Genomic DNA, 57,671 nt, shown 5'->3' on the forward strand with positions numbered 1-57,671 from the left:
CGAGGAAGACGCCGGCCCGCGCGCGCTCGTCGACGGACATCTCCAGGACGTCCTCGCCGTCGAGGGTGACGGTGCCGCCGGTGATCGTGTACTTGGGGTGACCCGCGAGGGAGTAGGCGAGGGTCGACTTGCCGGAGCCGTTGGGGCCCATGATGGCGTGCGTCTCGCCCTGCTTCACGGTCAGGTCGACGCCCTTCAGGATCTCGCGCGGGCCGTTCTCGGCCTCGACGGAGACGTGCAGGTCGTGGATCTCAAGCGTTGCCATGGGGAACTCAGGACTCCTGGGTGACGGAGACGAGCACGTCGTCCCCTTCGATCTTTACGGGGTATACGGGGACGGGGCGCGTCGCGGGAAGGCCGTTCGGCTTGCCGGTGCGCAGGTCGAAGCTCGAACCGTGCAGCCAGCACTCGATCGAGCAGTCCTCGACCTCGCCTTCGGAGAGCGAGACGTTCGCATGCGAGCAGATGTCGTTGATCGCGAACACCTCTCCCTCGGTGCGGACCAGGGAGACGGGCGTGCCGTCGAGTTCCACCCGCTTGGGGGTGTCCTCCTCCAGCTCGCTGAGCGCCGCTGCGCGTACGTACGTCATGCCGCGGACGCTTCCAGCTCGGCCTCGATCTTGCTCATCAGACGCTCTTCGACGTCCGGGAGACCGATCTGCTGGACCAGCTCGGCGAAGAAGCCGCGGACGACCAGTCGGCGGGCCTCGTCGGCCGGGATACCGCGGGCCATCAGGTAGAACAGCTGCTCGTCGTCGAAGCGGCCGGTCGCCGAGGCGTGGCCGGCGCCGACGATCTCGCCGGTCTCGATCTCCAGGTTGGGCACCGAGTCGACCCGCGCGCCGTCGGTGAGGACGAGGTTGCGGTTGAGCTCGTAGGTGTCCGTACCGGTCGCCGAGGCCTGGATCAGCACGTCACCGATCCATACGGCGTGCGCGTCGTCGCCCTGGAGCGCGCCCTTGTAGACGACGTGGGAGCGGCAGTTGGTCGCCTCGTGGTCGACGAAGAGCCGGTGCTCGTGGTGCTGGCCCTGCTCGGTGAAGTACAGACCGTAGAACTCGGCCTCACCGCCGGGGCCGGCGTAGCTGACGCGCGGGTGCAGCCGGACGAGGTCGCCGCCGAAGGTGACGACCACGGACTTGAAGCTCGCGTCCCGGCCGACCAGGGCGTTGTGCTGGCCCGCGTGCACCGCGTGGTCGTCCCAGTCCTGGACGGAGACGACGGTCAGCTTGGCGCCGTCACCGAGGAGGTAGTCGACGTTGGCGGCGAGCACCGCGTCACCGGTGTGGTCGATGACCACGACCGCCTCGGCGAACGCGCCGAGCTCGATGACCTGGTGGCCGTAGGCCGTGCCGCCCTCACCGTGGACGGTGATCCGGATCGGCTCGGAGAGCTGTGCCTCCTTGGGGACCGAGATCACCGACGCCTTCTCGAACGAGCTGTACGCCTGGGCGGCGACCCGGTCGACGGGCTTGCCGGCCTTGCCGACCCGCGGGTCGGCGCGGTCGACGAGCTCATGCGTGACGCCCTCGGGCGCGGTGATGTCGATCTTCAGGTCGGGACCGCCGGCCTCGGCGCTGCCGTCGTGCAGGCCCTTCAGGCGCGCGAGAGGCGTGAAGCGCCACTCCTCCTCGCGGCCGTGCGGCACGGGGAAGTCCGCCACGTCGTAGGACGGCGGGGCGCTCATCCTCGTGGCGACGGTGGACTCCGCCGCCACCGCGAGGGAGCCGGTGGTGGTGGAACCCGCCGGGATGTTCTGAGCCTCAGCCATGGCTGTCGTAGTGCTCGCTTTCTGGTTGCGATCCTCGGCCTGCCCGCAGGACGGCCGCCGCGTCGGTCGTTGAGTGTGCCGTGGCCGTCAGCCGACCGCGCCTTCCATCTGGAGCTCGATCAGGCGGTTGAGCTCCAGCGCGTACTCCATCGGCAGCTCACGGGCGATCGGCTCGACGAAGCCGCGGACGATCATCGCCATGGCCTCGTCCTCCGACAGACCGCGCGCCATCAGGTAGAAGAGCTGGTCCTCGCTGACCTTGGAGACGGTCGCCTCGTGGCCCATCGACACGTCGTCCTCGCGGACGTCGACGTAGGGGTAGGTGTCCGAACGGGAGATGGTGTCCACCAGCAGGGCGTCACACAGCACATTGGACTTGGAGCCCGCGGCGCCCTCGCCGATCTCGACCAGACCGCGGTAGGAGGTCCGGCCGCCGCCTCGCGCCACCGACTTGGAGACGATGTTGGAGGAGGTGTTCGGCGCCATGTGGACCATCTTGGAGCCGGCGTCCTGGTGCTGGCCCTCGCCCGCGAAGGCGATGGACAGGGTCTCGCCCTTGGCGTGCTCGCCCATGAGGTAGACGGCCGGGTACTTCATCGTCACCTTGGAGCCGAGGTTGCCGTCGACCCACTCCATGGTCGCGCCCTCGTAGGCGACGGCGCGCTTGGTGACCAGGTTGTAGACGTTGTTCGACCAGTTCTGGATGGTCGTGTAGCGGCAGCGGCCGCCCTTCTTCACGATGATCTCGACGACCGCGGAGTGCAGCGAGTCCGACTTGTAGATCGGCGCCGTGCAGCCCTCGACGTAGTGGACGTAGGCGTCCTCGTCGACGATGATCAGCGTCCGCTCGAACTGGCCCATGTTCTCGGTGTTGATCCGGAAGTAGGCCTGGAGCGGGATGTCGACGTGGACACCCTTGGGCACGTAGATGAACGAGCCGCCGGACCACACCGCGCTGTTCAGCGACGCGAACTTGTTGTCGCCGACCGGGATGACCGTGCCGAAGTACTCCTGGAAGAGCTCCGGGTGCTCCTTGAGCGCGGTGTCGGTGTCCAGGAAGATGACGCCCTGCTCCTCCAGGTCCTCACGGATCTGGTGGTAGACGACCTCGGACTCGTACTGCGCGGCGACACCGGCGACCAGGCGCTGCTTCTCCGCCTCGGGGATGCCGAGCTTGTCGTAGGTGTTCTTGATGTCCTCGGGCAGGTCCTCCCAGGAGGCGGCCTGCTGCTCGGTGGAGCGGACGAAGTACTTGATGTTGTCGAAGTCGATGCCCGACAGGTCCGAGCCCCAGTTCGGCATGGGCTTCTTGTCGAACAGCTTCAGCCCCTTGAGGCGGAGCTTGAGCATCCACTCCGGCTCGTTCTTCTTGGCCGAGATGTCGCGGACGACGGCCTCGGAGAGACCGCGCTTGGCGGAGGCGCCGGCCACGTCGGAGTCGGCCCAGCCGTATTCGTACTTGCCCAGGCCCTCGAGCTCAGGGTGAGCAGTCTCCGTGGGGAGCGTCATGCGGGGTTCCTCCCGGCCGTGCTTGCAGATGCTGTGGTGGTCTTACTGGTGCGTGCGGTGCTGTGAGCGGCCTTGCCGGCACCGGCCTTCGGGACGAAGGTCGTACACACCCCATCGCCATGGGCGATGGTGGCAAGACGCTGTACATGGGTCCCGAGCAATCGGGAGAAGACCTCGGTCTCCGCCTCACACAGCTGCGGGTACTGCTCGGCGACATGGGCGACCGGGCAGTGGTGCTGGCAGAGCTGTTCACCGAGCTGGGGATTGGGGGCGCTGCGCGCCGTAGCAGCGTACCCGTCCGCGGTCAACGCCTTCGCAAGGGCCTCGGTACGGGCCTCCGGCTCGGCGGCCTCGACGGCCTCGCGGTAGCCCTCGGCCTGCGCCGCGAGGCGGGCGCGGGCGAACGCGGCGACGGCCGCCTCGCCCTTCTCGCCGCCCCCCGCGCTCTGCGCGATCCAGCGCAGCGCATCGGAGGCGAGCTGGTCGTAGGCCTGGTCGAAGGCGTCCCGCCCGCAGTCGGTGAGAGCGAACGCCTTGGCCGGGCGGCCACGGCCACGGGTGCCGTAGACGCGCTTCTCGCGGGGCTCGACGACGCCCTCCGCGGCCAGCGCGTCCAGATGCCGCCGGACGGCCGCCTGGGTCAGCTCCAGGCGCAGGGCGAGCTCGGCCGCGGTGGACGGACCGTGGTCGAGAATGGAGCGGGCGACCCGGTTGCGGGTGCCCTGCTGTTCGTCGTGCGGCGCCGCGGCGTGGGAGACGGGCCCCCGCCGCTCGGTCTTCTCGGGCGCGGAGGCGGCCGGCCCGTCGGTCTGCTCGACCGGGGGCCCTTCCTGTTCCTCGCTCGCGTATTTCACAACGCCATTGTTGCGTAATTCGTCAAAGCGATTCAAGCCTCGCCCGGCCGTCGGCGGGTGGCCTCTATCACTTAGGGTTACCTAATTCAAGTCCCCGGAGGAGTGGCGAAAGCGGCGCCGACCTGCGCGGGCGTCCGCCGGGCCGGCAGCGGCGGACAGCGGTTTCAGGCCCCCGAAATCCGTTCGGTCCCACACCGCCGGATCGGGGAACGAACAGCTTTCCGGGCCCTCGCCCCCATTGAAGCCCGGCCCGCCACTCTCCGTAGACTGCCCGGCATGCCCAGCACCTCCCCGGGGGGCGACCCCCGGCCTCCCGGCCGAGAGCCCGCCGTCGAGATCACCGGCCTGGTCAAGCGCTACGGGACCAAGACCGCCGTGGACGGGCTCGACCTGACCGTCGCGCGCGGCGCGGTGACCGCCGTGCTCGGCCCGAACGGCGCCGGCAAGACCACCACCGTCGAGACCTGCGAGGGCTACCGCCGCCCGGACGCCGGCCGGGTGCGGGTCCTGGGCCTGGACCCGGTCGCCGACGCCGCGGCACTGCGACCGCGCATCGGCGTGATGCTCCAGTCCGGCGGCGTCTACGCGGGCGCCCGGGCCGAGGAGATGCTGCGGCACACCGCCACCCTGCACGCCCACCCGCTCGACGTCGGCGCGCTCATCGACCGGCTCGGCCTGGGCAGCTGCGGCCGGACCCCCTACCGGCGGCTCTCCGGCGGCCAGCAACAGCGGCTGGCGCTGGCGATGGCCGTGGTCGGCCGCCCCGAGCTGGTCTTCCTGGACGAGCCGACGGCCGGACTCGACCCGCAGGCCCGGCACGCCACCTGGGACCTCGTACGGGAACTGCGCGCCGACGGCGTCAGCACCGTACTGACCACGCACTTCATGGATGAGGCCGAGCAGCTCGCCGACGATGTCGCGATCATCGACGGCGGCCGGGTGATCGCCCAGGGCAGCCCGGACGCGCTGTGCCGCGGCGGCGCGGAGAACAGCCTGCGTTTCACCGGCCGCCCCGGACTCGACCTCGCCTCGCTCCTCAAGGCGCTGCCCGCGGACAGCGCCGCCACCGAGCCCGCCTCCGGCGTCTACCGCGTCCACGGCAAGGTGAATCCGCAGCTGCTGGCCACCGTCGCCTCCTGGTGTGCCCAGAACGGCGTGATGCCCGACGCGATAGCCGTCGAACGCCACACCCTGGAGGACGTTTTCCTGGAGCTCACGGGCAAGGAGCTGCGCGCATGACCACCACTGAGGCCGGTGGCGTCACCGGCACCTTCAGCCCGCGGCCCGGTGCGGCTCCGCTGCCCCGGATGATCCGCGCCCAGGCGGCCCTGGAGACCAGGATGCTGCTGCGCAACGGTGAGCAGCTGCTGCTGACCGTGATCATCCCGACGCTGCTGCTGGTCCTGTTCTCCGCCGTCGACATCATCGCGGTGCCCACCGCCACGGCCGGCGGCGCGGGCAGCTCCGTCGACTTCCTGGCGCCCGGCATCCTGGCGCTCGCCGTGCTGTCCACCGCCTTCACCGGCCAGGCCATCGCCACCGGCTTCGAGCGGCGCTACGGCGTGCTCAAGCGGCTCGCCGTCTCGCCGCTGCCGCGCTGGGGGCTGATGACCGCCAAGACCTGTGCGGTGCTGGTCACCGAGGTCCTCCAGATCACGCTGCTGACGGCGGTCGCGCTCGCCCTGGGCTGGTCCCCGCAGGGCAACCCGCTCGCGGTGGCGGCGCTGCTCCTCCTGGGCACCGCTGCCTTCTCGGGCCTGGGCCTGCTGATGGCCGGCACGCTCAAGGCGGAGGCCACCCTCGCCGCGGCCAACCTGGTGTTCCTGCTGCTGCTGGTCGGCGGCGGCGTGATCGTCCCGCTGGAGAAGTTCCCGGAGGCCGCGCAGAGCGTGCTCGGGCTGCTGCCGATCACGGCGCTGTCCGACGGGCTGCGCGAGGTGCTCCAGCACGGCGCCGGCCTCCCCTGGCCGGACCTCGGCATCCTGGCGGTGTGGGCGGTGCTGGGGCTGGGGGCCGCGGCGCGGTTCTTCCGCTGGGAGTAGGCGGCCGGGGCACGGCCCCCCTGGATGGTTCCGTGGCGAACGCACCCCTCGTGAAAGTTTGCACAAGGGCCCGCATACGATGGCTCCCGTGCCGAACACGCTGAATCCCCTTGAGCTGATCGCCCGCCGCTGGCAGCCGTCCGCGGCCTTCGTGCGACGGGCCGCGCTGGCCACCGTCGTGATGGCCGTGATCATCGTCGTCACGGGTGGCGCGGTCCGGCTCTCCCAGTCCGGGCTGGGCTGCTCGACCTGGCCCAAGTGCACGCCGGACAGCCTGACTCCGACCGCCGCGATGGGCATCAACGGCCTCATCGAGTTCGGCAATCGCATGCTGACGTATGTGCTGTGCGCGGTCGTCGGACTGTTCATCATCGCCGCCCGCGCCCGTCACCCCCGGCGCCGCTCGCTCACCCGGCTCGGCTGGGCGCAGTTCTGGCTGGTCATGAGCAATGCCGTCATCGGCGGTATCACGGTTCTGACCGGCCTGAACCCGTACATCGTCAGCTCGCACTTCCTCGCGGCCACGGCGCTGCTCACGGTCGCCGTGCTGAGCTGGCAGCGGGCTGGCGAGGGCGACGAGGAGCCGCGCGACCTGGTCGCCCGTCCGGCGCGGCAGCTGGCCTGGCTGCTGGTGGCCGCGACCGGCGCGCTCACCGTCATCGGCACGGTCGTCACGGGCACCGGCCCGCACGCGGGGGACGCCAAGAAGGTCCACCGCATCCCGCTGGACTGGCAGGAGATCACCCAGCTTCACGTCGACTTCGTCTACATCGTCGTCGGCCTGTCCGTCGCCCTGTGGTTCACACTGCGCGCCGTCAAGGCGCCGGCCGCACCGCGCCGGATGCTCCTGGAGCTGTTCGCCTGTATCGCCGCGCAGGGCGTCATCGGCTACGTCCAGTACTTCACGGGCCTGCCCGAGATGGTCATCGGGCTCCACATGCTGGGCTCGGCCCTGGTGTGGATCTGGGTGCTGCGGGTCTGTCTGTCGTTGCGCGACCGCGGTCCGCTCCAGGAGGAAGAGCCGAGCGAGCCCGCCCCCTCCGGCGAGGATGCGGCACCGGAGCCTCAGGCGGCCTCCGCGCTCAGCCGGTAGACCCGGCGCGCGGTCCCGAACCCGACCGTCTCGGTGATCCGCCGCCCGTCCCCGGGCCCGCACAGGCCCTCGTCGGTCCACTCCCGTACCAGCCGCGCCATGGCCCGTACGAAGCACCGGGCGCCGGTCACATAGAGCTCGGGCAGCCCGCGGGCCCCCGACGAGAACAGCAGCTTGCCGAACGGTGCCCGGCTCAGTGTCTCCTCGGGGCAGGGCCCGGCGTCCGCGTAGACATGGGCGTGCACCGCGGCGAGCTGCGCCGCCCGCCGGTGGTGCGGCGGCTCCGGCAGCAGGACGAGGTCCGCGCCGATGCCCGTGGTGGCGCGCAGAAAGGCCGCCAGCGGCTGTGGATCGGGGCAGTGCAGCTGGACCGGCAGACCGGTCGCCACCGCGCTCCACAGCAGATGCCGGACGAGCGCGGGCTCCCCGAGCCGCTCCCCGGGCCGGCGGCGGCGCAGCCAGCGGTCCGCGGCCCGCCGCACCTCACCGGCCTCCGGGGCGCGCCCCTCGCAGTGGGTGGCGCCGGAGGCGAAGGCGGTGGCGTGCTGGGCCGCGGCGTAGAGCGCCTCGGCGGTGTAGCCGATGAAGGAGTCGACGCTGCCGGAGGTGTCGGCGACCTGCTCGGCGAGCGGTTCGAGCCGTACCACCTCGTGGGCAGGGGCCGCGGCTGCGGTGGCGAGTTCGGCGGCCGAGGTCAGATCGCTGGGCGCCCCGGCCGCCAGCAGGAACGTGCCGATCCCGGAGCCGCGCAGCAGCATGCGTCCGGCCCGGTAGGCGCCCATCTCGCGGCGGCGGGCCAGATAGCGGGCAGGCGGGCAGTGCGGTTCCAGACCGAGCAGCGGGGGGCACCAGCGGCGTATCGCGAGGCCGGTGAAGCTGTCGAAGTAGCTGGTGCCGGCGGGGGCCGGGCCATGGGCGCCGGCTGCGGCGGCGAGGTGGGTCTCGAAGGAGCCGAGGCCGAGCTCGTCGTGCACCGCGCCGAAGCTGTACTGGTCGATGAGCGGTGGCTGATCTACCAGGAAGGGAAGGCCGTCCATCCGCTTCTCCTCGCCGAGAGCCCGCCGGACGCGGCCGAAGCGCCGCGCCTGGTGGGCTTAACGGACGAGGTGGTGGTGAGGTAGCGGGCTCCGCTTCCGGCGTACGCTCCGGCGCACGGCGCCCGGGTAGCGCGCGTCAGCCGTTGGCCGGGCCGCCGACCTGGATGCCCGCCATCCGGGACCACTCGTAGCGACCGGTGCGGACCTTGGCGGCGAGGTCGCCGTCGAAGTCGTCCTGAAGCGTGATGCCGGACGCCGTGGCGGCGTCCTTGGCGGAGTCGAAGGAGTCCGCGACGAGGTTGCCCCATTCGCCGTTGGCCCCGACGAGGGCGATCCGGACGCGGCCGCGGCCGATGTGCGCGAGCTGGCCCTCGGCGCTGCCGCCGTGGCTGTCGGCGAAGGCGCGGATCTGCTTGGTGAGCCTGGCCGTGCGCCGGCCGGCCCGCTTGTCGGCCGCCGTGCCGGCCGCCGCCTCCACCTGCTCTTCCGACTGCTGGGTGTCTGCCATACCCAGCATGCTACCCGCGAGTACGGCTTTTGGAGAGGGTGATCCCCCACACCTCTCAGCGGAGGAAGGGGTCCACGGCGACGGCGACGAAGAGCAGCGACACATAGGTGATGGACCAGTGGAACAGCCGCATCTCCTTGAGCTTGGCGCCCGTGATGCCGGCCTTCGCGCGGGCCTGGAGACCGTGTGCCTCCTTGAGCCAGAAGGCTCCGCAGGCGAGCGCGACCGCGGTGTAGAACCAGCCGGTGTAGCCCAGCGGCTGGAGCAGCAGCGAGACCGCCACCATCACCCAGCTGTAGGCGACGATCTGCCGGGCGACGACCTTGTTGCCCGCGACGGCCGGCAGCATCGGCACCCCGACCCGCTCGTAGTCGTCCTTGACCTTCATCGACAGCGGCCAGTAATGCGGCGGCGTCCAGAAGAAGATGACGAGGAAGAGGATGAACGAGGCCCAGGAGACCGAGTTCGTCACCGACGACCAGCCGATGAAGACCGGCATACAGCCGGCGATACCGCCCCAGACGATGTTCTGGCTGGTACGCCGCTTGAGGATCATCGTGTAAACGACGACATAGAAAAGCAGCGCACCGAGCGACAGCATCGCCGACAGCGGGTTGACGAGGACCCAGAACCAGGCCGTGGAGCCCACCGCGAGGGCGGTCGCGAAGACCAGGCATTCGGCGGGGCTCACGATGCCGGTGACCAGCGGCCGCTGGGACGTACGGTCCATCAGCGCGTCGATGTCGCGGTCGAGGTACATGTTGAAGGCCGCGGCGCCGCCGGCGGAGAGGTATCCGCCGATGCAGGTCGCCAGGACGAGCCACAGATCGGGCACGCCCTTGGCCGCCAGGAACATCACCGGCACCGTGGTCATCAGCAGCAGCTCGATGACCCGTGGCTTGGTCAGCGCCACGAACCCTTTGACGCGGGCCCCGAACGGCCGCTCACCGGGATTCCCGGGGACCTGAGAGAGCGCCCCCGCAGGTCGGGATTCGACGGCCGTCACGCACACCCCTGGAAGTAACGTCAGCGGCCTCTGCCGCAGAAGAGAAAGGCATGCAAGCCCATCCTGCGGTGAAGACGCGGTGTAGGGCTTGCGCGTACCACGCCACTTTAGACGTTGGCCATACAGCGATCTTCGCGGGGGTGGGGTCGTGTTGGGCGGCGGGCGGCCGTGCGGCGGCGGCACCTTTCCCCGGCCGTTCGCCCGGCGTTCAGGAGGCGAACCGGACCGCTGCCCGGCAGTCTGGTCGTATGGCTCTCGCATCTGGGACCGGAATGCCAGAAGTCCTGATTTGGTTGCCCAAAGCGACGGGCCGCGGTGACCGCGCCGCACCGACTGAGCGCCGAAAACACCGACTGAGCGTCGAAAAGACGCACGCACTCGCGGGGGTAGGCTCGACACCGCCTGGCGGACATACCGTCCGCGGCATTCGACATGTGGAGAGGAGCCCTGACTCAGGGTGAGCACCAAGCCGACCACCACAGATCTCGAGTGGACCGAACTGGATCAGCGGGCAGTGGACACCGTCCGTGTCCTGGCCATGGATTCCGTGCAGAAGGTCGGTAACGGCCATCCCGGTACGGCCATGAGCCTGGCGCCGGCCGCCTACCTTCTCTTCCAGAAGCTGATGCGGCACGACCCGGCGGACGCGAACTGGACCGGCCGCGACCGGTTCGTCCTCTCCGCGGGCCACTCCAGCCTGACCCTCTACATCCAGCTCTACCTCGCCGGTTACGGCCTGGAGCTGGCCGACCTGGAGGCGTTCCGCACCTGGGGCTCGAAGACCCCGGGCCACCCCGAGTACGGCCACACCACCGGTGTGGAGACCACCACCGGCCCGCTGGGCCAGGGTGTCGCCAACGCGGTCGGCATGGCGATGGCGGCCCGCTACGAGCGCGGCCTGTTCGACCCCGACGCGGCGCAGGGCACCTCGCCCTTCGACCACACCATCTACTGCATCGCCGGTGACGGCTGCCTCCAGGAGGGCATCTCCGCCGAGGCGTCCTCCCTGGCGGGCCACCAGAAGCTCGGCAACCTCGTCCTGCTGTGGGACGACAACCACATCTCCATCGAGGGTGACACCGAGACCGCGGTCTCCGAGGACACCCTCAAGCGCTACGAGGCCTACGGCTGGCACGTCCAGCGCGTCGCGCAGCTGCCCAACGGCGACCTGGACCCGGCCGGTCTCGCCAAGGCCCTGGAGGCCGCCAAGGCCGAGACCGAGCGCCCGTCGTTCATCGCGATGCGCTCGATCATCGCCTGGCCCGCCCCGAACGCCCAGAACACCGAGGCCGCGCACGGCTCGGCGCTGGGTGACGAGGAAGTCGCGGCCACCAAGCGGGTCCTGGGCTTCGACCCGGAGAAGTCCTTCGACGTCGCCGACGAGGTGCTCGCGCACACCCGCGCCGCCCTCGACCGCGGCCGCGACGCCAAGAAGGAGTGGGAGAAGTCGTTCGCCGACTGGCGCGCCGCCAACCCGCAGCGTGCCGCGGAGTTCGACCGGATCGCGGCGGGCGAGCTGCCCGCGGGCTGGGAGGACCACCTCCCCGCGTTCGAGACCGGCAAGTCCGTGGCCACCCGCGCCGCGTCCGGCAAGGTGCTGCACGCCCTCGGCGCGGTGATTCCGGAGCTGTGGGGCGGCTCGGCCGACCTCGCGGGCTCCAACAACACCACGATCGACAAGGCCTCCTCGTTCCTCCCGGCGGACAATCCGCTGCCGGAGGCCGACCCCTACGGCCGCACGATCCACTTCGGTATCCGTGAGCACTCCATGGCCGCGGAGATGAACGGCATCGCGCTGCACGGCAACACCCGCATCTACGGCGGCACCTTCCTGGTGTTCTCCGACTACATGCGCAACGCCGTCCGGCTGTCCGCGCTGATGCACCTGCCGGTGACCTACGTGTGGACGCACGACTCCATCGGTCTGGGCGAGGACGGCCCGACCCACCAGCCCATCGAGCACCTCGCCTCGCTGCGTGCCATCCCGGGCCTGAACATCGTGCGCCCGGCCGACGCCAACGAGACCGCGATCGCCTGGCGCGAGATCCTCCGGCGCTACACCAAGGAGTACGGCGTGGGGGCCCCGCACGGCCTCGCGCTGACCCGTCAGGGCGTGCCGACGTACCCCGCCAACGAGGGCACCGCCAAGGGTGGTTACGTCCTCTTCGAGGCCACCGGCCCCGAGGGGCAGGACGCCGCGCCGCAGATCGTGCTGATCGGCACCGGTTCCGAGGTGCAGCTCGCCGTCGAGGCGCGCGAGCAGCTCCAGGCCGAGGGCATTCCCACCCGTGTGGTGTCGATGCCGTCCGTCGAGTGGTTCGACCAGCAGGACCAGGCCTACCGCGACAGTGTGCTGCCCCCGTCCGTCCGGGCGCGGGTCGCCGTCGAAGCCGGCATCGGGCTGACCTGGCACCGCTTCGTCGGTGACGCCGGGCGCATCGTCTCCCTGGAGCACTTCGGTGCCTCGGCCGACGGCAAGGTCCTCTTCCGCGAGTTCGGCTTCACCGCCGACGCGGTCGCCGCCGCCGCCCGGGAATCGCTCGAAGCCGCCGCGCGCTGACGCCCGTACACGACAAGTAGGAGATGCAGAACCCATGACAGACGCACTCAAGCGCCTCTCCGACGAAGGCGTCGCGATCTGGCTGGACGACCTGTCGCGCCAGCGCATCACGTCCGGCAACCTCGCCGAGCTGATCGACCAGCAGCATGTCGTCGGTGTCACGACCAACCCGTCGATCTTCCAGAAGGCCATCTCGGACGGCCACGGCTACGACCAGCAGGTCGCCGACCTCGCCGCCCGTAAGGTCACCGTCGAGGAAGCCATCCGCATGATCACGACGGCGGACGTCCGGGACGCCGCCGACATCCTGCGGCCGGTCTTCGACGCCACCGGGGGCCAGGACGGCCGGGTCTCCATCGAGGTCGACCCGCGCCTGGCGCACCACACCACCCCGACCATCGCCGAGGCCAAGCAGCTGGCGTGGCTGGTGGACCGCCCGAACACGCTGATCAAGATCCCGGCCACCAAGGCGGGTCTGCCGGCGATCACCGAGGTCATCGGCCTGGGCATCAGCGTCAATGTCACGCTGATCTTCTCGCTGGAGCGTTACCGCGAGGTCATGGACGCCTACCTGGCGGGCCTGGAGAAGGCCAAGGCCGCGGGCCTGGACCTGTCGCTGATCCGGTCGGTGGCGTCGTTCTTCGTGTCCCGTGTGGACTCCGAGATCGACAAGCGCCTGGAGAAGATCGGCACGGACGAGGCCAAGGGCCTCAAGGGCAAGGCCGCGCTGGCCAACGCCCGGCTCGCCTACGAGGCGTACGAGGAGGTCTTCTCCTCGGAGCGCTGGGCCGCTCTCGACAAGGCCGGCGCCAACAAGCAGCGTCCGCTGTGGGCCTCGACCGGCGTCAAGGACCCCGCGTACAAGGACACCCTGTACGTGGACGAGCTGGTCGCCCCGGGCACGGTCAACACCATGCCGGAGGCCACCCTGGAGGCCACCGGCGACCACGGTCAGATCACCGGTGACACCGTGCGCGGAAGCTACGCGGCGGCCCGGGCCGACCTGGCCGCGATCGCCGGACTCGGAGTGTCGTACGACGAGGTCGTCCAGCTCCTGGAGGACGAGGGCGTGGAGAAGTTCGAGGCGTCCTGGAACGACCTGCTCAAGTCCACGGAGGCGGAGCTCAAGCGCCTCGCTCCCTCGGAGGGCTGATCTCCCTTGACTGATTCCCACGGAGCCAACCCGCTCCGTGACGCCCTGGACCGACGGCTCCCGCGCATCGCGGGGCCGTCGGGCCTGGTCATCTTTGGCGTCACGGGCGATTTGTCCCGTAAAAAGCTGATGCCCGCCGTCTATGACCTCGCCAACCGGGGGCTGCTGCCACCGGGTTTCTCGCTCGTCGGGTTCGCCCGCCGCGAGTGGGAGCACGAGGACTTCGCGCAGGAGGTCTACGCGGCGGTCAAGGAGCACTCCCGTACGCCGTTCCGCGAGGAGGTCTGGCAGCAGCTGGTCCAGGGCTGCCGCTTCGTCCAGGGCAACTTCGACGACGACGAGGCCTTCGAGACGCTCAAGGAGACGATAAACGAGCTCGACAAGGCACAGGGCACCGGCGGCAACTTCGCCTTCTACCTGTCCGTGCCGCCGAAGTTCTTCCCCAAGGTCGTCCAGCAGCTGAAGAAGCACGGGCTGGCCGACCAGAAGGAGGACTCCTGGCGCCGCGCGGTCATCGAGAAGCCCTTCGGGCACAACCTGGAGAGCGCACAGGAGCTCAACCGGATCGTCCACGAGGTCTTCCCGCCGCACGAGGTCTTCCGGATCGACCACTACCTGGGCAAGGAGACGGTCCAGAACATCCTGGCGCTGCGGTTCGCCAACACGATGTTCGAGCCGCTGTGGAACCGCAGCTATGTCGACCACGTCCAGATCACGATGGCCGAGGACATCGGCATCGGCGGCCGGGCCGGCTACTACGACGGCATCGGCGCCGCCCGTGACGTCATCCAGAACCACCTCCTCCAGCTGCTCGCGCTGACCGCGATGGAGGAGCCCGCCTCCTTCGAGGCGGACGCGCTGGTCGCGGAGAAGACCAAGGTGCTGGGCGCGGTCCGGCTGCCCAAGGAGCTCGGCAAGGAGACCGTCCGCGGACAGTACGCGGCGGGCTGGCAGGGCGGCGAGAAGGCCGTCGGCTACCTCCAGGAAGACGGAATCGACCCCAAGTCGAAGACCGACACCTACGCCGCGATCAAGCTGTCGATCGACAACCGCCGCTGGGCGGGCGTCCCCTTCTACCTGCGCACCGGCAAGCGCCTGGGCCGTCGGGTCACCGAGATCGCGGTGGTCTTCCAACGCGCTCCGCACTCCCCCTTCGACCACACCGCCACCGAGGAGCTGGGGCAGAACGCCCTGGTCATCCGGGTGCAGCCGGACGAGGGCGTGACCGTGCGGTTCGGCTCCAAGGTGCCCGGCACCTCGATGGAGGTGCGGGATGTGTCGATGGACTTCGCGTACGGCGAGTCCTTCACGGAGTCCAGCCCCGAGGCCTACGAGCGGCTGATCCTCGATGTGCTGCTCGGCGACGCCAACCTCTTCCCGCGCCTGGAGGAGGTGGAGCAGTCCTGGCGGATCCTCGACCCGATCGAGGAGTACTGGGACAAGCACGGCAAGCCCGCGCAGTACCCGGCGGGCACCTGGGGCCCGGCCGAGGCGGACGAAATGCTCGCACGAGACGGACGGAGCTGGCGTCGGCCATGAAGATCGATCTGACGGAAACCACCTCCAGCAAGATCAACAAAGCCCTGGTGGAGGGCCGCCGGGCGGTGGGCACTCCCACCAGCGGCATGGTGCTCACCCTCGTCATCGTCACCGACGAGGAGAACGCCTATGACGCCCTGAAGGCGGCCAACGAGGCGTCCCGTGAGCACCCCTCGCGCACCCTCGTCGTCATCAAGCGGGTCAGCCGGTCGCCGCGCGACCGCGCCAAGGCCCGTCTGGACGCCGAGGTGCGGGTCGGCACGGAGGCCGGCACCGGCGAGACGGTGCTGCTGCGGCTGTACGGCGAGGTCATCGACCACGCCCAGTCCGTGGTGCTGCCGCTGCTGCTGCCGGACGCCCCGGTCGTGGTCTGGTGGGCGGTGAACGCCCCGGCGGCCCCCGCACAGGACCCGCTCGGTGCGCTGGCCCAGCGCCGGGTCACCGACGCCTACGCCGACGAGCAGCCCATTCATGAGCTGTCCGCCCGCGCGGAGACCTACACCCCGGGCGACACGGATCTGTCCTGGACCCGGATAACGCCATGGCGCTCGATGCTGGCGGCGGCGCTCGACCAGGCTCCGTGCACGGTCACCTCGGCCGAGGTGTCCGGCGAGGAGTTCAACCCCAGCTGTGAGCTGCTCGCCATGTGGCTGGCCGACCGGCTGAACGTCCCGGTCACCCGCAAGGTGTCCGACGGCCCCGGCCTGACGGCCGTCCGGATGGAGTCCAGCATCGGCGCGATCGTGCTGGACCGCCCGGACGGCTCGCTGGCCACGCTCTCGATGCACGGCCAGCCCGACCGGGCGGTGGCGCTCAAGCGGCGGGACACCGCCGAGCTGCTCGCCGAGGAGCTGCGCCGGCTCGACCCGGACGAGATCTACGCCAGGGCGCTGAAGTTCGGCGTGGACCGGCTCGGTCACGGCAACGGCGAACAGCCGGCGGACGGCCGGCAGCCGGCCGCCGGGGAGAAGGCACCGGACGGGAACGGCCCGGACAAGCCCGCGGCGAAGAAGGCCGCGAAGAAGGCGGCCGCCAAGTGAGTGCTCCGCAGGTCGTCGTGCACCGCGACAAGGAGCTGATGGCCAAGGCCGCGGCGGCCCGGCTGATCACGAAGATCGTGGACGCCCAGACCGCCCGCGGCTCCGCCTCCGTGGTCCTGACCGGCGGGCGCAACGGCAACGGGCTGCTCGCGGCCCTCGCCGAGGCGCCCGCCCGGGACGCGGTGGACTGGTCCCGGCTCGATCTGTGGTGGGGCGACGAGCGGTTCGCACCGGACGGCGATCCGGAGCGCAACCACACCCAGGCCCGGGAGGTGCTGCTGGACAGCGTCCCGCTGGACCCGGCCCGGGTGCACCCCATGCCCCCGTCGGACGGCCCGTACGGCAATGACGCCGACGCCGCCGCCGAGGCGTACGCGACCGCACTCGCCGCCGCCGCGGGCCCCGAGGACCACGGCCCGGTGCCGTCCTTCGACGTCCTGCTGCTGGGCGTCGGCCCCGACACCCATGTCGCCTCGCTTTTTCCGGAGCTGCCCGCGGTGTACGAGACGGAGCGGACGGTGGTCGGGGTGCACGGCGCGCCCAAGCCGCCGCCCACCCGTACCTCGCTGACCCTGCCCGCGATCCGTGCGGCACGGGAGGTCTGGCTGCTGGCGGCCGGCGAGGACAAGGCCAATGCCGCGGCCATCGCCCTGTCCGGTGCCGGTGAGGTCCAGGCCCCGGCGGCCGGCGCACGGGGCCGCAGCCGGACCCTGTGGCTGCTGGACGAGGCGGCGGCGTCCCAACTGCCGCGCGATCTCTACCCGCCGGCTTCGGCCTGAGGGTCACCGCAGCAAGGCCGCAGGCCCCGCACCCCCGGAGGGTGCGGGGCCTGCGTCGTCAGCGCGACGCGCCTGGGGCCACCGGGGGGATCAACGCCCCCGCAGCTCCCGGTACTTGGCGACCAGACCGGCCGTGGAAGCGTCCAGGCCCGGCACGTCGGCGCCCTCGGTCAGGGCCGGTTCGACGCGCTTGGCGAGCACCTTGCCGAGCTCCACGCCCCACTGGTCGAAGGAGTCGATGTTCCACACCGCGCCCTGGACGAACACCTTGTGCTCGTAGAGCGCGATCAACTGGCCCAGCACGGACGGGCTGAGCTCACCGGCCAGGATGGTGGTGGTGGGGCGGTTCCCCGGGAATGTCTTGTGCGGCACCAGTTCCTCGGCCACGCCCTCTGCGCGCACCTCGTCCGGCGTCTTGCCGAAGGCCAGCGCCTGGCCCTGGGCGAAGAGATTGGCCATCAGCAGGTCGTGCTGGGCGACCAGGCCCGGCTGGAGATCGGCGACCGGCTCGGCGAATCCGAGGAGATCGGCCGGGATCATCTTCGTGCCCTGGTGCAGGAGCTGGTAGTAGGCGTGCTGGCCGTTCGTGCCGGGCGTGCCCCAGACGACCGGCCCCGTCTGCCATCCGACCCGCTTGCCCTCGCGGTCCACCGACTTGCCGTTCGACTCCATGTCCAGCTGCTGGAGATAGGCGGTGAACTTGGAGAGGTAGTGGCTGTAGGGCAGCACGGCGTGTGACTGTGCGTCCCAGAAGTTGCCGTACCAGATGCCGAGCAGCCCCAGCAGCAGCGGGGCGTTCTCCTCCGGCGGGGCGGTGCGGAAGTGCTCGTCGACGAGGTGGAAGCCGGCCAGCATCTCGCGGAAGCGCTCCGGACCGATCGCGATCATCAGCGACAGGCCGATCGCGGAGTCGAAGGAGTAACGGCCGCCGACCCAGTCCCAGAACTCGAACATGTTGTCCGTGTCGATGCCGAACTCCGTCACCTTCTCGGCGTTGGTCGACAGCGCCACGAAGTGCTTGGCGACGGCCTCTCCCCCGGCGCGCAGGCCGGTCAGCAGCCAGTCGCGGGCCGAGGTGGCGTTGGTGATCGTCTCGATGGTGGTGAAGGTCTTCGAGGCGATGATGAACAGCGTCTCGGCGGGGTCCAGATCGCGGACCGCCTCGTGCAGATCGGCGCCGTCCACATTGGAGACGAAGCGGAACTGCATGTCCCGGTGGGTGTAGGCGCGCAGCGCCTCGTACGCCATCGCCGGGCCCAGGTCCGAGCCGCCGATACCGATGTTGACGACGGTCTTGATGCGCTTGCCGGTGTGGCCCTTCCAGTCGCCGGAGCGGACCCGGTCGCTGAAGGTGCCCATCCTGGTCAGGACGTGCTGCACACCGGGGACGACGTTCTCACCGTCGCTCATGACGACCGCCGAGCCGGGTGCGCGCAGCGCGGTGTGCAGCACGGACCGCTGCTCGGTGATGTTGATCTTCGCGCCGCGGAACATCGCGTCCCGCAGCTCGGCCACGCCGGCCGCCGCGGCCAGCTCGCGCAGCAGCCCCAGCGTCTCGTCGGTGACCAGGTGCTTGGAGTAGTCCAGGTGCAGATCGCCGACCTGGAGGGTGTAGCGCTCGGCGCGCTCCGGGTCGCGCTCGAACAGCTCGCGCAGATGCACCTCCGCCAGTTGCTCCCGGTGCTTGCCCAGCGCGGTCCACTCAGGCATCTGATCGAGCCTGCTGCGGCCTTCTGCGTTCATCTCGGACATCAGCCTTCTTCATCTCGTACCGGCCCCGCCATCTCCCAACCTAATTGATCAGGGCGCGGTATGAGGTATCTGTCCACCGTCGGACGAGGCGCCGTCGGGTGACTGAAGAACGGGTGTCAACGCGGCGGCCCCCAGGGCCAGCAGGGCGGCGGCCAGCAGCGCGGGGGCGTTGGGCCCGAAGGCGGTGGCGGCGGCACCGCCGCACAGCGCGCCGAGCGGTGTCCCGGCGACGGAGACCGTACGGAAGGCGGAGCTGATCCTGCCGAGCATCCCGGCCGGGCTGCGCCGCTGCACGGCCGTGGTCTCCAGGACGTTCCACACCATGCCGGCGAAGCCGAACAGGCCCAGGAGCAGCGCCGCGAGCCAGACCGAGCGCAGCGTCCCGAAGCCCACCAGGGTCACGGCCTGGAGCACTCCGCCGAGCAGCAGGGTGCGGCCCGAGCCGCCGAGCGCGGCGACCGTCCGGTCCGCGAGGAGCCCGCCCAGGACCATCCCGATGCCGTAGCCGGTGGTCACGACGACATAGCCGAAGTCCCCGGCGCCCAGCCAGCCCTTGATGACCACCACCAGGGTCGCGATCAGCGCGCCGATGCCGACATTGCCCAGCGCCACCGACACACAGAAGGCGCGCAGCACCCGGTCGCGCCACAACTTCCGTATCCCCTCGGCGATTTCGCGCCGGACGGTGCGCCCGGCGGTGGCCGGCCGCCCGGCCGGCGGGCCGGTGCGCAGGGAGGCGACGAGGGCGGCCGCGACGAGGTAGGTGGCCGCGTCGGCCAGGAACGGGAACGCGGCACCGAGCGCGATCAGCACCGGGGCCAGCGGTCCGCCGACGAACCGGCCGGCCAGCTCCTGACCGGTCATCAGCCGGGCGTTGGCGGCAGCCAGCTTCTCCTTGGGCACCACGGCGGGCAGCAGCGCCGTGGCGGCGTTGTCGAACAGCGTCTGGAGGGTGGTGAGCGCGAAGGACAGCGCGAGCAGCAGCCCGATGCCCGCCCGGTCGAGCGCCACGGCCAGGGCGAAGCCGGCCATCAGCAGCCCGCGCAGCACATCGACCGCCCACATCGCCCGCCGCTGGTCCACCCGGTCGGCGACCGCGCCGCCCAGCAGCCCGAAGAGCAGCCAGGGAACGAAGCCGCAAGCGGTGACGAGCGAGATCAGCAGCGGCGAATCGGTGAGCGCGTAGGCGAGCAGCGGCAGCGCCGTGCCGCGCAGGGCGTCACCGAAGCGGGAGACGGCGGCGGCGCCCAACAGCCGGCCGAATCCGCCGCGCGGGGCGAGCGCGCCCGCCCCTGTCGTGTGCCCCGCTCCGGTGCCCGTCCCGCTGTTCGCCATGCCGCCCCCGTCCGCTTCGTGCGCGTACGGAAAACGGTAGGGGCAGCCACTGACAGTGGCCCTCGGGCGACTTCCCCATCCGCTACCTCAGATGCGGCCCGCGGGCGTTGCGGAGCGCGCGTACGGCGGCTCGTGAGGGCGCACAGACGCGGCCGGCCCGGCCGGAAGGGGTGTGTCCTTCCGGCCGGGCCGGCCACGTCAGGTGCTGGTCCGTCAGATCTCGCCGCGGAGCTTGGCGAGTGCCTCCGCGAGGATCGCCTCACCGTCGGCGTCGCTGCGACGCTCACGGACGTAGGCGAGGTGGGTCTTGTACGGCTCGGTGCGCGGCGGGTCCGGCGGGCTGTCCCGGTCCTTGCCTGCCGGGAAACCACAGCGCGGGCAGTCCCAGGTGTCCGGAACCTGCGCATCGCCGGCGAAGCTGGGCTGCGTCTCGTGCCCGTTGGAGCACCAGAAGGAGATGCGGATGCGCGGCGCGGACTCGCCGCGCTCGGCCTCCCCCATCGGCCCCGCCCCGACCCGACTTCCTCGGATCGCGTTGCCACTTGCCACGGTCGTAACTCCCTGCGTAATGGTGCTGCACAGCCTCTCGCAGCAGCTGCGCTGCGGAACGCCCCAGTCTACGTAAGGCCCAACGCGCGTCCAGTGGCTGGAGTTACCCGTCCGAGGACGCCTCCCTCATGATAGGCCGCGCCTCCGACACTGTGTCAGTTGCTGAGCTTCATCAGGATGCCGAGCACGACGATGCAGGCGAACCACAGCAGACCGATCACGATGGTGATGCGGTCGAGGTTGCGCTCGGCGACCGAGGAGCCACCCACCGAGGACTGCATGCCGCCACCGAACATGTCGGACAGGCCGCCGCCCTTTCCCTTGTGCATGAGCACCAGCATCATCAGCAGCAGGCTGAAGACGATGAGGGCGATCGAGAACCCGATGACCACGGCTGGACCAACTCTCTAGGACTGACGGACGGACGTATGGATCACGATATACGGAACAAATGGTGCGGGGCCGGGGGCGGTGCTGCTGCACCGGTCCCGGCCCCGACAGGGTACGACGAGGGTTCCCCCTCGTCATAGCTGCTACTGGTCGCGGAAACGGACGATCTTCACGAACTCGTCCGCGTCCAGCGCCGCGCCGCCGATCAGCGCGCCGTCGACGTCGGGCTGCGCCATGATCGCCGCGACATTGCCGGACTTGACCGAGCCGCCGTACTGGATACGGACCTTGTCAGCCAGCTCCTGGCTGTAGAGCTCGGCGAGACGGCCGCGGATCGCACCGCAGACCTCCTGCGCGTCCTCGGGGGTGGCGACCTCACCGGTGCCGATGGCCCACACCGGCTCGTAGGCGATCACGATGGTCTCGGCCTGCTCGGCCGGGACGTCCGCCAGACCGCCGTCGACCTGGGCGAGGGTGTGCGCGACCTGGTTGCCGGCCTTGCGCACGTCCAGGCCCTCACCGACACACAGGATCGGGGTGATGCCGTTGCGGAAGGCGGCCTTGACCTTGGCGTTGCAGATCTCTTCGTTCTCGCCGTGGTACTGGCGGCGCTCGCTGTGGCCGATGGCCACGTACGCGCACTTGAGCTTGGCGAGCATCGGGCCCGAGATCTCACCGGTGTAGGCGCCGGAGTCGTGCGCGGAGAGATCCTGGGCGCCGTACTTGATCTTGAGCTTGTCGCCGTCGACCAGCGTCTGCACCGACCGCAGATCGGTGAAGGGCGGCAGGACCGCGACCTCGACGGCGTCGAAGTCCTTGTCGGCGAGGGCGAAGGCGAGCTTCTGGACGTGGGCGATGGCCTCGAGGTGGTTGAGGTTCATCTTCCAGTTGCCCGCCATCAGCGGGGTACGGTCAGTCACGTTGTTCAGTCCTCCAGAGCGGCGAGGCCGGGGAGCGTCTTGCCTTCGAGGTATTCGAGGCTGGCGCCGCCGCCGGTCGAAATATGGCCGAATGCATTCTCGTCGAAGCCCAGCAGGCGCACCGCGGCGGCCGAGTCACCGCCGCCGACGACGGTGAAGGCGTCCGAGTCGAGCAGCCCCTGCGCGACGGCCTTGGTGCCACCGGCGTAGTCGGGGTGCTCGAAGACGCCCATCGGGCCGTTCCAGAAGACGGTGCCCGCGTCGGCGAGCTTCGCGGCGTACAGCTCGCGGGTCTTCGGGCCGATGTCCAGGCCCTCCTGGTCGGCCGGGATGGCGTCCGCGGCGACGGTCCCGGGGTGCGCCGGCGCCTTGGTCTTCAGGTCCGGGAATTCGGCGGAGACCAGCACATCGACGGGGAGCACGAACTCCACACCGCGCTTCTCGGCCCGGGCCAGGTACTCCAGGCAGGCCGGAACCTGGTCCTCCTGGAGCAGCGAGATGCCTACCTCGTGGCCCTTGGCCTTGAGGAAGGTGTAGGCCATTCCGCCGCCGACCAGGATGCGGTCGGCCTTCTCGATCAGCTGGTCGATGACGGCCAGCTTGTCGGAGACCTTGGCACCGCCCAGCGCGACGACGTAGGGGCGCTTGACGTCCTCGGTGAGCTTCTTCAGGACGCCGACCTCGGTGGCGATCAGGTCGCCGGCGGCGTGCGGAAGGCGCTTGGGCAGGTCGTACACGGAGGCGTGCTTGCGGTGCACGGCGCCGAAGCCGTCGCCCACGTACAGGTCGGCGAGGGCGGCGAGCTGGTCGGCGAAGGCGCCGCGCTCGGCATCGTCCTTGCTGGTCTCGCCGGCATTGAAGCGGAGGTTCTCCAGCACGGCCACCTGGCCGTCGGCCAGGCCCGCGACCACGGACCGGGCGGACTCGCCGACCGTGTCCGTCGCGAACGCCACGTCCTGCCCGAGGATCTCACCCAGCCGCGCGGCGGCCGGGGCCAGCGAGAAGGCCGGGTCCGGGGCGCCCTTGGGACGGCCCAGGTGGGAGGCGACGATCACCTTGGCGCCGCGCTCGACGAGCTTGGCGATCGTCGGGGCGACGGCACGGATCCGGCCGTCGTCGGTGATGGTGGTGCCGTCCAGCGGCACGTTCAGGTCGGCGCGGACAAAGACGCGCTGTCCGGCGACCTGGAGGTCGTCGATCGTCTTCATGAGAAGTGACTCCGTGTTTGCGTAGCTCGGCCATGGGACGGGGCCCGTACGACGCTTCTTCGCGTCATACGAGCCCCGTTCCTCACATCTCGGTGCCTCGGGCGTCAGCCGGCGATCAGAGCTGGCCGCCGACGAAGGTGGTCAGGTCCACCAGGCGGTTGGAGTAACCCCACTCGTTGTCGTACCAGCCGACGACCTTGACCTGCTTGCCCTGGGACATGGTCAGCGAGGAGTCGAAGGTACACGAGGCCGGGAAGTTCACGATGTCCGAGGAGACGATCGGGTCCTCGGTGTACTCCAGGATGCCCTTGAGCTGGCCCTCGGCGGCCTTCTGGAAGGCGGCGTTGATCTCGTCCTTGCTGACCTCGCGGTCGAGCTCCAGGACCAGGTCGGTGACCGAGCCGGTGGGGACCGGGACGCGCATGGCGATGCCGTCCAGCTTGCCCTTGAGCTGCGGGAGGACCAGGGCGGTGGCCTTGGCGGCACCGGTCGAGGTCGGGATGATGTTCTCCGCGGCGGCCCGGGCGCGACGCAGGTCGCTGTGCGGGAAGTCCAGGATGCGCTGGTCGTTGGTGTACGCGTGGACCGTCGTCATCAGGCCCTTGACGATGCCGAAGTTCTCGTCGAGAACCTTCGCCATCGGCGCCACACAGTTGGTGGTGCAGGAGGCGTTGGAGATGACGTGGTGCTTGGCCGCGTCGTACTTGTCGTTGTTGACGCCCATCACGATCGTGATGTCCTCGTCCTTGGCGGGCGCGGAGATCAGGACCTTCTTGGCGCCGGCCTGGATGTGCTTCTCGGCGTCGGCCTTCTTGGTGAAGATGCCGGTCGACTCGATGACGATGTCGGCGCCGAGCTCCGCCCAGGGGAGGTTCGCCGGGTCGCGCTCGGCCATCGTCTTGAAGGTCTGGTTGCCGACCGTGATGGTGTCGTCGGTGTGGCTGACGTCCTGCTTGAGGCGACCCAGGATGGTGTCGTACTTCAGCAGGTGAACCAGGGTGGCGTTGTCGGTCAGGTCGTTGACACCGACGATCTCGATGTCCGCACCCTGCTCCAGGAGCGCGCGGAAGTAGTTGCGACCAATGCGGCCGAATCCGTTGATGCCTACGCGGATCGTCACGAACCGATCTCCTCGTTAGGTACGCCGATGGGTTACCGGCGAGCTGTATGGGCTGTCCCCGACCGCCTCCGACCCTACCCCCAATAAGAGACGTACGTGACATTGACAAACGGGCCTTCGTACCCTCAAACGAGCAGCTACAGAAGGGCTCCTGGCCCCTCAAACGAGCGAGCCCAGAAGCGCTCCCGACCCCTCAAACGAGCGGTTTGAACTGCCCTCGTGCGCGCCTGCCCGCGCCTCCCCCGACGTCACCGTTTCGGAAGTGACGCGGGGGGCGCGAGGGGACGCCGGGCGGGGTGCGAGGCACCGGTCGTCAGCCGACCATGCCCTCGGCGAGTTCCTCGGTGAGGTTGGACTCGGTGCCGGGGATGCCCAGGTCCTGGGCCCGCTTGTCGGCCATCGCCAGCAGCCGGCGGATCCGGCCGGCGACCGCGTCCTTGGTCAGCGGCGGGTCGGCGAGGGCGCCCAGCTCCTCCAGCGAGGCCTGCTTGTGCTCCATGCGCAGCCGGCCGGCCGCCGCGAGGTGCTCGGGGACCTCCTCGCCGAGGATCTCCAGGGCCCGCTGGACCCGGGCGCCCGCGGCGACCGCGGCGCGCGCCGAGCGGCGGAGGTTGGCGTCGTCGAAGTTGGCGAGGCGGTTGGCGGTGGCGCGGACCTCGCGGCGCATCCGCCGCTCCTCCCACGCGAGCACCGACTCATGGGCGCCGAGCCGCGTCAGCAGGGCACCGATCGCGTCACCGTCCCGGACCACCACGCGGTCCACCCCGCGCACCTCACGGGCCTTGGCGCCGATGCCGAGCCGGCGGGCGGCACCGACCAGGGCGAGCGCCGCCTCGGGCCCGGGGCAGGTGACCTCCAGCGACGAGGAGCGGCCCGGCTCGGTCAGCGAGCCGTGGGCCAGGAAGGCGCCGCGCCAGGCCGCCTCGGCGTCGCAGGTCGCGCCGGAGACCACCTGTGGGGGCAGCCCGCGGATGGGGCGGCCGCGGCCGTCCACCAGGCCGGTCTGGCGCGCCAGCTGGTCTCCGCCGGCCACCACCCGTACGACATAGCGGCTGCCGCGCCGCAGGCCGCCGGGGGCCATCACCACCAGGTCGGAGCTGTGCCCGAAGATCTCCAGGATGTCCTTGCGCAGCCGGCGGGCGGCGATGCCCGTGTCCAGCTCCGCCTCGATCACGATGCGTCCGCTGACCAGGTGCAGACCGCCCGCGAACCGCAGGATCGACGAGACCTCCGACTTCCGGCAGCAGGTCCGGGTGACGGGGAGCCGGGAGATTTCATCCTTCACCGCTGCCGTCATCGCCATGGGCCGATCCTTCCATGCATCCGAAAAATACGGTCGTACGCGGCTGCCAGCAGCTCCGGGTCGTGCCGGTCGGGGGCTCCCCCGGCGCTCGACCGGGCGTCGTCTCCTTGTGCGGCGACCGCCGCCAGCTCGACCTCGCTGCCGACCAGCTGCTTCGCGGCAACCGTCAGACCTTCGATGTCGGGCACGGCGGCCTTGTCGGCCAGCACCACGTCGAAGGCGAGTTTAGGGGCGTGTCGGGCCAAAACCTCCAAATGACGCTGCGGGGAGAAGCCATCGGTTTCGCCCGGTTGGGGCGCAAGGTTGAGCGAAAGGACCTTTCGGGCCTTGGTCTCCTCCAGCGCCTCCCGCAGCTCCGGCACCAGCAGATGCGGGATCACGGAGGAGAACCAGGAGCCGGGTCCGAGCACCACCCAGTCGGCGTCCCGCACCGCGGCGACGGCCTCCGGGACGGCCGGCGGGTCCTCGGGGACCACATGGACGGACTGCACCTCGCCGCGGGTGAGCGCGACGGTGGCCTGGCCGCGGACCGTCGTGATCGCGTCCGGACGGTCCTCTTCATGGCCCCTGACCTGGGCCTGGAGCTCCAGCGGCACCGCCGACATGGGGAGCACCCGGCCGTGCGCGCCGAGCAGCTTGCCGACCAGGTCGAGCGCCTGGACATGGTCGCCGAGCTGCTCCCACAGGGCGACGATCAGCAGATTGCCGACCGCGTGGTCATGCAGCTCGCCCTCGCTCTGGAAGCGGTGCTGGATCACCCGGGACCAGGTCTGGCCCCAGTCGTCGTCACCGCACAGCGCGGCCAGCGCCTTGCGCAGATCGCCGGGCGGCAGCACACCGAGCTCGTCGCGGAGCCGGCCGCTGGAGCCGCCGTCGTCGGCGACCGTGACGACGGCGGTGAGATCTCCGGTGATCCGGCGCAGCGCGGTCAGCGAGGCGGACAGGCCCATGCCGCCGCCCAGGGCCACCACCTTGGGCGTGGCCCCCTTCGTCATACGGCCGCTGGGGACGAACCGCCGGACCCGGCGCAGCCGTGGTGTACGCCCGCTCACTCGCGCCCCATGTCCCGGTGGACGACGACGGTTTCCACCCCTTCGGACACCAGGCGGTGGGCGAGCTTCTCGGACATCGCGACGCTGCGGTGCTTGCCGCCCGTACAGCCCACGGCGATGGTCACATAGCGCTTGCCCTCCCGGCGGTAGCCCTCGGCGACGATCCGCAGCAGCTCGGCGTAGCCGTCCAGGAACTCCTTGGAGCCGGGCTGGCTGAAGACGTAGTTGGAGACCTCGTCGTTGAGACCGGTGAAGGGGCGCAGCTCGGGGACCCAGTGCGGGTTCGGGATGAAGCGGCAGTCGATGACCATGTCGGCGTCGACCGGGAGGCCGTACTTGAAGCCGAAGGACATGACCGTGGCGCGCAGCTCGGGGACCTCCTCGCCGGCGAACTGGGCGTCCATCTTGGCGCGCAGTTCGTGGACATTGAGGCTGGAGGTGTCGATGACCAGGTCGGAGTCGCCGCGCAGCTCGCGCAGCAGATCGCGTTCGGCGGCGATGCCGTCGACGATCCGGCCGTCGCCCTGGAGGGGGTGCGGGCGGCGCACGGACTCGAAGCGGCGCACCAGGGCCTCGTCGGAGGACTCCAGGAAGACGATGCGGCGCTTGACGTTCTGCGCGTCGAGGGTGGCCAGCGATTCCTTGAGGTTGGCGAAGAAGCGGCGGCCGCGGACGTCGACGACGACCGCGATCCGGGCGACATTGCCCTGCGAGCGGGCGCCCAGCTCGACCATCGGGGCGATCAGCTCGGGCGGAATGTTGTCGACGACGAACCAGCCGAGGTCCTCCAGGCACTTCGCGGCCGTGCTGCGGCCGGCGCCGGACATCCCGGAGATGATCACCAACTCGGGGATCGCGGCGCTCTCGCCCTGGTCGGTCGTGCCCGTACTCACCTGTGCACCGTCTCTCTCGGTTTCCTGCGCTTCGTGCGGTGTACTCATCGGTCCTGCCCCCGTTCTGCTGACAACGCGGCCGGTGGGGCCCCGTCATCCTCAATGATCTCTCCTGTGGCGGTGTTCACCGCGGGGGCGGACGGCGCCGCCCCGGCCAGCGCCGCGGCGACCGTCTCCGCTGTCTTGCGGCCGACGCCCGGAACCTCGCAGATCTCGTCGATCGTCGCGGCCCGCAGCTTCTTCAGCGAGCCGAAGTGCTTGAGCAGCGCCTGGCGGCGGGTGTCGCCCAGTCCGGCGACGGCGTCCAGCGGCGAGGACTTCAGCCGCTTGGTGCGCTTGCTGCGCTGGTAGGCGATGGCGAAGCGGTGAGCCTCGTCCCGGACGCGCTGGAGGAGGTAGAGGCCCTCGCTGCTGCGCGGCAGCACCACCGGGTCGTCGTCCTCGGGCAGCCAGACCTCTTCGAGGCGCTTGGCCAGGCCGCAGACCGCGACATCGTCGATACCGAGCTCGTCCAGGGCCCGGCGGGCGGCCGCGACCTGCGGGGCACCGCCGTCGACGACCACGAGCTGGGGCGGGTAGGCGAAGCGCTTGGGGCGGCCGTCCTCGTCGGTCGGGCGGCCGGCCATGGGGTCCGGCTCGGGATCGTCCGGTCCGGCGGCGACGGTCGAGGCGGTGGCGCCGTTGTCGTCGACGCGGACGTCGTCGGTCGGCTCCTCCGTCCACTCGCCGGCCTTCTGCTTCTCCTGGAGATAGCGCTTGAAGCGGCGGCCGATGACCTCGTGCATGGACCGGACATCGTCCTGGCCCTGGAAGGTCTTGATCTGGAAGCGGCGGTATTCGCTCTTCCGGGCGAGACCGTCCTCGAACACCACCATCGAGGCGACGACGTCATCGCCCTGGAGGTGGGAGATGTCGAAGCACTCGATACGCAGCGGCACCGAATCCAGGCCGAGGGCCTCGGCGATCTCCTCCAGGGCACGGGAGCGGGTGGTCAGGTCGGAGGCGCGCTTGGTCTTGTGCAGCGCCAGGGCCTGCTGGGCGTTGCGGGCGACCGTGGCCATCAGGTCCTTCTTGTCGCCGCGCTGCGGGATGCGCAGCGAGACCTGGGAGCCGCGGCGCCCGGTCAGCCACTGGGCGATCGGGTCGACGGGCTCAGGGAGCGCCGGGACCAGGACCTCCTTGGGGACGGCGTCGCCCCGCTCCTCGCCGTACAGCTGCTGGAGGGCGTGCTCGACCAGATCGCCGGTGGTGACCGCCTCGACCTTGTCGGTGACCCAGCCGCGCTGGCCGCGCACCCGCCCGCCGCGGACGTGGAAGATCTGGACGGCGGCTTCCAGCTCGTCCTCGGCGACGGCGATCAGATCGGCGTCGGTGGCGTCGGCGAGCACCACGGCGCTCTTCTCCATCGCCCGCTTGAGCGCCCCTATGTCGTCACGCAGCCGGGCGGCGCGCTCGTACTCCATCTCCTCCGCCGCTTCCTGCATCCCACGCTCCAGACGGCGGATGTAGGCACCGGTGCGGCCGGCCATGAAGTCGCAGAATTCCTCGGCAAGTTCATGGTGTTCCTCGGCGGAGATCCGGCCGACACAGGGGGCCGCGCACTTGCCGATGTAGCCGAGCAGGCAGGGGCGGCCGATCTGGGCGGAACGCTTGAAGACACCGGCGGAGCAGGTCCGTACGGGGAAGACGCGGAGCATCAGGTCGACGGTCTCGCGGATGGCCCAGGCATGCCCGTACGGACCGAAGTAGCGCACGCCCTTCTTCTTGGCGCCACGCATGACCTGGACGCGCGGGAACTCCTCGTTGAGGGTCACCGCGAGATACGGATAGCTCTTGTCGTCGCGGTACTTGACGTTGAAGCGGGGGTCGAACTCCTTGATCCAGGTGTATTCGAGCTGGAGCGCCTCGACCTCGGTGGTGACAACGGTCCACTCCACGGAGGCGGCGGTGGTGACCATCGTGCGGGTACGCGGATGGAGGCCGGCCAGGTCCTGGAAGTAGTTGGCCAGCCGCTGGCGCAGGCTCTTCGCCTTGCCGACGTAGATGACCCGGCCGTGCTCGTCGCGGAACTTATAGACCCCCGGCGAGTCGGGGATCTGTCCCGGCTTGGGTCGATAGCTGCTGGGGTCTGCCATGCACACCACCCTACTGACCGCCACCGACAATCACGGCCGGGACCGGCTGCGTTCCTGGCCGGGGAGGTGGGGGTGTGGTCGGTGCCCGGCCGCCTTGGGGCATTGGCTGCGTGGGGCGGGGCGCAGGCTGCTCGTGGGGTCGGGGGGCGGTGCGCGCGGCGGGGTGCCGGCGGGGCGGACGGGGCGGTGGGTGGAGCGGGTGCGGGGAGCGGGTGCGGGGCGGGTTCGCGGAGCGCGTTCGCGTGGCGGCTCCCCCCCCACCCCCGAACCCACCCCCCGCCCCCTCCCCCCGAAGGGGGAGGAGGGGGAGGGGGCGGGGGAAGCGTCTGCCCGCCGTACGGACGGCATGCGGCGGGCAGACGCGCCCCGTCAGCCGCTGCGGCGCGGGCGCGCCCGTTCAGCCGCTGCGGCGCCGGCGCAGGGCCGCCGCGGCGGACAGTCCCAGGGCCAGCAGGGCGGCGGCGCCCGCCACCGTCGTTGCCGCGGTCACCGGCAGGCTGTCGTCCGTGAACGCGCCCGCCGTGACGGGCTGCTGGGCCGGCGCCGCCTGGGCCCGGGTCTCCTCGCCGCCGGCCGCGGCCTTCGGCCCGTAGCCGCCGGCCTCACCGCGCCGGTCGTACGCGGAGCCCGGCAGCTTGTCCCCGTAGGCCTTCGCCACCCGCTTCCGGTACGCGGCGACGGTGGTGCCGTGTGCCCCGACGGCCTTGCGGGCGTCGGCGTCCAGCGGCTCGATCCGGTCGCCGCGCTGCACGTACCAGGCGTCGATCTGCGGCTCGTGGAAGACCGTGCCGCCCTTGGCCCGCGCGGCCCCGGCCGCGGTGTAGCGGGTCTCGTCGTCGCCGTCGGCGATGTTGACGACCTTCCAGGCGGCGCCCTGCCGCACGGTCCATACGGAAGCCGTGCGGCCGTCGGCGGCGACCGCCTTGCTGGCGAGGAACTCCAGGCGGGCGACGGGGGCCGCGGTCCTGCCGCGTACGAAGTCCGGTGACAGGAGGTAGACGGGGACGGTGCCGCCCTCGATGCGCGGGGTGCCCGGTGCCGCGGGAGCCATGGCCGGTGCGCCACCGCGCTTGCGGTCGGCGGCGAAGAACCGGGCGAGGGTGTCCAGCGTGGCGGGGGCGGCGGCCGCTTCGTGGGCGGCGGCGACGCTCGCGCGGGCCGGGGCCTGGGGCGTGGGGACGGGGGCGGCCACGGCGGTCTGCGGGGCGAGGCCGAGGAGGGTGGTCGCGAACGCTCCTGTGGCGACGGCGCGGAGGGTGGTGCGGACGGCGGTGCGCTTCGTCATGGCCTCAGGCTCCTATCCGGTAGAGGGAGTGCGTCCAGGAGAAGGAGCTTCCGTTCACGTAGTAGTCGAAATCGCCCCAGTTGTAGCGGGAGTTGGTCGCCCAGGGATCACCCCAGTAAATCCAGTTTCGATCTGTGTCATAGCCATAGACCACATGCATATGGCCGCCACCGGAGGACCACTGGATGCGGGTCTCGACCGGCCGGTTGGCGTCGATCTCGCTCTGCACGGTGCCGAGGCGCAGCCAACCGGTCACATAGGAGCCGGAGTTGATGCCCATCCAGTTGAGGGCGGTCTGCACATTGCCGAGGGTGGCCTGGTCGTTGGGGCAGGTGCTGCCCTGCTGGCGGTTGAAGGCGGCGTTGCAGAACTGGTTCTGGCTGTAGTTCCTGCCGAACCAGGTCGCGATGGTGTTGCCGGAGGCGGCCCAGCACCAGTTGGTGTTCTCCTGGGCCTGCATGGCGATGTCGAGGCGGTTGGCGGCGAAGCGCGGTGCGGTGGCCGCCTCCGCGGAGGCGGGAGCGTGCGCCGGGGGCGTGAGGGGCGTGGCCGAGGCGGCGGTCGCGCCCGTGAGCAGGGATAGTGCAGCGGTCGTGAGCGCTGCGGCCGACAGCCATCTGCGGCGGGAACGGCGTGCGTGGGGTGCACGTGTCATGGCGTTCCTCCCGAACATGGGGGGTGAGGGGGTGAGAGGAGCGCATCCGGATGCTGCTGAGGAGCATCAGGTGTTGTCGCAGGCAGGTCAACACGCTTCAATGCGGAAGGACATGGGGGTGTGGACGGACGGGCCCGGATGTGAACGGCCGGTGCCCGGCGTACTGCGGTGAACGGACAGGCAGAGTGTGCAGCGCGCGATCCGGTTGTGAACGTTCACCCGCGCGCTGGAGGAGCGAGGCAATGGCACAGAACACTCCGCAGTCGGCCGAGCTGGCGCAGCTGCTCCGGACCGGTCCGTTCCATCTCGCGCTCCGCTCGGCGCTCACCGTGCGCGGCCTCGCCCTCACCCGCGTCCAGCACAAGCTCGCCCAGCGTGGCATCACCATCGGCGTGACCAGTCTGAGCTACTGGCAGCAGGGCGCCCGGCGGCCGCAGCGCCCCGAGTCGCTGCGGGCGGTGCGCGCCCTGGAGGAGGTGCTGGACCTGCCCGCGCACTCGCTGCACCGGCTGCTGGTGCCGGAGGGCAGCGCCCGCCCGGAGGCCGAGCGGCCGCTCGCCCGCTCGTACCGCTCCCTGGTGGCGCCCGCCGCCGCGCTACAGCAGCTGTTCGCCGAGCTGGAGACGCCCGTGGACGGCGGGCTGCACACCGTGGGCCATCACGAGCGGGTCGCCATCGGCCCCGGGCGTGAGCTCCTCGCCCGCGAATCGCTCCAGGTGGTCCGGGCCCACCGGGACGGCGTGGACCGCTATGTCGCCATCCATCGGGGCGAGGCGGGCTGCGAGACGTCCGGGGTGCGGGTGCGGGCCGCGGAGAACTGCCGGCTGGGCCGGGTCCGCGGGCACTCCGAGACCGGGGTGGTGGTCGCCGAGCTGCTCTTCGACGCCCGGCTGCGGGCCGGTGACACCCATGTCTTCGGTTACGTCTTCGAGGACGGCAGCGGCGCTCCGAGCACCGAGTATCTGCGCGGCTTCACCTTCGCCGGCGGCCAGTACGTTCTCCAGGTGCGCTTCGACGAGGCGGCGCTGCCGGTGCGCTGCCGCCGCTTCGCCCAGACCTCCGCGGGAGCCCCGCGCAGCGGTCAGCAGGAGCTGACGCTCAGCGGACGGCACCGCGCCGTGCACCTCGTGGAGCAGGGGGTCCGGCCCGGGATACTGGGCATCGCCTGGGACTGGGGGTGAGCCCCGCGGGTCCGGCGGGCCGGCGCCTCAGCCCGCGATCAGCTTGCCGCCCTTGGCCTTGACCGGGATCTCGGGCAGCGGCTCGGTTGCCGGGCCCTGGATGACCTTGCCGGTGGTGACGTCGAAGCGGCTGCCGTGGCAGGGGCAGCTGCCTTCCTTCTTCTCGACGTCGGACAGGATGCAGCCGGCGTGCGTGCACTTGGCGCTGAAGCACTTGTACGTGCCCTTGGCGGGCTGCGACACGACGAGCCGGTCCTCGCGGTAGAGCTTGGCACCGCCGACCGGCACCTCGGCGGCGGCCCCGAGGTCGACCGGCTCGTCGGGCACCGCCGAGGCGTTCGCGCCCGAGTCACCCGGCGAGCAGGCCGCCAGCCCGAAGCCGGCGGCCCCGGCGAGCGCGGCCCCCCGCAGCACGGTTCGGCGGTCGGGGGACTGGCTCATGGCTGCTCCAGAGGTCAGGGGGTCAGAGGCGGCGGCTCCCGACGATACCGGCACAGATCGTTCCGCTTCCGCCCGGGCCGGGCGCCGGGTCGACCCCGGGGCGTAAACGCTTACGCAAGCGTTTACGTTTGGGGCCGGCGCTCGTAGTGTGGGGGCTTCGCGGGACAGGTCCGGGAAGTCCGGGGCGCCGCCGTGGTGCCGCACACGCGGGAGGAAGAGCGGATGACGACGATGGTGGATGTGGCACGGCGGGCCGGGGTCTCGGTCGCCACGGTCTCGCATGTGCTGAACGGGACCCGGCCGGTGCGCCCCACCACCCGCGCCGCGGTGCTCGGCGCCATCGACGAGCTCGGCTACACCCACAACACCCTGGCCCGCTCCCTGGTCACCTCCCGCACCCGCTCGATCGGCCTCGCGGTCTCCGCGATCAGCAACCCGTACTTCACCGAGATCCTCCAGGGCGTCGAGGCCGGTGCCCTGGCGGCCGGCTACAGCCTGCTGATCGCCGATCCGCACGACGACCCCCGGCATGAGCGCACGGTCGTCCAGCTGCTGCACGAGCGACGGGTGGACGGTGTGATCGTCGCGCCGTCCGCGGAGCCCGCGGAGATGGTGGAGTATCTGGCCCGGCGCGCGGTGCCGGCGGTCTTCCTGGACCGGCTGGTCGGCGACGCGCACGACCAGGTGTGCGCCGAGAACACCGGCCCGGTGCGTCAACTGGTCGAGCATCTGGCCGACTTGGGGCACACCCGGATCGGTCTGGTGGCCGGCCTCCCGGGGCTGAGCACCACGACCGAGCGGGTCGAGGGCTACCGCGAGGGGCTGCGCGCCCGCGGTCTGCCCTTCGTGCCCGCGCTCCTCGCCGGCGGCAACTCCGAGGCAGCGGGCGCCCAGACCGCCACCCGGCAGCTGCTCGCCGCGGCGGAACCGCCCACCGCGCTGATCACCGCCAACAACGCGATGACCATCGGAGCACTGCGGGCGCTGCGCGAGCTGGGCCGGGAGGTGCCCCGCGACACCGCGCTGGCCTGCTTCGACGACTTCTCGTGGGCGGAGCTGTTCACGCCCCGGCTGACCGCGATCGCCCAGCCCAGCAGGGACATCGGGGCGGCGGCGGTCCGGCTGCTGCTGGAACGCCTGGCGGAGCCGGACCGGGCCCCGCGCACCCTCCGCCTCCCCTGCACCTTTGTGCACCGTACGTCGTGCGGCTGCGCCGAACCCGCCCCGGCCGCCCGCCCGGCCGCACCCCAGGCCGCCCAGGAAAGGAACCGCACCCCGTGATCGTCGTCGCCGGCGAGGCACTGATCGACCTCGTCCCCAGCCCGCAGACCTCTCTCCCGCCCTCCCCCGACGGGGGCTCCCCCACCCCGGGCGGCCCGTTGCCGGCGTTGCTGCCACGGCGTGGCGGCGGCCCGTACAACACCGCGGTCGCGCTGGGGCGGCTGGGCTCGCCCGCCGCGTTCTGTTCGCGGATCTCGACCGACGCGTTCGGCGAGGCGCTGCTGGCCGGGCTACGGGCCGGGGGCGTGGACACGTCGCTGGTGCAGCGCGGCAGTGAGCCGACCACCCTTGCCGTGGCGGACGTCAGCCCGGACGGGTCGGCCGGCTACGGCTTCTATGCCGACGGCACCGCCGACCGGCTCTTCGCCTTGCCGCCGACGCTGCCCGCCGCGGTCCGGGCGCTCTCCCTGGGCACCTGCTCGCTCGTCCTGGAGCCGGGCGCGAGTGCTTATGAGTCCCTGCTGCGCCGGGAGGCCGGGCGCGGGATCTTCACGGCGCTCGACCCCAATATCCGGCCCGGTCTGATCCCCGACCCGGACGCCTACCGGGCCCGCTTCCGCTCCTGGCTCCCCGACGTGGCCCTGCTGAAGCTCTCCGAGGAGGACGCGCTGTGGCTGGCGGGGGCCGGCGAGGCGCCGGGGGGTGCCGTGGGCGGGGGCCGGGACGCGGTCCTCACGGCGGCGAAGGAGTGGCTGGCCGCGGGGCCCGCGGCGATCGTTCTCACCCATGGCGGGGACGGGCTGACAGTGCTGACGCCGGGCGGGGGCGAGCTGACGGTGCCCGGCGAGCGGGTCACCGTCGTCGACACCATCGGCGCCGGCGACACGGTCAACGCCGCGCTGCTGCACCGGCTGGACGCCCACGACGCCCTCTCGCGCACCGCGGTCGCCGCGCTCGGCACCGAGGACTGGCACGACATCCTGCGCTTCGCCGCCCGCGCGGCCGCCGTCACCTGCTCGCGGGCGGGCGCGGAGCCGCCGTTCGCGGCGGAGGTGGCGGCTTAAGGAGCGGGGCGTACGGGCCGTTGGGCCTCCCGGCGCACCACCGGCCCCGGCCCGTCACCACGACGGGCCGCCACCGCCCCCGGCGTACGGAGAGCGGTGACGGCCCGGCGGGCACGGCCCATGGGCGTCAGGAGGACCGGCGGGCCCGTGCCGTGGTCTTCTTGGCCGCGGTCTTCTTCACCGCGGCCTTCTTGGCCACCGGCTTCTTGGCGGAGGCCTTCACCGGTGCGGCATCGCTGACGCGGTCACCGAGGATCTCCCGCAGGAACTTGCCGGTGTGGCTGGCCGGGATGGACGCGATGTCCTCCGGGGTGCCTTCGGCGACGACCAGGCCACCGCCGTTGCCGCCCTCGGGGCCCATGTCGATGACCCAGTCGGCGGTCTTGATCACATCGAGGTTGTGCTCGATGACGATCACCGTGTTGCCCTTGTCGACCAGGCCGGACAGCACATTGATCAGCTTGCTGATGTCGTCGAAATGCAGACCGGTGGTCGGCTCGTCGAGGACATAGACCGTGCTGCCCGTCGAGCGCTTCTGGAGCTCGCTGGCCAGCTTGACTCGCTGCGCCTCACCGCCGGAGAGCGTCGGCGCGGACTGTCCGAGCCGGACATAACCGAGGCCGACCTCGTTGAGCGTCTTGAGATGGCGGGCGATGGTCGGCACCGCCTCGAAGAAGCTCAGGGCCTCCTCGATGGGCATGTCCAGCACCTCGGCGATGGACTTGCCCTTGTAGTGGACCTCCAGCGTCTCGCGGTTGTAGCGCGCCCCGTGGCAGACCTCGCACGGCACATACACATCCGGCAGGAAGTTCATCTCGATCTTGATGGTGCCGTCGCCGGAGCAGTTCTCGCAGCGGCCGCCCTTGACGTTGAAGGAGAAGCGGCCCGGCAGATAGCCGCGGACCTTGGCCTCCATCGTCTCCGCGAAGAGCTTGCGGACATGATCGAAGACACCGGTGTAGGTGGCCGGGTTGGACCGGGGCGTGCGGCCGATCGGCGACTGGTCGACATGCACGACCTTGTCCACCAGATCGTCCCCGGCGACCCGGGTGTGCCGGCCCGGCACCGACTTGGCGCCGTTCAGCTCGCGCGCCAGGTGGGTGTAGAGGATGTCGTTGACCAGCGTCGACTTGCCGGAGCCGGAGACTCCGGTGACCGCGGAGAACACCCCGAGCGGGAAGGAGACGTCGATGTCGCGGAGGTTGTTCTCCTTCGCACCGTGCACCGTCAGCTGCCGCGCGGGGTCGGCGGGCCGCCGGATGTCCGGTGTCGCGATGGCCTTCTTGCCGCACAGATACTGACCGGTGACCGAGTCCTTGTTGGCCAGCAGCTCCTTCATCGGGCCGCTGTGCACGACCTTGCCGCCGTGCTCACCGGCGCCCGGGCCGATGTCCACGACCCAGTCGGCGACCTTGATGGTGTCCTCGTCGTGCTCCACCACGATCAGGGTGTTGCCCATGTCGCGCAGCCGCACCAGGGTCTCGATCAGCCGGTGGTTGTCGCGCTGGTGCAGACCGATCGAGGGCTCGTCGAGGACATAGAGCACACCCACCAGGCCGGAGCCGATCTGGGTGGCGAGGCGGATGCGCTGGGCCTCACCGCCGGAGAGGGTGCCGGCCGCGCGGTTCAGCGAGAGATAGTCCAGGCCGACGTCGACCAGGAACTTCAGCCGCTCGTTAACCTCCTTGAGGACCCGCTCGGCGATCTTCTTCTCGCGCGCGGTGAGCTTCATCTCCCGCAGGAAGTCGGCGCAGTCGCTGATCGACATGGCCGCGACATCGGCGATCGACTTCTGCTGGACCGTGACGGCGAGCACGATCGGCTTGAGCCGGGTGCCCTCACAGGTCGGGCAGGGCACCTCGCGCATATAGCCCTCGAAGCGCTCGCGGCTGCTGTCGCTCTCCGCCTCGGAGTGCCGCCGCTTGACGAACGGCACGGCGCCCTCGAAGGGGGTGGTGTAGGCCCGCTCGCGGCCGTACCGATTGCGGTAGCGCACCTCGATCTGGGTCTTGTGGCCCTGGAGCAGGGCCTTCTTGGCGCGGGCCGGCAGCCCGGCCCACGGGATGTCCGTACGGAAACCGAGGGCGTCCGCCAGCGCACCGACCAGGCGGCCGAAGTAGTCCTTGGTGTGCCCGTGCGACCAGGGGTGGATCGCGCCGTCGTCGAGGGAGCGGTCCTCGTCGGGGACGATCAGCTCGGGGTCGACCTCCATGCGCGTACCGATACCGGTGCAGTCCGGGCAGGCGCCGAAGGGCGAGTTGAAGGAGAAGGAGCGCGGCTCCAGCTCCTCGAAGGAGAGGTCGTCGTAGGCGCAGTACAGATGCTCCGAGTACATCCGCTCGCGCTGCGGGTCGTCCGGGTCCAGGTCGACGAAGTCGAGGATGACCATGCCCCCGGAGAGCCCGAGGGCCGTCTCGACGGAGTCGGTCAGCCGCCGCTTGGCGGTCTCCTTGACCGTGAGGCGGTCGACGACCACCTCGATGGTGTGCTTCTCCTGCTTCTTCAGCTTCGGCGGCTCGGCGAGATGGATCGTCTCCCCGTCCACCCGCGCCCGGCTGTAGCCCTTGGTCTGGAGGTCGGAGAAGAGATCGACGAACTCGCCCTTGCGCTCGCGCACCAGCGGGGAGAGCACCTGGAAGCGGCTGCCCTCGGGAAGCTCCAGCACCTTGTCGACGATGGCCTGCGGCGACTGCCGGGCGATCGGCCGTCCGCACTCGGGACAGTGCGGCTTGCCGACCCGGGCGAAGAGCAGGCGGAGGTAGTCGTAGACCTCGGTGATCGTGCCGACCGTCGAGCGCGGGTTGCGCGAGGTCGACTTCTGGTCGATCGACACCGCGGGGGACAGGCCCTCGATGAAGTCCACATCGGGCTTGTCCATCTGCCCGAGGAACTGCCGGGCATAGGAGGAGAGCGACTCGACATAGCGCCGCTGCCCCTCGGCGAAGATCGTGTCGAAGGCGAGCGAGGACTTGCCCGACCCGGAGAGCCCCGTGAAGACGATGAGGGAGTCGCGGGGGAGGTCGAGCGAGACGTTCTTGAGATTGTGCTCGCGAGCGCCACGGACGATGAGACGGTCGGCCACGCCGGTCGGCACCTTTCTTGAGGGGGGCGGGGGCCGCGGCTCTGCGTCCGCCGCTCGGAGTGAGCAGGGGCGGCGGAGCGAGCGGAGCCCCGCCCCAGGGTAGGGGGCCCGCCGCGGCACTGTCTTTGGGATGCCACACCCGAGCTTATAGCACGCGCATTCGATTTACCGGACTCGCAAGTCCTCTTCACCCGAACGTGTGGCGGCCGCACAATCTTCCCGCCCCGCCGCAGGCCCGTACGCTGCGGAAACGCCCCCGTCAAGCGAAGCCGGGCAGCGCCCGCTCCAGCGCATCGAACGTGCGCCGCAGCACCTTAATGCTCGCACCCCTCCCCCACCCCGGCCGGCCGGCGGATGCAGCTCCGTGAGCAGGGCGAGCACCAGCCGGCGCAGCGCGGCGAGGGGCGACTCCTCCGTGCCGCGCTCCCCGAAGCCGGTCTCCCGCTGCCGGCCCCCCGGCCGCTCACCGTCCGCCGCCCGCTCACCGCCGCGCCGCTCCTCATCCACCATGGGCGGCGGCCCGGTGGGGCTGACGCTCGCCTGCGAACTCGCACTGGCAGAGATATCGGTCGTCGTCCTGGAGCGGCTGGCCGAAGTGGACACGACGATCAAGGCGGGAGCGATCAACTCCCCCATTTCGGAGGCGTTTTACCGGCGCGGGATGCTGGCCGGCCTGGTGGAGGCACAGCGCGCGGCCCTGGAGAAGCCTGCGCGCGTGGGTCCTGGAGTGGACCCGGGCCAAGTGGCCCTGATGCGGCCGGAGCCGCACGCACCGGCGCTGCGCGGGGTGCTCGCGGAACTGACCGGGACCGTCACCGCCTTCTTCACCAAGAAGATCTCCGGTGTCGGGCAGCGTTACGACCTGCCCGGCGACCATCCGCTGACCGGCCGCAGCGCACCGGACCTGGAACTCTCCGACGGCACCCGGCTCGCCGTCCATCTGCACGACGGGCGCGGGCTGTTGCTCGATCTCGCCGATGTCGCCGGGGTCCGCGCATGCGCCGCGGGGTACGGCGACCGGGTGCGGGTGCGCACCACGTGCTGCCTCGGGCGACCCGGCCCGGCCGGACTGCTGGTGCGGCCGGACGGCTGCACCGCCCGGGCTGCGGACTCCGGCGACCAGGACACCCGGGACGAGCTGGCCGCGGCGCTCCGGAGCTGGTGCGGCACGCCGGACGGCGCGGCGGCCTGACCGGCGCGGCGGGTGGCGCGGACCGGCCGGCCCGGGCGGCTGATACGCGCCGCCCGCCCCGCCCGCGTACGCCCCGCCCGGCATCGGCCGACTCCCGCATCCGCCCCGACGGCGCTAGCGTCGCACCATGACCCTCACCCCGCCTGACTTCCCGCACGATGTGGCAGCCGTCCGCGAGGCCACCGACCGGCTCCTGGTCTCGGTGAGCAAGCTCGACGACGCGGCGATCGGCGAACCGTCGCTGCTCCCCGGCTGGACCCGCGGCCATGTCCTCGCCCATCTGGCGCGCAACGCGGACGCGCTGGGCAACCTCCTCACCTGGGCGCGTACGGACGTGCGGACACCGATGTACGCCAGTGCCGAGGCGCGCGAGCGCGATATCGAGCAGGGCGCGGACCGTCCGCTGGCGGCGCAGCTGGAGGATCTCCGGGAGAGCGCCGCACGGTTCGACGCGGCGATGGAGGCGCTTCCGGAGGCCCGCCGGGCGTTCGAGGTCGAGATGCGCAACGGCGTCGTCGAGCGGGCCGACCGGCTGCCGCTGCGCCGGCTGGCCGAGCTCGAACTGCACCATGTCGACCTCGGCGTCGGCCACACCGTCGATCAGCTGTCGCCCGCGTTCATCGACCGTGAGCTGGACTTTCTGTCCGCGATCAAATTCGCGGGGCACCCGGACCTGCCCCCGCTGGAGCTGTGCGCCGCCGACGGCCGCCGGTGGCGCACCGGCCGCACGGCCACCGGACCGGACGCCGCGGCCGCACCCCTGGTGGTGACCGGCTCCGCGGCCGACCTGGTCGGCTGGCTCACCGGCCGCGGTGACGGCGCCGAACTGGACAGCCACGGCTGCGTACTGCCTGCTGTACCGCCGCTCTAGAGTGGTGACATGGGTTACAGCGGAGCAGTGAAAGTCGGCGGACCGGCCGACGTGCACGAGCTGACCGACCTGATGATTTCCAAGGTCGCGGTCGGTCCGATGAACAACAACGCCTATGTGCTGCGGTGCCGGGCGACCGATGAGCAGCTGCTGATCGACGCGGCCGCCGATCCGCACACCCTCCTCTCGCTGATCGGCGACAGCGGTATCGCCTCCGTGGTCACCACTCACCGGCACGGTGACCACTGGGGCGCGCTGAGCGAGATCGTCGATGCGACGGGCGCGCGGACCTACGCGGGGCGGTACGACGCCGAGGGCATCCCGGTCCCCACGGACGTGCCGGTCGAGGACGGCGACACCCTCACCGTCGGCCGGGTCGAACTGACCGCGCGTCACCTGGTCGGTCACACCCCGGGCAGCATCGCGCTGGTCTACGACGACCCGCACGGCGCCCCGCATCTGTTCACCGGGGACTGCCTGTTCCCCGGCGGCGTCGGCAACACCTTCGGCAGCGCCGAGAACTTCGCCCGCCTCATCGACGACGTGGAACACAAGCTCTTCGGCGAACTGCCCGACGAGACCTGGGTGTATCCGGGCCACGGCAACGACACCACGCTCGGCGCCGAGCGTCCGCAGCTCGCGGAGTGGCGCAAGCGCGGCTGGTAGCACGCCGGACGGCAGCCCCGTCCCCCTGCACAGCAGCGGCGCCCGGCCCCCGCCCCTGGAGGGAGCGGGAACCGGGCGCCGTCGACGCTCTTCGGGGGCCTGGGGCCGGCCTCAGGCGTCTATGTGTTCCTTGGCCGTGGCCTCGGCGGCGGCCTGCTTCTTCGAGGCGCGCAGGCTGGTGATGGTCGTGACGATCAGGACCGCGCAGATGACGCCCAGCGAGACCGGAATGCTGATCTCCGGGACCGGCACGCCGGACTCGTGGAGGGCGTGCAGCACCAGCTTCACGCCGATGAAGCCCAGGATGACCGACAGGCCGTACGAGAGGTGGACCAGCTTCTTGAGCAGTCCGCCGATCAGGAAGTACAGCTGCCGCAGACCCATCAGGGCGAAGGCGTTGGCGGTGAAGACGATGTACGGGTCCTGGGTGAGGCCGAAGATCGCCGGGATGGAGTCCAGGGCGAAGAGGACGTCGGTGGTACCGATCGCCAGCATGACGATCAGCATCGGCGTCATCAGCCGCTTGCCGTTCTCGACGATGAACAGCTTGGTGCCGTGGTACTTGTCGGTCGACGGGAAGCGCTTCTCGACCATCTTCAGGAAGCGGTTCTCCTCGAACTCCTCGTCCTGCTCCTCGGCCCGCGCCTCCTTGATGAGCTTCCACGCGGTCCAGATGAGGAACGCTCCGAAGAGGTAGAAGATCCAGGAGAAGTTGGCGATGATCGCGGCGCCCGCGCCGATGAAGCCGGCCCGCAGCACCAGCGCGATCAGCACACCCACCATCAGCACCCGCTGCTGGTAGATCGCCGGGACCGCGAACTTCGCCATGATCAGCACGAAGACGAAGAGGTTGTCGACGCTCAGGGACTTCTCGGTGATGAATCCGGCGAAGAACTCACCGGCCGGTGCGGTGCCGCCGAACAGCAGCAGCCCGACGCCGAACAGCGCGGCGAGGGCGATCCAGACACCGGTCCAGATTCCGGCCTCCTTGAGGGAGACCTCGTGTGGTTTGCGGCCGCCGATGAAGAAGTCGGCGGCGATCAGGGCGCAGAGACCGAGGATGGTCAGCACCCACAGGTTCAGGGAAACGTCCACTGCTCCTCCGGCAGAGTCGTACGGCACTCACAGCGTCGTCGCTGCCGGAGGTCTCTTCCGCCCCGTCCGCCCGAAGGGGGACGGGACCGACGCCCCGGGATCTCGTCACACTCGCAATCCGTGATGACGGGTACGTCGTGGTGGGAATACTCCCCTCCGCACCAAGAAGCGTAAAGGAAGACCAAGGAATAGTAAAGAAAAAGGTAAAATGGCTGGTCAGGAGGCCCGACGAGTCTCGGCGAGTCGGCCCAGCACCTGACGCACCACCTGACTGCCCGGCGGGGCGAGCGGCGGCTCGTAGGTCCAGGCATGACCGACCCAGGGGTCGGCGAGATGCGCATCGGGCACCGGAGTGAGGCGCAGCAGGGAGCGCCACAGCGGATCCAGGACCGGGCCGTACTCCCGGCTCTGGGCGCGGTCGGCGACCAGCATCAGATGCACCCCGACCGCCGGCCCCTCGTCGGCCAGATAGCGGAGCCGGGTGAGGGCACGGTCATCGAAGCCGTGCGGGAAGTCATGCACGATCAGCAACTGCTCGGCGGTGTCGAGATCCGCCGGCAGCGCGTCCGCGGCGCGATGGCGCACGGCCATCTGGACGAGTTCCACCCGCCGGGTCAGCCCCTCCAGGACCGCCGCCACGCCCTTGGCGCCGGGCAGGGGGTAGGCGGGCAGGGCACCGCTCTCCACCAGCGGCGCCAGCGCGGGCGCGGCGGCTCCGGCCGGGTCGATGACCTGGACCGCGAAGTCACCGGCGGGGTGGATGGCGAGCAGCCGGGCGGCGATCGCGACGGCCGACTCCATGGCCAGGCGGCGCAGCTCGGTCTCGTCGGGCGCCCCGTCCGTGAGCGCGCCGGGCAGCTCCCGCCGTCCGATGTCACGGTCGGGGCCGGGACGGCCATAGCTGTCGGGGCCGCTGTCGATCCACAGGCCGCGCTCCAGCGGCAGCCGCACCAGCATGGGGATGCGCAGGTCCAGGACTTCCGGGAGGTGCAGATCCCCCAGGCGCAGCGCCATCGGGCGCTCCACCGGGACGTGGTAGCCCTGCCATACGGGGTTGTCCCAACGGGCGAAGGCGGGCGGCAGCGCGGGCTCCACGACCTCCGACTCGGCCGTCAGCTGCGCGAGGTCGCGGTCGAGGGCGGCGCGGGCCTGGGTGACAAGGGTGGCGTGCTGGTCGCGGGCGGTGGCGCGCGCGGCGTCGCCCGCCGTGCCGAGGCGGGCGCGCGGGTCGGCGAGGGCCCGGTCGAGCTCCTGCTCCAGGCGGGTCTCGGCGAAGTCGGCGGCGCTGCGGTAGGCGGCGACCGAGCGCGCCAGGTCCTCGAACATGCCCCAGACCTGGTTGTAGAGCCGCTCGTCCATGCTCCAGCCGGCGGCGTCACCGGCCACCGGCAGCGGGGAGCCGTCCGGTGCGGTGGGGCCCGTGGCCGAAGGGGGCGGGCCGGCCGGCCGCGGGGAAGACGGGGTGGGGGCGGCCGGGGTGGGGGTGCTGCGGCGGGGGTGCCGGTAGTCGATGGGGCCACCGGCCGCCGGGGTGGGCGGCAGATCTCCGGCCTTGGCGCCGGCGGCGGACTTCGCGCCGACGCCGGTCCCGGGGCCTGCTGTGGCTCCGGTCCCGGATGCGGCTCCGGCGCCGGTTGCGGAAGGTGTCGGGCCGTCAGCTGCCGTGGCGGGCGCGGGGGACGGCCGGTCCTGGGCGGGCGCGGCGGACGGGCCGGCCGTCATGGGGGCGGGCGCGGGGACCGCACGGGCCCGCCCTTGACCGACCGCCTCCTCGATCTCCGCGGCCAGCTCCGCCGCCTGGGGCAGCCCCTGGTCCCGCAGCATCGCCGGGAGGCCGTCGGCGTAGCCCTGGCCGACGGCGCGCACCTTCCAGGCGTCCTGCCTGCGGTAGAGCTCCACGGCGACGACCGCTGACTCGGCGCCCAGGCCGGTGATCGTGTAGCGGACGATGCCGGTGCCGTCGAGGCCGGTGACCGTGACGGCGGGCGCGGCGGCGGCACCGAAGGCGGTCAGCCCGCCGATCCCGCTGGGCAGCGCCAGCAGCACGCTCACCCGGTGGACGGCGGCGGGCAGCGCGTCGAGATCCACCGCGATGCGGTGCTCGGCGGCCGCCTGGCGGGGAACCTCGATGCCGGTGCGGCGGGGCGCGCCCGGGTGGGCCACCGCCTCGACGCCGGAGAGCCTGCCCTGCTCGTCGCCGAGGGTCACCCCGGCCACGACGGGACCGCCCGCCGCCACCCGGATCTCCACCCGCGTCCGGTCCAGTGGATGGTTCTGCCCCCGGACCAGCTCGGCCGTCATCGTTGTTCCCCCTGGTAGTGATGGCGTTCCCCGGGCCGGACGCCGGGCTCTGGCCCGGTGCGGCGGCGCGGCCCGGTGCGCGCTGCCACAACGGTGGTGACTACAGGTGCGGCACGATCGCCGGCACGAGGTCCTGGAAGGTGCGGCCGACGCAGGGCTCACCGATGGCGGTCATCTGCCAGCCGCTGCCCGTGCGGTGCACCTTGGACATGACCTGTGCGGTGTAGTCGCCGCCACCCGTGAGGGTGTAACGGGCCAGCTCCTGGCCGTTGGTCTCGTCCACCAGACGGCAGAAGGCGTCCTGTACCTCGGCGAAGGTCTGGCCGGTGAAGGAGTTGACGGTGAAGACGATCTGGTCGATGTGCACCGGCACCCGCGCCAGGTCGACCAGGATCGCCTCGTCGTCGCCGCCCTGACCCGCGCCGCCGACCAGGTTGTCGCCGGTGTGCCGGACCGCACCGTCATCGCTGACCAGGTGCTGGAAGAAGACGACGTCTATCGGCTTCTTGCCGGCGAACAGCACCGCCGAGGCATCCAGGTCGATCTCGCTGGTCCGCCGCCCGAACAGGCCACGGCGCGGCGCCGAGCGCCACCCCAGCCCCATCCGCACCGCGGTCAGGGCTCCTCCATCGGACTTCTCCAGGCTGATGCCCTGCCCCTTGGACAAATTGACCGACACGCGCCGTCCCCTCTCTCGTACTGTCCCCGCCCAGCTTTCCGGCGGCCCTTCGACCCTACGCACGGCGGCGGGCCGGGCACGCACAAGGCCCGCGTTTTGTGGCGCTTCTGCAACACAGCGGTCCGCTGAGCACACCGCGCTCACGTGCGGCGATACCCGCCCCGGACCGGTGCGGCCCGCCCCCCGGGACGGCCCGGCCGCGTACCGCCCCCGGCTCCCCCTCAGCGCACGCCGGCCCCCTCTACTTCACCCCGGCCTCCCTCATTTGCCGCAGCTCCTTCTTCAGTTCACCCACCTCGTCGCGCAGCCGGGCGGCGACCTCGAACTGGAGCTCCGCCGCGGCGGCGCGCATCCGCTCCGTCATCTCCTCGATGAGCGCGGCGAGTTCGGCGGCGGGACGGTCCGTCAGCTCCGCGCCCGCCTTGCCGCCCTTGCCCTTCGCGCCCTTGGCACCGAGCGCCGGTACTGGTGCCTTGCCCTTGGCGTCCTTGCCCTCGGAGGCCTTGCGGTAGCCCGTGCCCAGCAGTTCCTGGGTGTCGATCTCCTCGCGGGCGAGGGTGGCGACGATGTCGCCGATCTTCTTACGGAGCGGCTGCGGGTCGATGCCGTTCTCCTTGTTGTACGCCAGCTGCTTCTCGCGGCGGCGGTTGGTCTCCTCGATGGCCTTCGCCATCGCCGGGGTGACCTTGTCGGCGTACATGTGCACCTGTCCGGAGACGTTGCGCGCCGCGCGTCCGATGGTCTGGATGAGCGCCGAACCGGAGCGCAGGAAGCCCTCCTTGTCGGCGTCCAGAATGGCCACCAGGGAGACCTCGGGAAGGTCGAGGCCCTCCCGCAGCAGGTTGATGCCCACCAGGACGTCGTACTCACCCGATCGCAGCTCCCGCAGCAGCTCCACCCGGCGCAGGGTGTCCACGTCGCTGTGCAGATAGCGGACCTGGATGCCGAGCTCGAGGAAGTAGTCCGTGAGGTCCTCGGCCATCTTCTTGGTGAGGGTGGTGACCAGGACGCGCTCGTCCTTGTCCGTGCGCGTACGGATCTCGTGCACCAGGTCGTCGATCTGCCCGTCGGTGGGCTTGACCACCACCTCCGGGTCGACCAGGCCGGTCGGGCGGATGATCTGCTCCACGAAGCCGTCGCCCCGGGCGAGCTCGTACGAGCCCGGGGTCGCGGACAGATAGACGGTCTGGCCGATGCGCTCCAGGAACTCTTCCCACTTCAGCGGCCGGTTGTCCAGGGCGGACGGCAGCCGGAAGCCGTGCTCCACCAGGGTCCGCTTGCGTGAAGCGTCGCCCTCGTACATGGCACCGATCTGCGGGACGGTGACATGCGACTCGTCGATGACCAGGAGGAAGTCGTCCGGGAAGTAGTCGATGAGGGTGTTGGGCGCGGAGCCGGGGTCACGGCCGTCCATGTGCATCGAGTAGTTCTCGATGCCCGAGCAGGAGCCGATCTGCCGCATCATCTCGATGTCGTACGTGGTGCGCATCCGCAGCCGCTGGGCCTCCAGATGCTTGCCCTGCTTCTCCATCGTGGCGAGGCTGTCCGCCAGCTCGGCCTCGATCCCCGCGATGGCCTTCTCCATCCGCTCGGGGCCGGCGATGTAGTGGCTGGCCGGGAAGATGTACAGCTCCCGGTCGTCGCTGATCACCTCGCCGGTGAGCGGGTGCAGGGTGGACAGCGCCTCGATCTCGTCGCCGAACATCTCGATCCGCACGGCCAGCTCTTCGTAGACCGGGAAGATCTCGATGGTGTCGCCGCGCACCCGGAAGGTGCCACGGGTGAAGGCCACGTCGTTGCGGGTGTACTGGATGTCGACGAAGCGGCGCAGCAGCTGGTCGCGGTCGATCTCGTCGCCGACCTTCAGCGGCACCATCCGGTCGACGTACTCCTGCGGGGTGCCCAGGCCGTAGATGCAGGACACCGAGGCGACCACGACGACGTCACGCCGGGTGAGCAGCGAGTTCGTCGCGGAGTGGCGCAGCCGTTCGACCTCCTCGTTGATGGAGGAGTCCTTCTCGATGTACGTATCGGACTGCGGGACGTACGCCTCGGGCTGGTAGTAGTCGTAGTAGGAGACGAAGTACTCGACGGCGTTATTGGGCAGCAGCTCGCGGAATTCGTTGGCGAGCTGGGCCGCGAGGGTCTTGTTGGGCGCCATCACGAGCGTCGGGCGTTGCAGCTTCTCGATCATCCACGCGGTGGTCGCCGACTTGCCGGTGCCGGTCGCACCCAGCAGGACGACATCCTTTTCACCCCCGCGGATGCGCCGCTCCAGCTCGGCGATGGCCGCCGGCTGGTCGCCATTGGGCTGGTAGGGGCTGACGACCTCGAAGGGCGCCACCGTGCGTTCGATCTTTGATACGGGCCGCATGGGATCCACCGTACGACCCAGCACTGACAACCGACGGAGCCAATGCTCCGACCTGCGGCTTTACCGCGGGGACGGCCGGTGCCCGCGGCGGGCGCCGGGCGTTCGGCGGCGGGCGTCGGGGGGCGGCGGCCCGGCGAGGCGACGGGATGCGGTGGCGGGCGCGGGGCGGCGGGCGGCGCAGCGCGGCGGGGCGGCGGGGAGCTGATGCGGCGGCGCGGGGGCGGTGGCGGGCTGACGCGGCGGCGCGGGGCGGTGAGGTGGCGGTGCCCGGCGAACCGGGAAGCGCCGCGGGATGAGGGCGCACGGGACGCCGCGCGGGACGTGGCACCTGCGTCCCCGGGGCTCCCCTTGTTCCCGGCCGGCGGCACGTCCGTGAGCGCGTCGCGCCCGCGCCCGGAACCCGCCGCGCCGGTCCGTCCAGCGAGCTGTTCGACCAAAACCGGTCAGAAGCACGAGGGGTGACGCATCATCGGCCAAGATGCGCGGATGCCGCGCCTCCGGCAAGTTGGACGGCGGCGGAGCGTACGTCTGTGGCAGGGCTGATCCGGGCATCCTGCAACTGCGCGACGCTCCAGAACGGAACACCGGCCACGTCTCGTTCAGGTCCCGGACACCACACGACCGCCTCCCGCTACGGCCCGGCTGCGAGCCTCTGTCCGTCCGACCCGGTTCACGTCACTTCACGTCAGCTCACGTCCACGACGTCACGAGGAGCCCGTATGCGTATTCGCCCCGTCGCCACCGTTGTCGCCGGTGCGCTCATGGGTCTGTCCACGCTCGTCCTCTCCCCGACCGCCGCCCAGGCCGCGCCGGCCGGACACACACCGCTGACGGTCGCCCACCGCGGCGCCTCGTCGTACGCGCCCGAGAACACCCTCGCCGCGATCGACGCGGCCGACCGGCTCGGAATCGAGTGGGTCGAGAACGACGTACAGCGCACCAAGGACGGCGAGCTGGTCATCCTCCATGACAACTCGCTCGCCCGGACGACGAACGTCGAGCAGGTCTTCCCCGGGCGCTCGCCCTGGAACGTCTCGGACTTCACCCTCGACGAGATCGAGAAGCTGGACGCGGGCAGCTGGTTCGGGCCGAAGTTCCGGGGGGAGCGGGTGCCGACCCTGGAGGACTACATGGACGAGGTCGAGCACAACGACCAGAGCCTCCTGATGGAGCTCAAGTCGCCGGAGCTCTACCCGGGCATCGAGCTCCAGACCCTCACGGAGCTGCGCCGCGCGGGCTGGCTGGACAAGGCGCACGTGAAGCACCGTCTGATCATCCAGAGCTTCAACGCCGACGCCATCAAGACCGTGCACACCCTCCGGTCGGACATCAAGACGGGCTTCCTCGGCAATCCCTCCGTCGCCGACCTTCCGAAGTTCGCGAAGTACTGCGACCAGATCAACCCCGTCCACACGGCGGTCACCCGGGAGTACGTCGCCGCCGTGCACGGTCTGCGCGGCCCGCACCGCCGGACGCTGGACCTGTACACCTGGACCGTCGACGACCCGGCGGTCGCGGTGAAGGCCGCCGGTCTGGGCGTCGACGGGATCATCACCAACAAGCCCGACGTGGTACGGGACGCCCTGGAGAAGCACGACGACGACTGAGCGATCGCCGGCGACGGGGGCGGGCGGCGACGGGTGCCGGTCCGTTCCCCGTCGCGTTGTCAGTGGTGCGTCCTACCCTGATCAGGTGACGTATGCAGAGCAGGATTCCGGGCCGTCGACACCGCCGGAGGCGGCACCGGACGCGGCGGCGCGGCGTGACTGGGCCTGGCGACGGCTGAGCACCCCCATCGGCCCGCTGCTGCTCGCCGCGACCCGGGAGGGCCTGGTCCAGGTCGTCTTCCATGCCGACGAGCGGACGACCCGCGGTGCGCTGGCCCGTCTGGAGCAGTTCTTCGGCGGGCCGCCCCTCGCGGAGATACCTCATCTGACGACGGCCACCGACGAGCTGTCCGCCTACTTCGCCGGGGAGCTGCGGTCCTTCACCGTCCCCCTGGACTGGTCGCTGTCCTCCGGCTTCAACGCCCGGGTCCTGCACGCCCTGGCCGACGGCGTCCCCTATGGCAGCGTCGTCGGCTATCAGGACCTCGCCGACCGGGTCGGGGAGCCGGGCGCCGCCCGTGCCGTGGGGGCGGCGATGGGTTCCAATCCGCTGCCGGTCGTCGTTCCCTGCCACCGGGTCGTGGCCAGTGACGGCGGGATCGGTGGCTTCGGCGGTGGCCTGGAGACCAAGCGCCTGCTGCTGGCCCTGGAAGGTGTGCTGCCCGCCCCGCTCTTCTGATCCCGACCGTCGTCCGGCCTCGCCGAGGCCGGCTCTCATGAAGGGCAGCGTCATGTCCCGTCAGATCGCTCTGCTCCGCGGTATCAACGTCGGCGGCCACAACTCCTTCCCCAAGGCGAAGCAGCTGGCGCTGGCCGAGTCGCTGGGCTACGAGGACGTCTCGGTCCTGCTCCAGACCGGCAATATCGTCTTCGCCGACCCCGGTACACCGCCGGAGGAGACGGCCCGGGTGATCCATGAGCGGATCGCCGCCGAGCTCGGCCTGACGGTGCCGGTGATCGTCCGGACCGGTGACGAGCTGGCCGCCGTCGTCGCCGCGAACCCGTTTCCGCAGGCCGTGCCGGAGCCCAAGAGCCTCCATGTCACGTTCCTGTCGGCGGTGCCGGCGGACACCTCCCGGCTCGACGCGCTCGACCCGGCCGCGTTCGCGCCCGATCAGTACCGGCTGATGGGGCGCGAACTGTATCTGTGGTGCCCCGGCGGCATCGGCCGCTCCAAGCTGGCCGACGCGGTGAGCCGCGCGCCGCTCGGGGTCACTGCCACCGCCCGTAACTGGAACACCGTCACCAAGCTGCTGGCCCTGGCGGCCGCCTGAGGCCCGCCACCGGCGCGGTCAGCGCCAGCCGTAGCGTTCGCGCAGCCGGTTGCCGACCAGGTTGAAGCGGCCCCGGTCCAGGGCGCAGGCCTCGCGCCGCATCCCGGCCGGGTGCACCCGCAGCACCCGGTCCACGGCGACCCATGAGTCGCGCCCCGCACGGTCCCACGGGCCGGCCCCTATCGGGACCCACTCCCGGTCGTTGTTGTGCCGCTTGCTGGACAGTTGCACGGCCAGCAGCGTACCGCCCGGCTCCCGGGCGACGACCAGCACCGGACGGTCCTTGCCCCGGCCGTCGTTCTCCTCGTAGGGCACCCAGGTCCACACGATCTCGCCGGGGTCCGGGTCGCCGTCCGGGTCCGGCGCATAGGTCATCGTCACGGTGCCGACCGAGCGCGGCCGGGCCTCCACGGTGGCGGTGGGGCCCTGGCTGCCGGGCAGCGCTTCGGGCTCGTCGGATGCAGGGAATGAAGTCGTCACAGGGCCACGCTAACCGCCGTCCCACAAGCGCCGGTCAGCGGTCCGTGCCCGGCGTCTGCACGGTCGATTGTCAGTGGTCGGCCGTACGGTTTTTCACAGCGGCGGACGGCCGTCGGGGCCGCCCGGGGAGGGGGAGAAATATGTCCGGGGCCGCGAGGTATCCGGAGCTTTCGCAAGAGGGCGGCGGCGCCCACGAGTTGATTCGGCATCTCGTCTGAGGGCGGGCGCCCGACGGGGACGAACGCGCGTGCCGGGACGGCCACTTCGGACGCGGCGGATGCTCACTCCCCTCCGCTCCAGGCCGGGCGGCGGGGATCGTCGGCCCGTACGACGACATCCGCCACCTCCTCTGGCCGGGTCCCGGCCTCGTAGCGCGCGAAGGCGGGCAGTGTCCAGCGCTCGTCCTCCGGGGTGCGGCGGGCGAGCGCGGCCGGCGACAGCTTCAGGTGGACGGAGAGATCAAAGGGAAACCAGTGACCGAGCAGCAGAGGACCGTGCAACAGCAGGACGCCGCCGGGCGGCAGCTCCACGTACGCGCTGCGGGTCGCCCGGTCCGCCACCGGATCCCACAGGTCCGGGAGCACCCGCCCGGTGCCGCCCGGCTCCAGCGGCTGGAAGATCTCGCGCCACAGCGCCTGCCGGTCGAACCACTCGTCGTGGTAGGCATCGGGGTCCTCCCGGCCGTACTCGAGCCGCAGCGAGGCGGGGCGCAGAAAGCCGAAGGTGCCGGCCTTGTGCACCGCCCGCCCCCGCAGCCGCAGCGCCTCGGCGAGCCGGGCGGCCAGCTCACCGGGCGAGGCGGCGGGAGCCCCGTCGACGGCCACCCGCAGCCAGGGGCTCCCGTCCTTCGCCGGCATCGCGACAAGCCGCTCGGCGAGCGCGTCGGTGAGCCGTTCCCAGGTGATCGCTTCGAGCCGCACCCCGCCATTCTGCACGGCCGCCCGGCGTGGTCCGGCTCATGAAGCGGCGGGCGGCCGGGGGCCGCGTGTCAGGCCTGGTCCGCGGCCGGGCGGGCCGCTCCGTAGCGGCTGAGTTCGGCCGCCGCCTCCTTCGTCGCCTCGATGACGCCCTCGGGGGCCACCGGCATCACGGACTTGAGCTTGAGGAGCAGGACCGCTCCCATGATGGAGCCGTCCCACATGATCGGCGCCGCGCAGGAGTTCCAGCCGGCCATGCACTCCTCGTACCCGAGCGCGTAGCCGAGGTCGCGCACCTCCGCGAGGGAGTCCAGCAGGGCGGCGTTGTCGCGGAAGACACCGGGGCCCGCCTGGTCGGGCACGGGCTCGGCCAGCACCCGCTGCTGGAGCACCTCCGGCAGGTAGGCGAGGATCGTCCGCCCGGAGGCGCCGGTGCGCAGGGAACGCGTCACGGACAGCACATCGCGGGGCGTCATGCCCAGCTCCGCGAGGTCGGAGTCGCCCACGGCCATGTCGACGCACTGCCGTTGGGCACCGGAGAACGGGGCCACCATGTAGAGGAACGCCAGCCCGCTGTCGGTGGCCGTCCGCAGTTCGCGGAGCACCGTCTGCGAGATCTCGCCGTCGATCCGGTGGTCGAGCGCGGTGAAGGCGAGCTGTGCGGCGGAGGTCCGCAGCCGGTAGAGGCCGCGGTCCACCCGCTCGAAGATGCGCTGGTAGATACCGGACTGAAGGATGCGGTAGACGACGGAGTCGTCCAGGCCGGTGAACTCGGCGATCTCACCGGGCCCATGGGCGGATCCGCCCAGCTCGGCGAAGGCCGTCTGCACGAGGAAGACCCGTTCGGCATGGCCGGATCCCGACGTCCGGGAGCCCGCGGACGACGCGCCCTTGGGCGCCTGGCGCGTCTTCTTGGAGTGGCCCGCGGTGCGCGGCGCCACGCCGGTGGCGGGCTCGGCGGCCGCGGCCGGCGAACCCGTGGCTGTGGTGCTGTGACCCATCGTGTGCTCTCTCCCCTGGCAGTGATCCGCGCCCGAAGGCGCGCGGCATGTGCGGTACGGGCCGCCCCCTTTGCCCGCTGCTCCCGGTGGACGGCCCCGTACGGTGCTCCCACCACACCGGTACCGGCCCCCGGGCCGCCCGTATTACCGGGTGACGTCGAGCGCCAGCTTCCCGGTCGGGGTACGGGCGGCCAACTCGTGGTGCGCCCGTGCCGCCTCTCCGAGCCCGTAGACGGCGCCGGTCAGCGGCTTGAGGGTGCCGTCGGCGACCGCGTCGAACAGGGCCCGCATCGACGTCGGCAGCGCCGTACGGTCCGCGTAGAGCTGGGGCAGCCAGAAGCCCGAGACGGTGAGGCTCCGCTCCATCAGCTCCCGGGTGGGCACGCTCGCCAGCTCGCCGCCCGCGAAGCCGTACACCGCGAGCCGGCCGCGCGGCGCGACGGCGGCGAGGGTCCGCTCGAAGGTGACGCCACCGGTCATCTCCAGCGCCGCCGCCACGGGACCGCCGGCCGCGTCCAGGATGCGCTCCGTCAGATCCTCGGCGGTCGAGTCGACCACCGCGTGGGCACCCAATTCCGCGGCCAGTTCGCGCTTTTCCGGGGAGCCGGCGAGACCGATGACCTTGGCGCCGGCGCGCGCGGCGAGCTGGACGGCCAGCGAACCGAGGCCGCCCGCCGCGGCGGGCACGACCACGGTCTCGCCCTCGGTGAGACGCAGCGAGGTGAACAGCAGATGCCAGGCGCTGTTGCCCTGGAGCGCCAGGGCGACGGCCTGTTCGTCGCTGATCGCGTCGGGGACGTCCCAGGTGACGCGACGGTGCAGCAGCGTCCGTTCCGCGTATCCGCCGCCGCGGCACAGCCCGACGACACGCCGTCCGCCGTCCACCGTCCCCACGACCTCGTTGCCGGGTACGTACGGCAGCTCGACGGGCGCGAGGTAGGAGTCCCCCCGGGCGTGCACATCCGCGTAATTGATGCCGGCCAGGGCGACGTCGACCAGCGAGTGGCCGCCGCGCGGCGCGGGCTCGGGCACGTCTTCGAGCCGCAGCACGTCCGGGCCGCCGAATTCTCGCATCACAATCGCGCGCACGACTCTCCCTCGGGTTCTCCTGTGCGGTGCCCGCACAGGGTAGGCACGGCGGCCAACTGCCCGCGGTCACCCGATCATTTCGCGCCAACCATGCGGGGCTCCGGGCTCCCCCACCCCTCTTCCCGCGAGAATTTCCCGCCCGCTTTCTCGCGTCGCGAGAAAACGTCACGGCGGTTTCCGCCCATTGCACCGTTTTGCTGCGCATCTACCCATCGGTATCCCGGGGGTGGCTGCCTCGTGTCTCTCGCTCAAACCCGGCTGTCGGATGTGATCGCCGCCGCCTACGATCCCGAAATGTGTCCGCCGTCGACCACATGTGACGGCCGCGTCCCCCGGGGCGGAGCACGCTCCGCGAGGCAGTTGTGCCCGCCCACCGCCCCCGGTGATACGGGCGGGTGGCGGAGGAGGACGTGGCTGTGCGCAGGGCGGGGCGGGCACGGCCTGAGGGGGAATCATGATGGGGAAATCGGGGGGCGGCAGGCCGGCGTACGCGCCGGCCTGCCGGGACCCACAACGCGCACAGCCGCTTCCGCCGGCAGCGCTGCGCTTCCTGCGGACCGCCTCCGCATCCTTGCCGTCCTTGGTGGCGGCATCCTTCACGGCTTCCTTCGCGGCCGCCTCCGACGCCGTCATCGCCGCCGCCCGCCGACGTTCCCGACCGTATGCGGCACCGCCCTTTCTGGACGTGTCCCGCTCCCGCCGGGGAACGGCGCGCCGCTGCCGAGAAAGGGACTGCCCATGAACGCGTCGAGCAGCAACGGGTTCGAGTTCACTCACCCCTACCTCGCCGTGGTGCTCGGCGGCGGCTTCACCGGCATGCTCGCCGCCGCGGCCCTGTCCGGCCACGCCGATGTCATCGTCGTCGAGCGGGAGCGGCTGCCGCGGACCCCCGCCCACCCCACGGACCTCCCGCAGGCCCGGCACGCGCAGTTGTTGACGGCGGACGGTGTCCGGCTGATCGACGCCGTGCTGCCCGGCAGTGCCGCGCGCTGGCCGGCGGAGGGCGCCCGCCGGATGCCGTTACCGGCGGAGTTCGCCGGCCGCTCCCCGAAGGGCCGGCCGGGCCGCCGCACGCGCTCGCGGTATCTCCTCGCCTGCTCCCGCGATCTGCTCGACCGGGTCATCCGCCGGCAGGTGCCGGCCCTCCCGGGGGTGACCGTCCTCGACGGAACCGAAGCGGCCGAACTGACCGGTACCGCCGAACACATCACCGGGGTGCGCGTCCGGGACACCACCAGCGGCGCCGGCTACCTCCTGGACGCCGACCTCGTCGTTGACGCCACGGGCCGGCACTCCGCCACCCGGGAGTGGCTGACCGCGCTGGGGTTGCCGGCCGCTCACGAGGACGTGGTGGACTCCGGGATCGTCTCGGCGACCCGGATCTTCCGCGCCACCGGGGACGCGGAGAACTGCCCGGTGCTCACCGCTCGTTCGGCGCTCACCGGCCCTGGCGCACGGCCCCGCCGTCCGTTTCCCGGGAGGACGGCGACGCTGGTTCCGATCGAAGGCGGACGCTGGCTGGTCACGCTCACCGGCACCGGGGACGACCGGCCCTCCGAACACGCGGGCCGCTTCGTGCCGTTCGCCCGCCGCACGGGCCACCCCGCCATCGCCGACCTCATCGCCGACGCCGAGCCGCTGAGCGAGGTACGGCTCACCCGCGACACCTCGGACCGCCGGCGGCGCTATGAGCAACTGCCGTCCTGGCCGACGGGGTTCATCGCCCTCGGCGGCGCCGTCGTCTCGCTCGCCCACGACTGCGGTCAGGGCCTCTCCCTCGCCGCCCACGGTGCCGCCGCGCTGCGCGGGGCACTGCGACGGCACGGCATGGACGAGCCGTCGCTCGCCCGGAAGATGCAGCGGACCATCGGACGGCTCGCCCAGGAACCGTGGTCCGTGGCCACCGGCGAACTGCGCCCCTCCCCCACGACCGGCCGGGCCGTCCGCCGCGCCTACCTCGATGTCCTCGCGCCGCCCGCCCCCACGGCCCCGCTGCTGCGCCCCACCGCCGCACTCGGCCTGCTCCGGGGGCCGGCCCGGACCCGGCTCGCGGCCGACAGCGCACCGGCCCGGCAGACGTCACCCGAGCCGGTCCCGGCACCTCTCACCACAGCGCCCGGAAGCCCGTCCGCCGCCGGTCCGCACCCTCCGGCGGCCGGTGCCGCCCCGGCCCTCTCGGCGCGGCCCGCCACCGCGCTCTCGGCCGTGCCGCCCGCTCAGGGACAGCCCCCGGCCCCGCCCCTCCCTCCCGGCTCCCCACCCGCCTCCAGACGCCTCCCCCGCCCGCTCAGCTTCGGGCCGACGGCGCTGCGCCGGATCAACTGGGCGACCCGACGGAAACCGGCTGACGGGTAAGGGCTGACGGCTGACGGCTGACGGCTGACGGAATGACCGTGGGCGCCTTCCTTCCGGTGGCCGCCGTCGCTCCTTGACGGCACGTACGTATTCACCGCGGGTCGGCCCCTGGCTGGCTCGCCGACGGTCGCCGAGGAGGCTCACCGGCACCATGTACGGCGGCGCACCCCTCCGCCAACAGGTCACTCCCCGTCGGTCTTTGTGGCCTCTTGGCGTGGTGCCGGGACTCCCAGGAGGCGGTGGGCGAGGGCGAGTGGCGCCCGGTGGTCACGGGTGGGGGTGGGTGCCGTGGCACGGTGGGTGGGGAGGCGTTCGACGGTCGTGGTGCCGGTGTCGGATTCCAGGGTCGGGGCGTAGCCGGCGGCGCGCAGCGCGTCCAGGGTCGCGGCCGGCGGACGGGCGCTGACCAGAACGGTCGGGGCGATGGCGCGCAAACCGAGGTCGTGCAGCGCGCGGTGGGCGGCGAGTTCCTTGACGAGGGCCTCGTCGTCGGAGCGGATGCAGCAGGCGGCGGGCAGGACGCGCATCAGGCCATGGGCGCGGGCGGTGTCCTGGATGAGGTAGTCGAGGGGCTGCGGCAGGGTGCCGGTCGCCGAGGCGCGGGTGAGGTCCGTCAGGAGGGTGTCGGCGGTGTGGCCGGTGTCCAGTGCGCGGCGTACGGAGGCGGGGGTGAAGCGCCAGGTCACGGCGTGGTCCTCGGATTCGCGGTCGGCCGCGGAGGTGAGCAGGGCGGCGAGCGCGGCGGCGGGGCGGCCGGGCACGACGACGGTCAGATCGGCCTGGAAATGGGCCTGTTCGAGGAGCGGCGGCAGCAGATCGGCGAGTGGCCGGTCCAGCGACCGGGGGTCGGTGAGCAATGCGCGGCCGAGCGGGGTGAGGGTGCCGTGGGCGACGACGCCCAGGTAGGCGGCTTCGTGGAGGGTGTGGGCGGCGCGTTCCCCGGCCATCGGCTGGTGGGTGACGGCGAGGGGGCGGTGCCAGTCCGCTGCCCGGAGGAGATCGTTCCAGTGGGACCCGCTGCCGGCCTCCTGCTCCGGGGGTTCGGTGAACGGCAGTGCCGGCAGGGGGGATCCCGCACCGTAGGGGACGGCGGCCAGGGCGGCGAGGAGGGCGTGCCGGAGGGCGGGCGCGTGCCGGTCGTGGCCGCGGACCAGCGCGGTGGGGGTCTCGCCGAACGGGGTGTGGGTGGGGATGTCCCACAGCCCTGACCAGGCGGCCAGGACGGGGGCGAGGCGGGCGCCGGGCGGGCGGCCGAGCCAGTCGTCGTAGGCGCCGGTGGGGAGCGCGGTGATG

General features: G+C 71.4%; 50 protein-coding genes (2 of these 50 running past the window's edge). 18 read left to right on the forward strand and 32 right to left on the reverse strand.

The genetic code is table 11. The annotated features are described in order from the left end of the window. The 5 genes from sufC to TU31_RS33405 form a co-directional block, all read right to left on the reverse strand. Positions 1-265, reverse strand: the start of a protein-coding gene (sufC, locus tag TU31_RS33385; RefSeq protein ID WP_042161683.1) for a Fe-S cluster assembly ATPase SufC. The gene continues 500 nt to the left of window position 1, outside the view; only the first 265 of its 765 coding nucleotides appear in the window; it begins with the start codon at positions 263-265; its stop codon lies beyond the left edge, outside the window. Between the two features lie 7 nt (positions 266-272). After that, positions 273-590 carry a non-heme iron oxygenase ferredoxin subunit gene (locus TU31_RS33390; protein WP_018091858.1) on the reverse strand — a complete coding sequence of 106 codons (318 nt, stop codon included), beginning with the start codon at positions 588-590 and terminating at the stop codon, positions 273-275. After that, entirely contained in the window at positions 587-1,771 is a 1,185-nt protein-coding gene (gene sufD, locus TU31_RS33395) for a Fe-S cluster assembly protein SufD (RefSeq protein WP_042161685.1), read from the reverse strand. Before sufD ends, TU31_RS33390 begins: the two co-directional genes overlap by 4 nt. Before the next feature lie 87 nt (positions 1,772-1,858). Continuing rightward, on the reverse strand, positions 1,859-3,280 hold the full coding sequence (gene sufB, locus TU31_RS33400; protein WP_042161687.1) for a Fe-S cluster assembly protein SufB: 1,422 nt from the start codon (positions 3,278-3,280) through the stop codon (positions 1,859-1,861). After that, positions 3,277-4,134: a helix-turn-helix transcriptional regulator gene (locus tag TU31_RS33405; RefSeq protein WP_042161689.1), complete on the reverse strand. Its 858-nt coding sequence runs from the start codon at positions 4,132-4,134 to the stop codon at positions 3,277-3,279. The genes sufB and TU31_RS33405 overlap by 4 nt, the downstream gene beginning before the upstream one ends. 276 nt (positions 4,135-4,410) lie before the next feature. Here TU31_RS33405 and TU31_RS33410 point away from each other — a divergent pair, with 276 nt between their 5' ends. From TU31_RS33410 to TU31_RS33420, 3 genes are all read left to right on the forward strand, one after another. Further along, on the forward strand, positions 4,411-5,373 hold the full coding sequence (locus tag TU31_RS33410; RefSeq protein WP_042161691.1) for an ABC transporter ATP-binding protein: 963 nt from the start codon (positions 4,411-4,413) through the stop codon (positions 5,371-5,373). Continuing rightward, complete coding sequence (locus TU31_RS33415) at positions 5,370-6,176, forward strand: ABC transporter permease (RefSeq protein ID WP_042161693.1); 807 nt, start codon at positions 5,370-5,372, stop codon at positions 6,174-6,176. The genes TU31_RS33410 and TU31_RS33415 overlap by 4 nt, the downstream gene beginning before the upstream one ends. A gap of 88 nt (positions 6,177-6,264) precedes the next feature. After that, a complete protein-coding gene (locus TU31_RS33420; RefSeq protein WP_042161695.1) occupies positions 6,265-7,269 on the forward strand; it encodes a COX15/CtaA family protein in 1,005 nt (334 codons plus the stop codon). Here the strand turns inward: TU31_RS33420 and TU31_RS33425 are convergent. The 3 genes from TU31_RS33425 to TU31_RS33435 form a co-directional block, all read right to left on the reverse strand. Further along, the gene (locus TU31_RS33425; protein WP_181018725.1) at positions 7,242-8,306 is read right to left on the reverse strand and encodes an amidohydrolase; all 1,065 of its coding nucleotides are present in this window, start codon (positions 8,304-8,306) and stop codon (positions 7,242-7,244) included. The genes TU31_RS33420 and TU31_RS33425 overlap by 28 nt on opposite strands. A 136-nt stretch (positions 8,307-8,442) precedes the next feature. Next, positions 8,443-8,823: a hypothetical protein gene (locus TU31_RS33430; protein ID WP_042161697.1), complete on the reverse strand. Its 381-nt coding sequence runs from the start codon at positions 8,821-8,823 to the stop codon at positions 8,443-8,445. Between the two features lie 46 nt (positions 8,824-8,869). Continuing rightward, complete coding sequence (locus TU31_RS33435; RefSeq protein ID WP_078886094.1) at positions 8,870-9,826, reverse strand: heme o synthase; 957 nt, start codon at positions 9,824-9,826, stop codon at positions 8,870-8,872. 451 nt (positions 9,827-10,277) lie between these two features. Between TU31_RS33435 and tkt the strand changes: the two genes are divergently transcribed. The 5 genes from tkt to pgl are packed head-to-tail and all read left to right on the forward strand — an operon-like array spanning position 10,278 to position 16,891. Continuing rightward, positions 10,278-12,380, forward strand: a complete 2,103-nt coding sequence (gene tkt / locus TU31_RS33440; protein WP_042161701.1) for a transketolase — start codon at positions 10,278-10,280, stop codon at positions 12,378-12,380. A 34-nt stretch (positions 12,381-12,414) separates the two neighbouring features. Continuing rightward, positions 12,415-13,533: a transaldolase gene (tal, locus tag TU31_RS33445; RefSeq protein WP_042161703.1), complete on the forward strand. Its 1,119-nt coding sequence runs from the start codon at positions 12,415-12,417 to the stop codon at positions 13,531-13,533. Between the two features lie 6 nt (positions 13,534-13,539). After that, on the forward strand, positions 13,540-15,072 hold the full coding sequence (zwf, locus tag TU31_RS33450) for a glucose-6-phosphate dehydrogenase (protein WP_042161704.1): 1,533 nt from the start codon (positions 13,540-13,542) through the stop codon (positions 15,070-15,072). Then, positions 15,069-16,112 carry a glucose-6-phosphate dehydrogenase assembly protein OpcA gene (gene opcA / locus TU31_RS33455; RefSeq protein ID WP_042161706.1) on the forward strand — a complete coding sequence of 348 codons (1,044 nt, stop codon included), beginning with the start codon at positions 15,069-15,071 and terminating at the stop codon, positions 16,110-16,112. Before zwf ends, opcA begins: the two co-directional genes overlap by 4 nt. After that, positions 16,109-16,891 (forward strand): 6-phosphogluconolactonase, encoded by a 783-nt coding sequence (gene pgl / locus TU31_RS33460; protein ID WP_042161708.1) that lies wholly within the window; start codon positions 16,109-16,111, stop codon positions 16,889-16,891. Before opcA ends, pgl begins: the two co-directional genes overlap by 4 nt. Positions 16,892-16,981: 90 nt before the next feature. On the opposite strand, the gene pgi is transcribed toward pgl, so the two are convergent. From pgi to TU31_RS33525, 13 genes are all read right to left on the reverse strand, one after another. Continuing rightward, positions 16,982-18,634, reverse strand: a complete 1,653-nt coding sequence (gene pgi / locus TU31_RS33465; RefSeq protein ID WP_042161836.1) for a glucose-6-phosphate isomerase — start codon at positions 18,632-18,634, stop codon at positions 16,982-16,984. A 57-nt stretch (positions 18,635-18,691) separates the two neighbouring features. Continuing rightward, positions 18,692-19,978: an MFS transporter gene (locus TU31_RS33470; RefSeq protein ID WP_042161710.1), complete on the reverse strand. Its 1,287-nt coding sequence runs from the start codon at positions 19,976-19,978 to the stop codon at positions 18,692-18,694. A gap of 213 nt (positions 19,979-20,191) precedes the next feature. Further along, complete coding sequence (locus tag TU31_RS33475) at positions 20,192-20,527, reverse strand: RNA polymerase-binding protein RbpA (RefSeq protein WP_016578660.1); 336 nt, start codon at positions 20,525-20,527, stop codon at positions 20,192-20,194. A gap of 155 nt (positions 20,528-20,682) precedes the next feature. Beyond that, positions 20,683-20,919, reverse strand: coding sequence for a preprotein translocase subunit SecG (gene secG / locus TU31_RS33480; protein ID WP_042161713.1), 237 nt, complete (start codon positions 20,917-20,919; stop codon positions 20,683-20,685). Between the two features lie 141 nt (positions 20,920-21,060). Further along, a complete protein-coding gene (tpiA, locus tag TU31_RS33485) occupies positions 21,061-21,837 on the reverse strand; it encodes a triose-phosphate isomerase (protein WP_042161715.1) in 777 nt (258 codons plus the stop codon). 5 nt (positions 21,838-21,842) lie between these two features. After that, positions 21,843-23,045 carry a phosphoglycerate kinase gene (locus TU31_RS33490; RefSeq protein WP_042161717.1) on the reverse strand — a complete coding sequence of 401 codons (1,203 nt, stop codon included), beginning with the start codon at positions 23,043-23,045 and terminating at the stop codon, positions 21,843-21,845. A 115-nt stretch (positions 23,046-23,160) separates the two neighbouring features. Further along, entirely contained in the window at positions 23,161-24,165 is a 1,005-nt protein-coding gene (gene gap, locus TU31_RS33495) for a type I glyceraldehyde-3-phosphate dehydrogenase (protein ID WP_042161719.1), read from the reverse strand. Between the two features lie 313 nt (positions 24,166-24,478). After that, positions 24,479-25,468, reverse strand: a complete 990-nt coding sequence (whiA, locus tag TU31_RS33500) for a DNA-binding protein WhiA (protein WP_018091880.1) — start codon at positions 25,466-25,468, stop codon at positions 24,479-24,481. After that, complete coding sequence (locus tag TU31_RS33505; RefSeq protein WP_042161722.1) at positions 25,459-26,520, reverse strand: gluconeogenesis factor YvcK family protein; 1,062 nt, start codon at positions 26,518-26,520, stop codon at positions 25,459-25,461. Before TU31_RS33505 ends, whiA begins: the two co-directional genes overlap by 10 nt. Beyond that, on the reverse strand, positions 26,517-27,461 hold the full coding sequence (gene rapZ / locus TU31_RS33510) for an RNase adapter RapZ (protein ID WP_078886095.1): 945 nt from the start codon (positions 27,459-27,461) through the stop codon (positions 26,517-26,519). The genes TU31_RS33505 and rapZ overlap by 4 nt, the downstream gene beginning before the upstream one ends. Continuing rightward, complete coding sequence (uvrC, locus tag TU31_RS33515) at positions 27,458-29,548, reverse strand: excinuclease ABC subunit UvrC (protein WP_042161725.1); 2,091 nt, start codon at positions 29,546-29,548, stop codon at positions 27,458-27,460. The genes rapZ and uvrC overlap by 4 nt, the downstream gene beginning before the upstream one ends. A 397-nt stretch (positions 29,549-29,945) precedes the next feature. Beyond that, entirely contained in the window at positions 29,946-30,833 is an 888-nt protein-coding gene (locus tag TU31_RS33520) for a hypothetical protein (RefSeq protein WP_042161726.1), read from the reverse strand. Between the two features lie 4 nt (positions 30,834-30,837). Then, positions 30,838-31,488, reverse strand: a complete 651-nt coding sequence (locus tag TU31_RS33525; RefSeq protein ID WP_042161728.1) for a papain-like cysteine protease family protein — start codon at positions 31,486-31,488, stop codon at positions 30,838-30,840. 242 nt (positions 31,489-31,730) lie between these two features. Here TU31_RS33525 and TU31_RS33530 point away from each other — a divergent pair, with 242 nt between their 5' ends. Next, the gene (locus tag TU31_RS33530) at positions 31,731-32,669 is read left to right on the forward strand and encodes a hypothetical protein (protein ID WP_042161730.1); all 939 of its coding nucleotides are present in this window, start codon (positions 31,731-31,733) and stop codon (positions 32,667-32,669) included. A 27-nt stretch (positions 32,670-32,696) separates the two neighbouring features. On the opposite strand, the gene TU31_RS33535 is transcribed toward TU31_RS33530, so the two are convergent. Next, positions 32,697-33,110, reverse strand: coding sequence for a Rieske (2Fe-2S) protein (locus TU31_RS33535; protein ID WP_042161733.1), 414 nt, complete (start codon positions 33,108-33,110; stop codon positions 32,697-32,699). 222 nt (positions 33,111-33,332) lie between these two features. Between TU31_RS33535 and TU31_RS33540 the strand changes: the two genes are divergently transcribed. Further along, the gene (locus tag TU31_RS33540) at positions 33,333-34,391 is read left to right on the forward strand and encodes a LacI family DNA-binding transcriptional regulator (RefSeq protein WP_042161735.1); all 1,059 of its coding nucleotides are present in this window, start codon (positions 33,333-33,335) and stop codon (positions 34,389-34,391) included. Then, positions 34,388-35,395 carry a carbohydrate kinase family protein gene (locus tag TU31_RS33545; RefSeq protein ID WP_042161737.1) on the forward strand — a complete coding sequence of 336 codons (1,008 nt, stop codon included), beginning with the start codon at positions 34,388-34,390 and terminating at the stop codon, positions 35,393-35,395. Before TU31_RS33540 ends, TU31_RS33545 begins: the two co-directional genes overlap by 4 nt. 127 nt (positions 35,396-35,522) lie before the next feature. Here the strand turns inward: TU31_RS33545 and uvrA are convergent, their stop codons facing one another. Next, on the reverse strand, positions 35,523-38,477 hold the full coding sequence (gene uvrA / locus TU31_RS33550) for an excinuclease ABC subunit UvrA (RefSeq protein WP_042161740.1): 2,955 nt from the start codon (positions 38,475-38,477) through the stop codon (positions 35,523-35,525). Between the two features lie 364 nt (positions 38,478-38,841). Here uvrA and TU31_RS40500 point away from each other — a divergent pair, with 364 nt between their 5' ends. The 3 genes from TU31_RS40500 to TU31_RS33565 all read left to right on the forward strand — a co-directional run bounded on the left by TU31_RS40500 (position 38,842) and on the right by TU31_RS33565 (position 41,206). Further along, positions 38,842-39,669 carry an aromatic-ring hydroxylase C-terminal domain-containing protein gene (locus TU31_RS40500; protein WP_181018726.1) on the forward strand — a complete coding sequence of 276 codons (828 nt, stop codon included), beginning with the start codon at positions 38,842-38,844 and terminating at the stop codon, positions 39,667-39,669. 127 nt (positions 39,670-39,796) lie between these two features. After that, positions 39,797-40,540, forward strand: coding sequence for a maleylpyruvate isomerase family mycothiol-dependent enzyme (locus TU31_RS33560; protein WP_042161743.1), 744 nt, complete (start codon positions 39,797-39,799; stop codon positions 40,538-40,540). 9 nt (positions 40,541-40,549) lie between these two features. After that, the gene (locus tag TU31_RS33565) at positions 40,550-41,206 is read left to right on the forward strand and encodes an MBL fold metallo-hydrolase (protein WP_042161745.1); all 657 of its coding nucleotides are present in this window, start codon (positions 40,550-40,552) and stop codon (positions 41,204-41,206) included. Positions 41,207-41,317: 111 nt separating this feature from the next. Here TU31_RS33565 and TU31_RS33570 read toward each other — a convergent pair whose 3' ends face one another. From TU31_RS33570 to uvrB, 4 genes are all read right to left on the reverse strand, one after another. After that, positions 41,318-42,301, reverse strand: coding sequence for a TerC family protein (locus tag TU31_RS33570; protein WP_042161747.1), 984 nt, complete (start codon positions 42,299-42,301; stop codon positions 41,318-41,320). 216 nt (positions 42,302-42,517) lie between these two features. Beyond that, positions 42,518-44,602: a TerD family protein gene (locus TU31_RS33575; RefSeq protein WP_042161750.1), complete on the reverse strand. Its 2,085-nt coding sequence runs from the start codon at positions 44,600-44,602 to the stop codon at positions 42,518-42,520. A gap of 100 nt (positions 44,603-44,702) precedes the next feature. Then, positions 44,703-45,281: a TerD family protein gene (locus tag TU31_RS33580; protein WP_042161752.1), complete on the reverse strand. Its 579-nt coding sequence runs from the start codon at positions 45,279-45,281 to the stop codon at positions 44,703-44,705. A gap of 241 nt (positions 45,282-45,522) precedes the next feature. Next, positions 45,523-47,655 carry an excinuclease ABC subunit UvrB gene (gene uvrB, locus TU31_RS33585; protein WP_042161754.1) on the reverse strand — a complete coding sequence of 711 codons (2,133 nt, stop codon included), beginning with the start codon at positions 47,653-47,655 and terminating at the stop codon, positions 45,523-45,525. A gap of 719 nt (positions 47,656-48,374) precedes the next feature. Here uvrB and TU31_RS33590 point away from each other — a divergent pair. From TU31_RS33590 to TU31_RS33600, 3 genes are all read left to right on the forward strand, one after another. After that, the gene (locus TU31_RS33590; protein ID WP_042161756.1) at positions 48,375-49,262 is read left to right on the forward strand and encodes a glycerophosphodiester phosphodiesterase; all 888 of its coding nucleotides are present in this window, start codon (positions 48,375-48,377) and stop codon (positions 49,260-49,262) included. Positions 49,263-49,347: 85 nt separating this feature from the next. Then, positions 49,348-49,941 (forward strand): methylated-DNA--[protein]-cysteine S-methyltransferase, encoded by a 594-nt coding sequence (locus TU31_RS33595; protein ID WP_078886096.1) that lies wholly within the window; start codon positions 49,348-49,350, stop codon positions 49,939-49,941. A 52-nt stretch (positions 49,942-49,993) separates the two neighbouring features. Beyond that, positions 49,994-50,536, forward strand: coding sequence for a DUF1697 domain-containing protein (locus TU31_RS33600; protein ID WP_042161759.1), 543 nt, complete (start codon positions 49,994-49,996; stop codon positions 50,534-50,536). An 18-nt stretch (positions 50,537-50,554) separates the two neighbouring features. On the opposite strand, the gene TU31_RS33605 is transcribed toward TU31_RS33600, so the two are convergent. The 4 genes from TU31_RS33605 to TU31_RS33620 all read right to left on the reverse strand — a co-directional run bounded on the left by TU31_RS33605 (position 50,555) and on the right by TU31_RS33620 (position 54,023). Further along, on the reverse strand, positions 50,555-51,016 hold the full coding sequence (locus TU31_RS33605) for a type II toxin-antitoxin system PemK/MazF family toxin (protein ID WP_042161761.1): 462 nt from the start codon (positions 51,014-51,016) through the stop codon (positions 50,555-50,557). A 281-nt stretch (positions 51,017-51,297) separates the two neighbouring features. Continuing rightward, complete coding sequence (locus TU31_RS33610; protein WP_042161839.1) at positions 51,298-51,936, reverse strand: nucleoside/nucleotide kinase family protein; 639 nt, start codon at positions 51,934-51,936, stop codon at positions 51,298-51,300. 68 nt (positions 51,937-52,004) lie between these two features. Beyond that, on the reverse strand, positions 52,005-52,934 hold the full coding sequence (locus tag TU31_RS33615) for an IclR family transcriptional regulator domain-containing protein (protein ID WP_042161763.1): 930 nt from the start codon (positions 52,932-52,934) through the stop codon (positions 52,005-52,007). A 144-nt stretch (positions 52,935-53,078) separates the two neighbouring features. Further along, positions 53,079-54,023, reverse strand: a complete 945-nt coding sequence (locus tag TU31_RS33620) for a quinone oxidoreductase family protein (RefSeq protein WP_042161765.1) — start codon at positions 54,021-54,023, stop codon at positions 53,079-53,081. 738 nt (positions 54,024-54,761) lie between these two features. Between TU31_RS33620 and TU31_RS33625 the strand changes: the two genes are divergently transcribed. After that, on the forward strand, positions 54,762-56,378 hold the full coding sequence (locus TU31_RS33625; protein WP_042161767.1) for an FAD-dependent monooxygenase: 1,617 nt from the start codon (positions 54,762-54,764) through the stop codon (positions 56,376-56,378). Between the two features lie 182 nt (positions 56,379-56,560). On the opposite strand, the gene TU31_RS33630 is transcribed toward TU31_RS33625, so the two are convergent. Further along, a protein-coding gene (locus tag TU31_RS33630) for a helicase-associated domain-containing protein (RefSeq protein WP_078886097.1) crosses the window boundary here: on the reverse strand, positions 56,561-57,671 show its 3' portion. It continues 812 nt past the right edge of the window; 1,111 of the gene's 1,923 nt are visible here — the last part of the coding sequence; its start codon lies beyond the right edge, outside the window — the gene reads right to left on this strand; the stop codon is at positions 56,561-56,563.

The organism is Streptomyces lydicamycinicus (genome assembly GCF_000829715.2).
Taxonomy (GTDB): domain Bacteria; phylum Actinomycetota; class Actinomycetes; order Streptomycetales; family Streptomycetaceae; genus Streptomyces; species Streptomyces lydicamycinicus.

What these genes read in the sequence shown, in the direction of transcription:
- TU31_RS33390 (WP_018091858.1), bottom strand. Translation starts at nt 590, where the DNA reads ATGACGTACGTACGCGCAGCGGCGCTCAGCGAGCTGGAGGAGGACACC.
- sufD (WP_042161685.1), bottom strand. Translation starts at nt 1,771, where the DNA reads ATGGCTGAGGCTCAGAACATCCCGGCGGGTTCCACCACCACCGGCTCC.
- sufB (WP_042161687.1), bottom strand. Translation starts at nt 3,280, where the DNA reads ATGACGCTCCCCACGGAGACTGCTCACCCTGAGCTCGAGGGCCTGGGC.
- TU31_RS33410 (WP_042161691.1), top strand. Translation starts at nt 4,411, where the DNA reads ATGCCCAGCACCTCCCCGGGGGGCGACCCCCGGCCTCCCGGCCGAGAG.
- TU31_RS33415 (WP_042161693.1), top strand. Translation starts at nt 5,370, where the DNA reads ATGACCACCACTGAGGCCGGTGGCGTCACCGGCACCTTCAGCCCGCGG.
- TU31_RS33425 (WP_181018725.1), bottom strand. Translation starts at nt 8,306, where the DNA reads ATGGACGGCCTTCCCTTCCTGGTAGATCAGCCACCGCTCATCGACCAG.
- TU31_RS33430 (WP_042161697.1), bottom strand. Translation starts at nt 8,823, where the DNA reads ATGCTGGGTATGGCAGACACCCAGCAGTCGGAAGAGCAGGTGGAGGCG.
- tal (WP_042161703.1), top strand. Translation starts at nt 12,415, where the DNA reads ATGACAGACGCACTCAAGCGCCTCTCCGACGAAGGCGTCGCGATCTGG.
- opcA (WP_042161706.1), top strand. Translation starts at nt 15,069, where the DNA reads ATGAAGATCGATCTGACGGAAACCACCTCCAGCAAGATCAACAAAGCC.
- pgi (WP_042161836.1), bottom strand. Translation starts at nt 18,634, where the DNA reads ATGAACGCAGAAGGCCGCAGCAGGCTCGATCAGATGCCTGAGTGGACC.
- TU31_RS33470 (WP_042161710.1), bottom strand. Translation starts at nt 19,978, where the DNA reads ATGGCGAACAGCGGGACGGGCACCGGAGCGGGGCACACGACAGGGGCG.
- TU31_RS33490 (WP_042161717.1), bottom strand. Translation starts at nt 23,045, where the DNA reads ATGAAGACGATCGACGACCTCCAGGTCGCCGGACAGCGCGTCTTTGTC.
- whiA (WP_018091880.1), bottom strand. Translation starts at nt 25,468, where the DNA reads ATGGCGATGACGGCAGCGGTGAAGGATGAAATCTCCCGGCTCCCCGTC.
- rapZ (WP_078886095.1), bottom strand. Translation starts at nt 27,461, where the DNA reads ATGAGTACACCGCACGAAGCGCAGGAAACCGAGAGAGACGGTGCACAG.
- uvrC (WP_042161725.1), bottom strand. Translation starts at nt 29,548, where the DNA reads ATGGCAGACCCCAGCAGCTATCGACCCAAGCCGGGACAGATCCCCGAC.
- TU31_RS33520 (WP_042161726.1), bottom strand. Translation starts at nt 30,833, where the DNA reads ATGACGAAGCGCACCGCCGTCCGCACCACCCTCCGCGCCGTCGCCACA.
- TU31_RS33525 (WP_042161728.1), bottom strand. Translation starts at nt 31,488, where the DNA reads ATGACACGTGCACCCCACGCACGCCGTTCCCGCCGCAGATGGCTGTCG.
- TU31_RS33530 (WP_042161730.1), top strand. Translation starts at nt 31,731, where the DNA reads ATGGCACAGAACACTCCGCAGTCGGCCGAGCTGGCGCAGCTGCTCCGG.
- TU31_RS33535 (WP_042161733.1), bottom strand. Translation starts at nt 33,110, where the DNA reads ATGAGCCAGTCCCCCGACCGCCGAACCGTGCTGCGGGGGGCCGCGCTC.
- TU31_RS33540 (WP_042161735.1), top strand. Translation starts at nt 33,333, where the DNA reads ATGACGACGATGGTGGATGTGGCACGGCGGGCCGGGGTCTCGGTCGCC.
- TU31_RS33560 (WP_042161743.1), top strand. Translation starts at nt 39,797, where the DNA reads ATGACCCTCACCCCGCCTGACTTCCCGCACGATGTGGCAGCCGTCCGC.
- TU31_RS33565 (WP_042161745.1), top strand. Translation starts at nt 40,550, where the DNA reads ATGGGTTACAGCGGAGCAGTGAAAGTCGGCGGACCGGCCGACGTGCAC.
- TU31_RS33575 (WP_042161750.1), bottom strand. Translation starts at nt 44,602, where the DNA reads ATGACGGCCGAGCTGGTCCGGGGGCAGAACCATCCACTGGACCGGACG.
- uvrB (WP_042161754.1), bottom strand. Translation starts at nt 47,655, where the DNA reads ATGCGGCCCGTATCAAAGATCGAACGCACGGTGGCGCCCTTCGAGGTC.
- TU31_RS33590 (WP_042161756.1), top strand. Translation starts at nt 48,375, where the DNA reads ATGCGTATTCGCCCCGTCGCCACCGTTGTCGCCGGTGCGCTCATGGGT.
- TU31_RS33600 (WP_042161759.1), top strand. Translation starts at nt 49,994, where the DNA reads ATGTCCCGTCAGATCGCTCTGCTCCGCGGTATCAACGTCGGCGGCCAC.
- TU31_RS33615 (WP_042161763.1), bottom strand. Translation starts at nt 52,934, where the DNA reads ATGGGTCACAGCACCACAGCCACGGGTTCGCCGGCCGCGGCCGCCGAG.
- TU31_RS33625 (WP_042161767.1), top strand. Translation starts at nt 54,762, where the DNA reads ATGAACGCGTCGAGCAGCAACGGGTTCGAGTTCACTCACCCCTACCTC.